Below are 55,953 nucleotides of genomic sequence, written 5' to 3' on the forward strand. Positions count from 1 at the left end.
CGGTGGCTAAACTTGTCAACACCCCTCCCTTGTCGCCCTCTTGGCTGTTGGGCCAGGGGGGAAAATTGCACTGCAGCACGGCGCTTCGCTGTGGCCTGCCGCCGGAGGGAACAGCACGACCTCTCCCCTCTCCTTCTGGGTAGCGCCGCGCTTCTATACTGGGCTCTTGCACAAGACCCGCCCCCCGGCCAACGGGACCAGGGCGGAAGGGAGGCACGCCCCATGCAGGAACTGCTTGAAAAGCTGGCGTCGCTCCGGGAGTACCTTTGACATTCCCGGCAAAACGCGGCGCCTGAACGAACTGGATAGAGAACTCAGCGATCCCGAACTCTGGAACGACTCCGCACGCGCCCGCAAGGTGACACAGGAAGCCGGCACGCTGCGCCGCGTCGTCGAGAGCTACAGCACCCTGAACTCCGACGCCCAGGGCCTCTCGGAGATGCTGGACATGGCCAGCCCCGAAGAGCGCGAGATGCTGCTGGAAGAACAGCAGTCCATTGAGGCGCGGGTAGACGAGCTGTACAAGGAAACGCTCTTCACCATGAAGCATTCCGACACCGCCGCCATCGTGCGCGTAAAAAGCGGTGCAGGCGGCACCGAGTCCATGGACTGGGCCGGCATGCTCTCGCGCATGTACATGCGCTGGGCCGAGCGCCGGGGCTTCAAGGTCGAGATGATTGACCAGGTGGACGGCGATCAGGCCGGGGTGGTCAGCAGCGAATTCATCATTCGGGGTGAAAAGGCGTTCGGGATGATGGCGCCGGAACACGGCGTGCACCGCCTCGTGCGCGTCTCGCCCTTTGACTCCAACAACCGCCGCCATACCTCGTTCGCTTCGGTGGATGTGGTGCCCGAGGTGCCGGAAGAAGAGATCAACATTCACATTCCCGACTCTGACCTGCGGCGCGACGTGTTCCGCTCGCAGGGGGCGGGCGGACAGGGCGTGAACACCACCGATTCCGCCGTGCGCCTGACCCACTTGCCCACCGGGATTGCCGTGGCCTCGCAGCAGACGCGTTCTCAGATCAAGAACCACGAGATCGCCCTGCAGATCCTCAAGCAGCGCCTCTACGACATCGAGATGCGCAAGCGCGAGGAAGAGGAAGCCAAGGCGCGCGGCGAGCAGAAGAAGATCGAGTGGGGCTCGCAGATCCGGTCTTACGTGCTGGATAAGCAGTACATCAAGGACCACCGCACCGGCGTCATGAAGCACAACCCCGATGACGTGCTGGACGGCGATCTGGCCGACCTGCAGTGGGCGGGCCTGGAATGGCTGGCCGGCAAACGCGTGGCCGAGGAAGCGGGCGACGACGAATAACGCCGCCCAAAGCAGCGGGCTGGTCGCACAGGGGCGCTCGTCAGACGGGCGCCCTTTGCGCTAAGGTGCAGCAGTCGAGCCTGCAGGCCAACGGAGTGCCCCCATCCCATGTCTGAAGACCGCACCATCCCTGGCTACACCCTGCACCGTGTGATCGGGCGCGGGAATACCTCGCTGGTCTGGCTGGCCACCGACGCGCGCAAGAAGGAGGTGGCCCTCAAGGTGCCGCTGCCCGAAACGCTGCGCGTGCAGGAGGCCGCCGAGCGCTTTGGCAACGAGGTGCGGCTGACCCTGAAGTTTCGCCACCCCCACCTCGTGCCGGGCTACGCGGGCACGCCGTTTGGCCCCAAGGCGTTCCTGGCCATTCCATATTATTCGCGCGGCGCCCTGAGCGAGCTGCTGCCCCAGCTGCCCAGCGGCACCCTGCCGCTGCCCGAGGCCCTAAGGGTGCTGGCCGATGTGGCCTCAGCCCTGACCTACCTGCACCACCAGGGCGCCGTGCACCAGGACGTGAAGCCGCAGAACGTCTACGTGGATGAGCAGGGCCGCGCGGCCCTAGGCGACCTGGGCAGCGCCTATTTCACGGCGCAGGGCGGGCAAGCCAGTGGCAGCCCCTTCTATATGTCGCCCGAGGTGTACCACGGCGAAACCAGCAGCGCCGCCAGCGACGTCTACAGCCTGGGCATCACCATGTACGAGTTGCTGGGCGGTGAGCGGCCCTACCACGGCAACACCTACGAAGAGCTGATGGTGGCGCACCTGACCCGCTTCCCCGCGCCGCTGCTGAGCCTGAATCCCAAGGTGTCGCGCCGGGTGGCCCGGCTGGCCGAACTCGCCCTGGCCAAGCGCCCCCATGACCGCCCCACCGCCGACGCCATTCGCCGCGCCCTGCTGAGCGCCCTGGGCGAAACCCCAGCCGACGAGGTCTACGAGGACCCTGATCAGGAGAAGGAAGCGGCCCCCGTGCCCGCCCGGCAGATGGGCCGCCACGGCCCGCAGTCAGAGACGCGGCCCCAGACCCCGGAACCGGCGACCGCCCCAGAGGCCTCAGGCAAGGAAAGCCGCTGGAGCCTGTTCAAGCGCCGCAAGTAGCCCCAACTCCCATGGACTGCGGTTCATGGCTAGAAAGTCCTTGCTCTCTTCCATAGGCTCGGCAAACTTCCATAACCCTTCTCGGAAGGGGCCTCACAGCGTGACGTGCACCTCGAAGCGTCCGGTGCGGGACTGATACCCCAGGCGCTGGTTCACCGCCAGCATGGGCGCATTGCCTGAATGGTTGTTGGTGCGCAGCAGGGGAAGGCCAGCGGCCTGGGCCTGGGCGATCACCTGCAGTTTCAGCGGCAGGGCCAGCCCGCGCCCCCGCGCTTCGGGGACCACGGCCGTCAGGGTGTTGTAACCGAAGTTCTGGCGCTGAAAGCTTTCCAGGATGGAGGTGCCCAGCCACTCGCCCTGCGGGCCCACCGCCAACACCCACCAGTCGGGGCGCGGGGAAGCATTCAGCCGAAGGAGCCGGCGCACCTCGGCCAGGGACCAGCGGGGATGACCGCGCAGGTCCGGGGTTTCGGTCAGGCGGTCGGCCACGAAGTTCACAAACCGCTCGATGTCGTCGTCGCCCGCCCCCTCAAGGTCTGTGAAGGTCACCTCCTGCGCGGCGGCCCACGCCAGGCTGGCTTCAAACGGCGCCGCGTCAAAGGCCGTGAGGTCCAGCTCGGAGGCAAAGCGATGCACCTTCACCACCGCGCCGCGCCGCGTGCCCCAGGCCAGCGAACCGGGGTCATCGTCGGCCACGTCCAGCGTCAGGCCGCTGGCCTGGGCTTCGCGCCCCGCCTGCACGGCGTCGGCCCACAGCTGCTCCCCAGCGCCCTGCCGCCGGAAACGCGGGTCCACGACCACCTGGGCTTGCAGGAAGCCGGGCGGTGCAAACGCGAAGGTCTGAAGCTGCGAGGCGCCCACCGCCTCACCAGCCGCGTTCGCCAGCAGGCGGCGGCGCAGCGTGTGCGCAGGGTCGCGCCGGGCGTCCGTCGCCTGAATGCCCTCGGCTGTGACCCCGGGGCGGCTGAGGGCCCACAGCGCGGCCAGGGCTGGAAAGTCATCGGGCGTGACTGGCCGCAAGGTCCAGTCCGGATTCACAGCAGGGCTTTGACCAGCTGGCGAATGGCCCCCAGGTGGTAGGCCACATGCGCCACGCCGCCGGCCAGGCCCCCGGTGGCGTCTCCGGTCACGGGCTGGGCCTGCTGGGTGTGGGTAAACGCCACCAGGGCGTCGTAAGCGGCGCGCACCCGCTGGCGCTGCTCGGCCCAGCCCGCCTCGTCCACGGCGCGCGGCTGAAAGCTGCCCTGCCAGTCAAAGGGGCCCCGGTCGCCGTCGCGCTCCCAGCGCACGATCACTTCCATATGAAAGGCCGTGTGGGCGGTGTGGGCCGCCACCGTGGTGCCCAGCACCTCGCGGCTGGCCTGTTCGGCGCTTAGAGCCTCCAGGGTGGCAAGGAGGCCGTGGTTGCCGCTGCCATCGGCGGCCGTGCTATCCAGAAAGGCGGTGGGCTTGCCCGGCTGCCCGCCTTCAACAGTTTCGCGCAGGATGTCGAGAATGCCGTCCAAGGGGTGTTGGGGCGAGGAGGGAGACGGCGCAGCAGCATCGGTCATGCCTCAGGGTAAGCGGTGCCCGGGGCACGGGCCTATCCGCCGCGCGGCTCTGGTCAGGGCGCGGCCCGTCTGGTATGCTTGCCAATTGCGCTGCCCGGCGAGGCCCGAGCCTGCCCAAAGCGGCGACAAAGGAGGTGAACTATGAACCAGTACGACCTGAACCTGATCCTGAACCCCAACCTCAGCGCCGAACAGGTGAGCATCGAGAAGGAATACATCGAGAGCACCCTGAAGGGCGCGGGCGCGGAAATCAGCACCCTGGACGAGCTCGGCAATCGCCGCCTCGCCTACGCCGTGAACAAGGACCGCGAGGGCTACTACCTGATGTACACCATCAAGGCCGCCGGCAACCCCGAAAAGGACATTGCCAGCACCCTGCGTCTGCGTGACCATGTGCGCCGCGTCCTGGTGGTCAAGGACCGCCCGGAATGGAAGACCAAGAAGGCCTGATCTTTTTACGCCGTTGACGTAAAAGGTCAGGTTTGTTATCGTATGGTCAACCCGCAAGGGCCAACACGCCAGCTTGTTTTTCGACCCCAGTACTTTCGCCAGCAACCAAGGAGACCCTGTTATGGCCCGAGGCATGAACCACGTTTACCTAATCGGCGCACTCGCCCGTGATCCCGAACTGCGCTACACCCCCAGCGGCACCGCCGTATTTGAAGCCACCGTGGCCGGTGAAGACCACATTGTGGGCAACGACGGCCGCGAGCGCAAACTCCCCTGGTACCACCGCGTGTCCATTCTGGGCAAGCCCGCCGAGTGGCAGGCAGAGCGCAACCTGAAAGGCGGCGACGCCGTGATGGTGGAAGGCAGCCTGGAATACAGCCAGTGGGAAGCGCCCGAGGGCGGCAAACGCAGCATGGTGCGCGTCAAGGCGCTGCGCATGGAGCAGCTGGGCACCCAGCCCGAACTGGTCCAGGACGCCGGAGGCGGCGTTCGCATGGGCAGCGGCATGAATGAAGTGGTGCTGATCGGGAATGTCACCCGTGACCCCGAACTGCGCTACACCCCCGCCGGCGACGCGGTGCTTGGGCTCGGCCTGGCCGTGAACGAGACCTGGAATGACCGTCAGGGGCAGAAGCAGGAAAAGACCCACTGGATTGACGTGACGCTGTGGCGTGAACTGGCCGAGAGCATGAAAGACCTGCGCAAGGGCGACCCTGTGCTGGTGCGCGGCCGACTGGTGAACGAAGCGTGGACCGACCGCGATGGCAACAAGCGCAACTCCACCAAAGTAGAGGCGACGCGAGTCGAAGCCCTGTCCCGAGGCGCGGCCAGCCCCAATTCCGGCTACGCCGCAGCCACCCCCGCCGGACCTCGCACGCAGACCGCGAGCAGTGCGGCGCGCCCGCAGAGCGCTGGGTACAACCAGCGCCCCGCAGCGAACACGGGGAACCGTTCGGGCGGCTTGGATATTGATCAAGGTCTCGACGACTTCCCGCCGGACGAGGAAGACCTGCCGTTTTGAGGCACGCCTGACGGCGTGAGGTTTAAGGGTCCAAGAGTCAAAGGGTCTAAGAAAAAACCATCTCTGTCTTTTCTAGACTCTTCGACCTCTCGACCCTTAGACCGCCGCACAGCGGCCCCTTTCCTCCCCGGCGGCTTTAGAGGAATCCCCACATGACCCAGGCAAACAACGCCGAGCGCAAGCCGCGCGGCAAGGGGCCCAAGCGCCCCCGCAAGCCCAAGGTGGACCCGTTCTCGATTGGAGAGCTGGAAATCACCGATTACAAAGACGTGAAGATGCTGCGCCGGTTCGTCTCTGACACCGGCAAGATCCTCCCCCGCCGCCGCACCGGCCTCTCGGCCAAGCACCAGCGCCGCATTGCGCAGACGATCAAGATCGCCCGCCAGCTGGCCCTGCTGCCCTACACCGAGAAACTGGTCCGGAAGTAAGGAGGCCTGCTATGCAAGTCATTCTTCTGGAACCCGGCAAGCTGGGTAAAACCGGCGACATCGTGAATGTCAAAGACGGCTACGCCCGCAACTGGCTGATTCCCCAGGGCATCGCCGCGCCCGCCACCAGCTCGAACATGAAGAGCCTGGAAGCCCGCGTGCGCGCCCGCCAGAAAGTGCAGGCCGCCGAGAAGGCCAGCGCCGAGGACCTCGCCAGCCGCCTGAACGGCGTCGCGGTGGAACTCAGCGTGCGCGCTGGCGAAGGCAAGATCTACGGCGCCGTGACCCACGCCGACGTGGCTGGCGCCCTGGACAAGCTGGGCTTTGACGTGGACAAGCGCCGCATCGACATGCCGAAGACCGTCAAGGAAATCGGCGAGTACGACATCGCCTACCGCGCCCACCCCGAAGTCACCATTCCTATGAAGCTCGTGGTGCACGCCACGAAGTAAAGACATCCCTGTCTTTGACCCCCGCTGAAGAGGCGGGGGTTTTTGCATGGACCACATTGGCCCTGCGGCGTAGCTGCAGTCCCGCACGAAGGCCGGCGCCCCTCTCCCGTGCTGCAGGCGTCCTTTTCGGCCTGTGGCTTCCGCTGCCCTTGTCCTCACTGCCTGCACGCCACCCAGACTGCCGACCGGGGATCCAGTGTGGGGGCCCAGCGTCGCGCTGCGCCCCGGAACGCCGCGCATGGGCCAGAGCCTGACCTTTGATCTTCAGGCCAGCGGGGCGCCGGGCTCTGTCGCCCTGTTCGTTGAAGCGCCCGATGGCACGGTGCAATTGGCACAGGGCAACCGCACAAGCTTTCTGGCGGCCGACAGTGCCTTCAAACTGGTGGCGTCTGCGCCCACGGGGAACCATCAGATGCGGCACCTCAGCGCCGCGCCCCTGAATCTGGCGGGCATCCGTGCCTACCCCCGCGCCAACTCGTCATTCGCCACAGTGCAGGATCAGGGAGCCGGGCCTCTGAAAAGTGCCCTGCTGGCCAAACTCAGGGCGCAGACTCCTGGCCAGACTGGCTTCAGTCCCTTGACCGTGCTGCCACAACCGCCCGGCACGTCAATCCACACCCAGCTCGTAGTGGGCCCGGTCAAAACGCCGGGCCCGCAGCGCATGGCAGGGCAGGATGAATTCCGGGGTATAGAGGTGATTGTCGCCCGTGTCCTCCAACACGTCGTCGCCCAGGTGCGAGATGTTGAACAGCCGCAGAAGATTCACTGCCGGGTCGGCGAGGGTCCAGCCGCGCTGACCCCGGGCGGCAGCAAGGTCCGCGCAGGCCAGAAACGAGGCCCGGTCCACGTGACCAAAGAGAGTGGCGGGGCTGAACTCGAAGAACCCTGACTGGCTTAGCCCGTGTCGTAGCCAGCAAAAGCGGTCGTCCTCTTCTCCCGTCAGGCCACTGGGAACAGACAGCTCCACCAGGCTCAGGGCGCGGTGGGCGAGCACCTGTCGGGACCGGTAGGCATAGCCGTCAGGGGGCAGGCTGGGTCGCCGCCCCAGCTCGTCCACCTGGGGCCAGTACTGGACAACCAACTGCTCGTCGGGGTGAAACAGCCAGAAGAACGACAGCAGGCCGTGCGGCGGCTCGTCATCGTCAGGTGCGCGGTCCGGCAACTGATCCAGCCGGAACTGGCACAGAAAGCGCAGGGGCACCCCGGCAGGGCTGCGGGGCCATGTCCAGTCCGGGGGCACATCAGGCTGACCGCCGAATTTGCTGCTGGCCACCGGAAGCTCTTCATCCGGGGTCTCCTCGAAGTCCAGGTGGTAGCAGGGCCGCACGGCCCGGTGGAGTACGGCCTCCACTGCGGTGCCGGGCGGCTGGCCCATTTGGGCCAAGTGCTGCCGAATCCAGGCATGGACCTCGGCGAGGGAAGCGGCTGCGGGGGAATCAGTCATGGGGCAGGCTACCTCTCAGCGCGCCTCTCTCCCCTGGCGGACCTTTGGAGCTACACTGCGTGGCGAACGTCCCTTCCAAAGTTCAGCCACGGCAGGCGGCGTTCGCTATTTCATCACCCTATGCGGGGCGCGGCCGGCCAGAGGCCTACGCGCCCCATGCAACACACCGAAAGGAGCGCACCATGACGACGACCGTTTGGGTCATCGTGGCGCTGCTGCTCGGGTTGGTCGGGGGCTTTCTGGGCGGACAGACACGCGGCGCGCGCAGGCGGGCCGAGGTGGACGACCGACTTCAGCAAGAAGCCCTGCAGGAAGCGCAGCGCATCCGCGCGCAGGCCGAAGAGGCCGCGCAGGCGCTGCGGGCAGAGGCCGACCAGGCCCGGCAGGAGGCCACGCGACGAACGCAGGAAGCCGCGCAGCGCGAGCAGCAGCTTTCGCACCAGAGTGCCCAGCTGGACGCCCAGCGCGAACAGGTGCTGGGGCTGCGCACCCAGCTGGACGCCGAACGCGCCCAGACCAAGCAGGAGGTGGCGCGCGAACGCGAGGCCCTGGCCACCGACCGCCAGGAAACCCGGCGCGAACGCGAGGAACTCAAGCGCGAGATTGAGCGCCTCAACCGCCGCGCCGAGCAACTGGACGCCCGGGGTGAGAAACTGGACGCCCTGGAAGAGCGCCTGGAGGACCGCAGCCGCGCGCTGGGCACCCAGGAAGCCGACTTGGCCGAGCGTGGCCGGCTGGCCGACCGGCGGCTGTACGAGGTGGCGAACCTGTCCCCCGAAGCGGCCCGCGCCGAGATTCTGGACCGGCTGGACGCCGAACTGGAAGAAGAAAAGGCCATCCGGATCAAGGCCATGCAGGAGCGCGCGGCGGCGGAGGCGCGGCGCACCGCGCGCCACGTTATTGCCCAGGCCATCCAGCGCAGCGCTTCGGAAACGAGTGCTGCGCTCAGCGTTTCGGTGGTGCCCATTCCCAACGACGCCATGAAGGGCCGCCTGATTGGCCGCGAAGGGCGCAACATCCGCGCCTTTGAAGCCCTGACTGGCGTGGACCTGATTATTGACGACACGCCGGAAGCCGTGATTCTCTCCAGCTTCAACCCGGTGCGCCGCGAGGTGGCCCGGCATGTGCTGGACGCCCTGGTGGCCGACGGGCGCATTCACCCCACGCGCATTGAGGAAATGGTCCACAAGGCGCAGGACGAGATGAAGACCTACATGCACACCCAGGGCGAGGAAGCCGCCATTGAGGCGGGCGTGGTGGGCATCAAGCCGGGGCTGGTGCAGCTGCTGGGCCGCATGTACTTCCGCACCAGCTACGGCCAGAACGTCCTGAAACACTCCATTCAGGTGGCGCACCTGACCGGCATCATGGCCGACGAACTGGGCCTGGACGCCGCCCTGGCCCGCCGCGCCGGCTTGATGCACGACGTGGGCAAGAGCATTGACCGCGAAATTGACGGCACCCATGTGGAAATCGGCATCAACCTCGCCAAGCGCTTTGGCGAGCCCCCCGAGGTGATTGACGCCATTGCCCACCACCACGACCCGGAAAACGGCGAAACGCTGTACTCGGTGCTGGTGGCTGCCGCCGACGCCATCAGCGCGGCCCGGCCCGGCGCGCGGCGCGAGGAACTCGAATCCTACGTGCGCCGCCTGGAACAGCTGGAGCAGATCGCGGTGTCCTTTCCTGGTGTGCAGCAGGCCTACGCCATTCAGGCCGGGCGCGAGGTGCGCGTGATCGTGCAGCCCGAGAAGGTCACCGACGCCCAGGCCACGCTGCTGGCCCGTGAAATCGCCGGCCGGGTGGAGCAGGACATGGAATACCCGGGGCAGGTGCAGGTGACTGTGGTGCGCGAAAGCCGCGCGGTGGAAGTGGCGAGGTAGGGGAAGTGGGAGGCGGGGAGCGGTGCGCGGGAAAAGGCGCCTGCTCCCCCTTCTTTTTTGGCGTGGAGCATGGCCTTGTGCCGCGCCATACGTAGAGGTTGACCTGGGCTGGGTTGCGGGTTCTCTTGGGCAGAGACCAGGAACCAGCAGGGGCGGGCCCGCGCCAATCACCTGCCGGGGTATACACGACGCCCTGCAGCCATCGTCCGAATCACACGTTCCAGACGTGATTTTCTCAACCCATCGGCTGGACTTGACCGGCCCTGTATACCGCGCTATGTTGTTCTTATCACCGCCGAAGAAGGCGGCTTTTTTATTGCCTCTCGTTTTGGGTAGCCTCTCTCAGGCAGAGGTGGGCGACCAGCGGGGGAGGTACGCTTCCTCTGGTGGCGTTCGGCCTACGGGGCTATGCACCACCTTATGGGCGGTGCGCGCGAAACACACGTTCTAGACGTGATTTTCTGGACCCATCGGCTGGGCTTGACCGGGCCTGCATACCGCGCTATCTTGTTCTTATCACCGCCGAAGAAGGCGGGTTTTTTGTTTTAGGGTCCGTTCAACCACGCCCAGGCGGCTTCGGCCACCTCCAGCTCGGTCTGGGCCACGCGGCCTGGGGCGGCCAGCGGGGTCAGGCGGCGGAGGTCGGCCTGCACCTGGGCGCGCAACAGGGGGTCACGGCCACGCAGCAGGGCCGGGCCGTAGCGCAGGGCCGCTTCGTCGGGCAGGTCCGCGTAAGCCGGATCGGGGCCAGGCGCCCGGTCCAGGCGCAGCACCGGGTAGGCCCAGTAGCCGGGAATAAGCAGATCGGCGCGCAGGTGATAGCCGGCGCCCCGGGCCCAGCGGCGCAGGGACTCGGCGTTGTCGTTGGGCTGCAGCACCAGGGTGAGCGGCAGGCGCGCTGGCTCGCGCTGCAGCATCCCCAGGATGGTGAAGGCGCCCATGCCGGTGACACTGGCGCTCGCCACCTCGCCTGGGGCCAGGGGGGCAAAACCGTCGCCCGCGCGCACCTCCAGCTTGCCCGTCAACCCGGCGCGCGCCACGTTTTGCCGGGCGTGGGCCAGGGGCCCAGGGTTCAGTTCCACGATCACGCCGCGCGCAATGCGGCCTGTGCGCAGCAGCCGGATCGGCAGCTTGGCATGGTCGCTGCCGATATCGGCATGGGTATCGGCGCGCACCAGCGTCAGCACGGCCTCCAGGCGGGCGTCCAGCGCGGGGCCCTCAAGCCGCGTCATCCGGCTCCTCGGGGGGCAGGGCGGGGCTGCGGCCCTGCCGGGTCAGGATGACGGAGTAGGCACCCACCGCCAGAATGACGGCCGAGATCGCCAGGCCGTAGCCCAGGATGTCGGACCCCGTCCATTTCAGGGCCACGCTGAAGAAATTCACGCCCAGCGCCAGAATCACGATGCCGATCAGCTTCTGCTTCAGGTCGTCAAAGGAATCGATGTGTAGCCAGGGCGGCACGTTCTGCAGCCGGCCCACGAACAGCGCCTGCAGGCCAAACGAGATGATCAGCAGCGCCATGCCGATCAAGAGGGTGTCGGCCTGCTCCACGGCGGCCACGATCAGGCGCTTGGTGGTGTCGGGCTGGCCCAGTTCGGCAAAGGCCGCGCGAATCGTCACGTAGGCCTGGGCAATAGCCGCCACGAACAGCGCCAGACTGAAGGCAAAGGAACTCAGCACCCCCAGTTCCACGATCAGCCGCGCAAAGCCAAAGGCGCCCGCCAGCGTCAGGCGCCGCGCAGAACCCAGCCGGGCCGGGGGCCGGGCTTTCATGCTGGCCCGCCGGGGGGCAGGGGCCGCACCTCGTCTCCTTCGCGGAGACGGCCGCCGCGAATCACCCGGGCGGTCAGGCCACCGTGCCCGCGCACGGCGTTGTACCCGCCCTCCCCCAGCGTTTCCTCCATCCGCGAGCACGGGTGGCACTCGCCGGTGCCTTCCAGCACCACCTCGCCAATCTGAAAACGGGCGTCTTTCAGGGCCAGCAGCGGCAGGCCACTGACCACCACGTTGCGCCGCAGCAGGTCCGGTGTGACCTCCGCGCGGCCACACAGCGCGGCGATCACCGGCAGGTGCTCGGCCTGGATCAGCGTGACCTGCCGCCGCCCCGGGCCGCCGGGCACCGGGGTCGCCGCACCCGGCTGGGCCACTTCTCCTACCTCGCCAGTCAGGGCGGTCAGGCGGGGCGGCGCCTGCTTGCCGTGGTCACCGATCAGGCCCACCAGCGGATGAACCTCGACCTCGGCGCAGCGCACCACCGGCGCCCGGCGGGCGGGGCGCAGGCCAATCCACTCCACCCGCCCGGGGCGCACAAACGTGGCGCGCAGTTCGTGGATGGTCTTCACGCTCCGCATGCTACCTGCACAGGCCTGGGCCCGGCCGGGGGCGGCTTTGCTATGCTGCGGGGCATGAGGCGCCCGACCCGACGTGCGTATCCGCCCCGCCGCGAGGTGGGGGTCAGGTAGCCTGAAATCCAAACCCGAAGCGGCGAACTTGTGACGAGTTCGCCGCTCTTTCCTTGGGAGTGCCTATGAACGAAATTCGGCGGAATGTACCGGTAGACGAGCAACTGCAGATCCTGAGGCGCGGCGTGGTGGACCTGGTGTCTGAAGACGACCTGCGCCGCAAGCTGGAAAAGGGCGCGCCCCTGCGCGTGAAGCTGGGCGCCGACCCCACCCGCCCAGACCTGCACCTGGGCCACGCGGTGATTCTGCGCAAGATGCGGCAGTTTCAGGACCTGGGCCACAAGGTGATCATGCTGATCGGCGACTTTACCGCCATGATCGGCGACCCCAGCGGCAAGAGCAAAACCCGCCCGCCCCTGACCCTGGAACAGACCCGCCAGAACGCGGGCAGCTACCTGGAACAGTGCCGCCTGATCCTGCGCGATGACCCCGAGGTGCTGGAAATCCGCTACAACGGCGAGTGGCTGGAACCCATGGGCTACGCCGACGTGATCCGGCTGGCCAGCCGCTACACGGTGGCGCGCATCATGGAGCGCGACGACTTCAAGAAGCGCTTTGAAGGTGGCGTGCCCATCGCCATGCACGAACTGCTCTACCCGCTGACCCAGGGCTACGATTCCGTGGCGCTGGAAGCGGATGTGGAGTTGGGCGGCACAGACCAGCTGTTCAACAACCTCGTGGGCCGGGCGCTGCAGCGCGACTACGCCCAGGAGCCCCAGGTGGTCATGACGCTGCCGCTGCTGGTGGGCCTGGACGGCGCAGAGAAGATGTCCAAGAGCCTGGACAACTACATTGGCCTCACCGACGAGCCGCACGCCATGTTCGCGGGGCTGATGAAGGTGCCCGATCCTCTGCTGGACAACTACTTCACCCTGCTGACCGACCTGAGCCGCGAGCGCATTGATGAGCTGCTGGCCGGTCACCCGGTGGCCGCCCACCGCGAACTGGCCCGCGAAGTGGTGCGCGCCCTTCACCCTGGAGCCGATCTGGACGCCGCCGAGGCCCGCTTCAAGGCCGTGGCCAAGGGCGGTATTCCCGAAAACCTTCCCGAAGTGGCCGTGCCAATGGGCGAGCTGAACGAGGAAGGCCGCATCAGCCTTGCCAAACTGGTGGTGTTGGCCGGGCTGGAACCCAGCAACGGCGCCGCGCGCAAACTCATGCAGAATCGGGGCCTGAAGCTCAACGGCGAGCCCTTCACCGACCCCCAGGGCACCCTGACCCGGGACCAGCTGTCTGCCGAGGGCGGCGCGGTGCTTCAGAAGGGCAAAGACAAGTTCGCGCGCCTGCGCCTGGGGTCCTAGGCCACCCAGGTTCTTCACAGGCCCTTCATGACCCTCCTGTGGGCTTGCAGAGACCAGGCCCCAAGAGCCAGTCCACACAAAGTTATGCACAGGGCACTGTGGACAACCCCGTCAGGCTGTGGACAACGCCCTGCACGCACAAAAGCCTGTGGACAACCCAGAACTTATCCACAGGTACAGTGTGGAAAAACCCCGTGCCTGTGGATAAAAAATTGACGCCCAGCTGACACACGGCAAGGTGAATGAGCGCCCGACCCAGGCCGTGGCACAAGCAGAACGGAGGGACATTCTTGGCCCCTCCGTTCGATTTGCGCTGGGCTCAGAAGCGCAGCTGGTCTTCGCGCAGGCGCTCCACACGGAGCATGTTGGTGGTGCCGCGCACGCCGAAGGGCACGCCCGCCGTGATCACGTAGCGGTCACCCACATCGGCCAGCCGACTGCGGCGCAGTTCGTCGTTGGCAATGCGCACCATGTCGTCGGTGTTGCGGGGGTCTTCGCTGAGTACCGGCACCACGCCCCACACCAGGGCCAGCTGGTTGCGGGTCTGTTCGTTGGGGGTCAGGGCCAGGATCGCCAGCGGGGGGCGGTTCTTGGCAATGCGCGAGGCCGCGCCGCCGGTGCTGGTAAAGGTCACGATGGCGGGCGAATCCAGCTTCTCGCCAATGTTGCAGGCCGCGTAGGCAATGGCGTCCTGGGCCAGTTCGGTGTCGATGACCAGCTGGCGCTGCAGCATCTTGTAGTGCTCGCTGTCTTCGGCCTCGTGGGCAATGCGGGCCATCATGGCCACCGATTCCACCGGGTACAGGCCCGCCGCCGACTCTGCCGAGAGCATCACGGCGTCGGTGCCGTCGTAGATGGCGTTCGCCACGTCCGAGGCCTCGGCGCGGGTGGGGCGGGGCAGGTTGATCATGCTCTCCAGCATCTGGGTGGCGGTGATCACCGGCTTGCCCACTTCACGGCACAGGCGGATCAGGCGCTTCTGGATGGTGGGCACCTGCTCGGGGCGCATCTCCACGCCCAGGTCGCCGCGCGCCACCATGATGCCGTCCACTTCCTTCAGGATGTCGTCAAAGCGGTCCACGGCCTGAGGCTTTTCAATCTTGGCCATCAGCTTGGCGCGGCTGCCAAAGCGCGACAGGTAGTGCCGGGCCAGCAGCAGGTCGTCGCGCGAACGCACGAAGCTCAGGGCCACCCAGTCCACGCCCAGCTCGGCGCCGAACTCCATGTCCTGCACGTCCTTTTCAGACAGGGCGGGCACGCTCAGGTCGGCTTCGGGCACGTTGATGCCCTTGTTGTTCTTCAGCACGCCGCCGATGACCACCTTGGTGATCACGTCCTGGCCGCGCACACTGTCCACCTGCAACGCCATGTTGCCGTCATCCAGCAGCAGCGCCATGCCCGGCTGCACGTCATGCACGAGGCCCTTGTAGGTGCTCGACACCCGCTCGGCGTCGCCCTCAATGTCGTCCATGGTGATGGTGAAGGTGTCGCCGGGGCTCAGGGTGACTGAGCCTTCCTTGAAGCGGCCCACGCGGATCTTGGGGCCCTGCAGGTCCTGCAGGATGCCAATCGCCACGCCCTTTTTCTCGGCCAGTTCGCGCACCATCTGCACTGTCTGGCGGTGGTCTTCGCGGTCACCGTGGCTGAAATTCATGCGCACCACGTTCATGCCCGCGTCAATCATGCGGCCCAGCACCTCGGGCGAGCGGCTGGCGGGACCCACGGTCGCCACGATCTTGGTGGCGCGGTCAATGTCTTTCATCTGCATGATGGAATCCTTTCCATGAGGCAAGGGGGACCGGGCGGCGGAGACTGTCCCCCACCGCCCGGCCACAGGACTTAGCGCAGCGCCTTGCGGCCTGGATACACGGCGCGCTCACCCAGGCTGTCTTCGATGCGCAGCAGCTGGTTGTACTTGGCAATGCGGTCTGAGCGGCTGGCCGACCCCGTCTTGATCTGGCCCGCATTGGTCGCCACCGCCAGATCGGCGATGAAGTTGTCCTCTGACTCGCCGCTGCGGTGCGAAATCACGGTGCCGTAGTGGTGGCGCTTGGCCAGCTCAATGGCGTCCATGCTCTCGGTCAGGCTGCCAATCTGGTTCACCTTCACCAGAATCGCGTTGCCCACCTTCGTATCAATGCCGCGCTGCAACCGCTCGGGGTTGGTCACGAACAGGTCGTCGCCTACCAGCTGCACCCGGTCACCGATCTTGGCGGTCAGGGCGGCCCAGCCGTCCCAGTCGTCTTCGGCCAGGCCGTCTTCAATGCTGACGATGGGGTAACGGCTGCCCCAGTCGGCCCAGAAGTCCACCATCTCGGCCGTCGAGAGCACGCGGCCCTCGCTTTCGAGGTGGTACTGGCCGTCCTTGTACAGCTCGGTCACCGCGGGGTCCAGGGCGATGGCGATGTCCTTGCCGGGCTCGTAGCCAGCCTTCTCGATGGCCTCCAGCAGCACGTCCAGGGCTTCCTCGTTGCTCTTGAGGTCGGGGGCAAAGCCGCCTTCGTCGCCCACGTTGGTGTTGTAGCCCTTGCTGGCCAGCACCTTTTTCAGGGTGTGGAAGGTTTCGGCGCCGTAGCGCAGCGCCTCGCGGAAGCTGGGGGCGCCCACGGGCATCACCATGAACTCCTGAAAGTCCACGGAGTTGTCGGCGTGCGCCCCGCCGTTGATCAGGTTCATCATCGGCACGGGCAGGGTCTTGGCGTTGCTGCCGCCCAGGTAGCGGTACAGGGGAATATTCAGCTCGGCCGCCGCCGCGCGGGCCGTGGCGAGGCTGACGGCCAGGATGGCGTTGCCGCCCAGCTTGCCCTTGTTGGGGGTGCCGTCCACGGCCATCAGGGCGGCGTCAATGGCAGCCTGCTCGCTGGCGTCCAGGCCCACGATGGCCGGACCCAGGGCCCCGTTCACGTTGCCCACGGCCTGCTGCACGCCCTTGCCCAGGTAGCGGGCGCCGCCGTCGCGCAGTTCCAGCGCCTCGTGGGTGCCGGTGCTGGCGCCGCTGGGCACAATGGCGCGGCCAGACAGACCGCTGTCGAGGTGAACTTCAGCTTCCACGGTGGGGTTGCCGCGCGAGTCCAGGACTTCACGGGCGAGCACTTTCTGAATCTTCATTCCTGTTTTCCTCCCCAATTCACGGCCCTTCCGCCCGGCGGAAGGTGTACTTCAGACACTATAAGCGGGGGCGGGACCCTCTCGGTAAACCCGGTCTAACGCTCCCCCGTCCTTACCCCGCGCCGCCCCGGAAAGGGCCCTTAAACGCGCAGCGTGACCATGACGGCCATGTAGCCCCCGCCCCCGGCCGCGCGGAAGATCGCGGGGCTGGTGGAGCCGGAGAACAGCAACTCGGCTTCACCTTCGATAGGGCCCAGAGCGTCCAGCACATGCCGGGCGTTGAAAGCGAGGCTCATGGCGGGTTCGGTGCCGCCCTGCACCACATCCAGGGTGTCCTGCGCGCGGCCGTAATCGCCCTCGGCGGCCAGGCGCAGTTTGCCCTCCGACACCAGGAATTCCACACGGTTATTCGCGTTCTTGTCGGCCAGCACGGCCACGCGGTTCACGGCTTCCTTCAGGGCGGTGGCGGGCAGGGTGACCTGCAGCTTGATCTCCTTGGGAATCACGCGCTCGTAGTCCGGGAAATCGCCGTCGAGCAGCTTCAGGTTCATGCGCACGCGGTCGGTGGTCACGCTCAGCAGGCCCTCGCCGTAGGTGAAACGGGCCTCGCCGTCCTTGAGCACCCGGATCAGTTCATCCACGCTGCGCGCCGGAATGATCAGGTTGCGGCCGTCGCCACTGGCCGGGAAGTCGCGGATGGCCACCCGGTAGCCGTCAGACGCCACCACCCGCGCGCCCTCGGGTCGGTGCTCCAGCTTGATCCCCCGGAAGACGGCCTGAAACGCCTCGTTGCTGGCGGCGTAGCGCACGCTGGCAAAGGCGCGGGCCAGTTCGCCCGAGTCCAGGCTGACATCGGCCTGGGCCGGGAAGCTCAGGGGCGGGTAGGCGTCAATGTCGCCGGTCTGCAGCTTAAAGTCCGAGCCACCCGAGCGCACCGACAGCTCCTGCCCGCTGAGTTCCAGCTCCACCAGTTCGCCGCCCAGATTGCGCACGATCTGCGCGAACAGGTGGGCGGGCACCACGAAGTTCTGCGGCGCTTTGACTTCCGCAGGCACAAAGCACGAGAGGTCAATTTCGAGGTTGGTGCCGCTGAGGGTCAGGCCGGCTTCACTGGCCTCCACCTTCAGGGATGTGAGCAGGGGGTTGCTGCTGCGGCTGGGGATCACCCGCTCCAGCAAGCCCAGGCCTTCGCTCAGGATTTTCTTGGTGACGTGTACGTTCATGCCTTGCCTCACTGTCTGGTCCCTATCTTTTTCCTGTTTTTAAACTTAAAAAAGATAGTAGTAGTAATAGGGCCTGTGGAAACTGTGGAAAAGTGCCTTAGGCGAGCGCCCAGCGCAGGTTCGCCCTGTGGACAAAAATGTGGATAACTGGCCCTTTCGTGTGGAAAACCTGTGGATAACTTTGGGGGTTATCCACACCCCTCTCGGGGGTCCGAGTTTTCCACAAAGTTATCCACAGAAAAATCGGGGTTATCCACAGCTTATCCACAGGTTTTTCCACAGCTTGTGAAACTGTGCACACCGTTTTGGAACGGATTTTGGAACATATTCTGAATCCACCAAAACGGCTACCCATCATTATGCTTCAACCTCATCGTCATCCAGCCCCTGCATCCGGCGGCGCAGGGTGTCCACCGAGGCAGTCAGTTCGGCGTCCTTGCCCAGGGCCTCGGTGACCTTGCTGATGGCGTGCATGACGGTGGAGTGGTCCCGGCCGAAGAACTGGCCGATTTCGGGGAGTGAATGGTCTGTCAGCTCGCGGATCAGGTACTGGGCCACCTGCCGGGCGGTGACCACCTCGCGCACGCGCCCAGCGCCGCGAATCACCTCGGCGGGCATGTTGTAGTGCGTGGCCACCTGCCGCAGCACGTCCATCATCTCCACCTTGACTTCCTGGGGTGCAAAGACGTTGCTCAGGGCCTTGGCCGCCACTGCCCGCGAGAAGGGCACATTGTTCAGGCTGGAAAAGGCCACCACCCGCATCAGCGCGCCTTCGAGTTCCCGGATGTTGCTGGTGACCTGCCGGGCGATGAGTTCCAGCACCTCCTGCGGGATGTTGATGCGGTTGTGCTCGGCGTTCATCTTCAGAATCGCCACCCGCGTCTCGAATTCCGGAGACTGGATATCGGTGATCAGGCCCCATTCGAAGCGGCTGCGCAGGCGCCCTTCCAGGGTCTGGATGTCCTTGGGCGGCCGGTCGGAACTCAGGATGATCTGCTTGTGGTTCTCGTAGAGCGCGTTGAAGGTATGGAAGAACTCCTCCTGCGTGCGCTCCTTGCCGGCCAGAAACTGGATATCGTCCACCAGCAGCAGGTCCACCGAGCGGTAGCGGTTGCGAAACTGCGTCATCTTGTCGTCGCGGATGGCGTTGATCAGGTCATTCGTGAACGACTCGGTGGAGACGTACTCAATGCGCTTGCCGGGAAAGCGCTCGGTCATGTAGTGGCCCACCGCGTGCATCAGGTGGGTTTTGCCCAGGCCCACGTCCCCGTAGATAAAGAGGGGGTTGTATGCCTTGCCCGGCGACTCGGCCACGGCCAGGGCGGCGGCGTGCGCGAGGTTGTTGTTGGGCCCCACCACGAAGTTCTCGAAGGTGTATTTGGGATTGAGCACCTTGCGGTTTTCCGGCAGAGGGGGGCTGGGCGCGCGGCCTGCGGGTGCCGGCGGTGGCGGGCCCGGCGGCGGATCGGTGGGCAGCAGCAGGGCGTCCTGTGCGGCCGGCAGCACCTGAAAGGTCACCTGCGGATTCTGCGCGCCCAGCGAGCGCAGGGCGTCTTCGAGCAGTTCCAGGTAGTGCTTGCGAAACCACTCCTGGGCGAACGAGTTGCGCACGCCCAGCACCAGCGAGCCTTCCTGCACGCCCAGGTTCTTCACCGGCGCGAACCAGGTGTGGTATTCGACCTCTGAAATGTTCTTGCGGACGTACCCCAGCACGTCCGCCCAGATTTCCTGCGAGATAAGGCGCACCTCCCTTGCGGCACTCTTGATGCGCCGGCCAGCATAGCACCCGCGCTTTCGCTTCTCTCTGGAGAAAGGCCGGGGGGCTCAGTTTTCTTTTTCTCGGTGTGCGCGCAGGACTTCAGCTTCTCGCTCGGGGCTCAGGGCGTAGTCCAGATGCGCCCCCGCACTCCAGGCCCGGGTGTTCTGGGCGGTGACTTCGGGCGGGGTCAGGGTCAGCCCGGCGGCCAGGGCCCGCTCGGCGCTGAGATCCATCAGACCGGCCTGGGGCGCCGCCTCGGGGAGATACAGGGGCAGTTCGCGGAAGCCCAGCCCGGCCCGCTCCAGCGCGTCCTGGCCCAGCCACACCGGCTGGGTGATGCCCAGGACGCGGGCGAACTCGGCCCAGGTCAGGCGGGGCCCGGCGAGGTTGAACACGCCGCCAATGCCCTGCTCAATCACCTGCACGGTAAAGCGGGCCAGATCCCGCGCGTCAATCACCTGCAGGTGGTCGGTGCCGTCGCCGGGCAGCAGGGTCTCCCCTCCCCTGCTCGCGCGGTCAGGCCAGTACGGGTAGCGGGCAGTGTGGTCGTAGGGCCCGGCCACGATCTGGGGGCGCAGGATGGTGGCCCGCTCGCCGTAGGTGGCCTGCACGATCTGCTCGCAGGTGACCTTGAGGGGGCCGTAGGTTTCACCCGTGATCTCGGTCACGTCTTCGGCGGCGGGGGGCAGCAGCGGGTCGTCCTCGCGCACCGGGTGGCGGTCCGGCTCGGCATAGACGCTGGCGGTGCTGATGAACACGTAGCGTCCTACCTGACCCTGCAGCCCCTCGGCGCTGGCGCGCACCTGCCCAGGTGTGTAGCCGCTGACATCCACGCAGGCGGCCCAGGTGCGCCCGGCCAGAGCGGCCAACCCCGCCTCGCCGACGTTCCGGTCACCGTGCAGGCGCTCCACCTCGGCGGGCAGCTCGTCGGGGCTTTGCCCCCGGGTGAGCACTGTCACCCGGTGCCCGGCCGCCAGCAACGCCAGCACGATATGCCGCCCCACGAACTTGGTGCCGCCCAGAACCAGAATGTCCATGCGGCCATCCTGGCATCTGAACGGCCCGGGGGTCGAGGTACAGCAGGTGGGTGGGGACTCTAGCGCCGCACCCAGCGCCCGCCCACCTCTTCGGTCAGGCCCAGCAGTTGGAGCAGCACCAGCGCGGTCTGCACCTCGGACAGGGGCAGGCCGGTGAGGGTCTGTAGGTCGTCCAGCGTGCGCGGTTCGTGCAGAGCGGCCAGTACCCGGGCCTGTTCGGGGGGCAGGTCTGGCAGGGGGGCTGGCGGGGCGGCGCCCCAGCCCAGTTCGGTCAGGACATCGGCGGCGCTCTCGGTCAGCACGGCGCCGTCGCGCAGCAGCTGGTGGGGGCCAGCGGCGCGGGGATCGCCCGCGCGGCCCGGCACCGCAAACACCGTGCGGCCACACTCCAGGGCGTGCGTGGCGGTGATCAGCGAACCGGATCTGCGCTCGCCTTCCACCACCACGGTCCCGGCCGACAGCGCGGCAATCAGGCGGTTGCGTTCGGGAAAGAGGTGCTGGGCTGGGCGGGTGCCCAGCGGCGACTCGCTGACCAGGATCAGGCGCTCGGCCAGGGCCCGGTTCTCGCTGGGGTAAATCACGTCCACCGCGCTCCCCAGCACCGCGATGCTGAGGCCCCCAGCCTCCACGGCCGCCCCGTGCGCCGCCGTGTCAATGCCCCGCGCCAGTCCACTGACCACCACCACGCCGGCCCGCGCCAGATCGGCGGCCAGCATGCGGGTAAAGGCGGCGCCGTGCGGGCTGGCCGCGCGGGTGCCCACCATGCCAATGGCGCGCGGGACCTCGGGCAACTCGGGCAGGTCGCCGCGCACCCACAGCACCGGGGGCGGATCACCCAGGGCATTGAGCGCCGCCGGGTAACCGGGCAGGCCCCGGAACAGCAGGGTGACCCCTTCGGCCTGGGTGCGGGCCAGTTCGGTCTGGGCGCGGGTGTGGGCCTGCCCCTGGGCTCTGGCGTCCCCCAGCGCCGCCACGCTGCGGCTGTCCAGGCCCGACACCTCGCGCAGGGCGCGGCCCGGGGCCTGCAGGACCGCTACGGCGCTGCCGAAGTGCCGGCGTAGCCCCTCAATCCGGCGCGGGCCCAGCTGGGTGGTAAAGCGCAGGACCAGCAGGGCCAGTCGCTCATCGGCCAGGGCGGGCGGCGCGGCATCGAACAGGGTGGGGCCATTCACAGAGGGGCCAGTCACCGGGTCAGCATACGGGGCCGGGGGCGGCCCGGCAGGCGAAGTTGCCCGGGGTGGGTCAGGAGGAGGCGGGCACGGGGTCTTCCTCGACTGGGTCCTCGTCCAGAGGCTCATCTTCCTCGTCGCCCAGCGCCGCGCCGGGGATGGTCAGGGTGAACAGCGCGCCGCCCTGGGGGTGGGTGGTGCCGCTCAGCTCGCCGCCGTGCAGCCGGGCAATCTGACGGGCCACGCTGAGGCCCAGGCCGCTGCTGCCTGCGCCGCTCACGAAGGGCTCGAAAATGCGTTCGCCCAGGTCATCGGGCAGGCCGGGGCCGCTGTCGTGGACGGTAAAGGTGACGCGCTCCGGGGTCTCCTGCAGGGTGAGGGTCACGGTGCCGGCGGGGCCCGCCGCGCGCCGGGCGTTGGCCAGGAGGTTGCGCAGGGCCTGGGTCAGCCGGTCCGGGTCGCACAGGATGCCGCCCTGCCAGTCGCCCAGAAACGTGGTGCCGGGCACCAGCCGGTCCAGGCGGCCCTGCAGCGTGCGCGCCGGAATGTAATGCCACGCCAGCTTCAGTTCCAGCTGGCCGCGCGCCAGCTGCATCAGGTCCTGGGTGGTGAAGGTCAGCTCGTCGGCCACCAGCGCCGCGCGGGCCACCTCCGGGTCGCGGGTGCGTTCCTCGGCCCGCTGCAGGCTGGCTTTCAGGACGGTCAGCGGCGCGCCCAGCTCATGCACAATCTGGCCCAGCAGCTGCTTTTCGCGGGCCTGCCCGGCCTCAATGCGCACCAGCAGGCGGTTGATGGCCGCCAGCAGGCGGTGAACCTCGTCCTCGCGTCCGGGCAGCGGCAGGGTCTCCAAGCTACGGGTGGGGTCAATGCGGTCGGCGAGGCTGGCGGCACTTTCCAGCCCGGCCAGCGCGCGCCGCCCCACGAACCAGCCCGTCAGCAGCAGCACAGCGGGCGAGACGATCAGGGCCAGCAGCAGCGCACTTAAGGCACTCTGGCGGGCCGAGAGCAGGTCGTCTTCGGGCAGACCCACCCACAGGGTGCCGAAGTTGCCGGCCTTGCGCTTGACCACGCGCACCGTGGTGTTCTGCACCGGCACGCGCGACAGGTCGCCAAAGGGATAGGGCGCCTCGATGTATTCGCGCAGCGCCGAACTGGCGCTGGTTACCTGCCCATCAAAGCCAATCAGCATGGTGTAGGCGCTGGCGCTGCCCGCCGCCCGGCCCAGGCTACCGGGGTCGGTAAAGGCCTGGGCCAGTGTGTCGGCGCGTTCGTTCAGGCGGTCCTGAAACTGCCGCTCCATGCGGCCTAAGAGCAGCGTGACCACCCCCAGGGTGATGAGGGTGATCAGGCCCAGGGCCAGCAGGCTGTAGGTGAGGGCCAGCCGGAAGCGCAGGGAATGGCGCCACGCCACCCGCGCGGAGTGCAGCCCCGCGCCGGGCGTCAGCCGGGCTGCCCGGCGCCGCGCCTGGGCGCCGGAGTCCGGCCCGGCCTGCTGGGTCACGGCGTCACAGGCTAGGCCTGCAGCACATAGCCGACGTTGCGAATGGTGCGGATGCGCAGGTCACTGCCGGCATGTTCCAGTTTTTTACGCAGCTGCGAGATGCGCACTTCCACCGAGTTGCTGTTGGGGGTTTCCCAGCCGTATAGATGCGACTCAATGTCCGCGCGGGAAAACACGCGTTCCGGGGTGCGCATCATCAGCTCCAGAATCCGCGCCTCGTGCTCGGTGAGGTTCACATGCTTGTCGCCCACGGTCAGCAGCAGCGAACTGGTGCTGAGGCTGGTGTTCCCCAGGTTCACGCCGGTCCCGGCCGCCGTGCGCCGCAGCAGGGCTGTAATGCGGGCGTCCAGCTCGGGCATGGCGAAGGGCTTGGTGAGGTAATCGTCGGCCCCCGCGTTCAGGCCCGCCACCCGCTCCTGCACGCCACTGCGTGCCGAAAGCACCAGCACAGGCGTGCTGGAATACTGCCGCAGGGCCGCCACCAGATCCAGGCCGTCGCCGTCGGGCAGGTTCAGGTCCAGCAGGATCAGCTGCGCGGTGTGGGTGCCCAGCCACGCCTGGGCGTCTTTGAGCGTGGCGGCGTGGTGCACCTGATAGTCGGCCGAGAGGTATTCCTTGAGCAGCGGCCCCAGGTGTGGGTCGTCTTCAACAATGAGGATCTGAGCCAGCATGCGTCTCCTTCGGGGCCCCCGCGCGCCAAGCCGCGGCGCCCCTGGTGCTGTGATCGTAATGCCGCGTCTACGCGCTGGGCTTGAGCAAACCTGCGCGCTTCGTTGGGCTTTACTTGTTGGAATTCCCGGGGCCGGTGTTGCGCAGGCCCGGCAGGCTGAGCGACTGCCCGGCGCGCTGCAGGCTGACCGACAGCTTGAAGGGCGTCAGCAGCCGCGCCAGTGTGGTGCCGCCTTCCAGTATCAGCTGGCCGTCGTTCAGGGTGCCGGTGTAGCGGCTTTTCAGGCCCGCAAAGGTGCCCCGGGCGCGCTCGTCGTCGCTGGGGGCGAACAGCACCACCACGGGGCCGTCGTAGTCGTCCACCAGCCGCACCGTCATGCGCCCGCCGCTGCTCTCGCCGCTGCCCAGTTTGATGTTCATCTCGCGGTCCCACACGATCAGCTGCAGCGCCCCGGCAGGCGCGGACAGGCTCAGGAGGGTCAGGAGGGCAAAGAGCAGTCTGGTCATGGTGTTCAGGGGACTCCGTATCTGGTCTGGGGGCGTGGGGAAAGGGCGGGAACAAGACCACGGCCGGGTGGGGGCCGGGCTTATGACTACCCAGCGTACCCTGAGAGGCTGACGCGCGGCTGAAGTTCCAGTCACAGTGCGGGGCTAAGGGTCAGGCCCCGCCGGGCGCGCGCTCAGAACGGTGACCTGCCCCAGTGTGTAGCCCGGTCACTCACAGCGCTCTGACGGGGGTCGGAGGGCTGAACCAGGACAAAACGGGGTTTTCCCGTACAGCGCTTTTCAGGGCGGCTTTTTCAAGACTCCTCTCTCCAACCGAAAAAAAGTCCGCCACACCGGGCGGACTTTTCAGAGAAGGGCTTTTACATCGCTTCCAGCATCAGCCGGTCGGGGTTTTCCAGCAGGCGAATCACTTCCTTGCAGAAGCGCGCGGCCTCGGCGCCGTCCACAAGGCGGTGGTCAAAGGACAGCGAGAGGTACATCATGTGCGCCACCACGATCTCGTCGTACTCGTTCACAATGGGGCGCTTCTGGATGGAGTGCACGCCCAGAATGGCGGCGTCGGGCACGTTGATGATGGGGAATGAGAACAGCGCGCCAATAGACCCGATGTTCGTGACGCTGAAGGTGCTGCCCGCCAGTTCATCGGCCTGCAGTTTGCCCGCCTGGGCGCGGCCCGCCAGATCGGTGACTTCGCGCGCCAGGTCAAAGATGCTCTTGTGGTTCACGTCTTTCAGCACCGGCACCGTGAGGCCCGCGTCGGTGGCGACCGCCATGCCAATGTTGTAGTAGCGCTTCTGCACGATTTCCTGCGTGGCCTCGTCGAACGAGGTGTTCAGGCTGGGGAACTTGCGCAGAGCAACCGCCACCGCCTTGAAGATGAACGGCAGGTACGAGAGCTTCACGCCAGCGGCGGCGGCCTCGTCCTTGACGCGGCTGCGGAATTCCACCAGCTTGCTGAGGTTCACCTCGTCCACCGTCAGGGTGCGCACGGTGTACAGGTGGCTGGCCACCATCTGGTTGCTGATGGCCCGGCGCATGCCGCGCAGGGGCACGCGCTCTTCCAGGTGTTCGTAGCCCTTGGGCGTGCGGTACTGCACCGGGGGCACGGTCATGCCGCCGCCTGCGGCGCCCTTCTGGGCCGGGGCCTGGGGGGCGGCCTGCGGCGCGGGGGCTGGCTGGGGTGCCGGGGCCGCCTGGGCACGCTGGCCATGCGCCAGCACGTCGGACACGCGGATGCGCCCGTTGGGACCGCTGCCCTGCACCTGGGTCAGGTCCAGGCCCAGTTCGCGGGCCAGCTGCCGCGCGGCGGGAACCGCCAGCACCCGGCCGTCGGCGCGGCCAGCCGGGGCGGGCTCGCGGTTAAGGATGCTGCCCACGCCGCCCGTGTAGGTGCCCGGGGCGCCGCTGCCGGCCAGATTCTCGCCGGCCCGGTTGGTCAGCCCCTGCACCTGAATCTTCTCGTCCGAGGCAAACGCCTTGAACAGGCTGCTGGAATCGTCGTCGGCCTTGTTCGCCAGATGCCCGGCCTCGACGATGCTGCCGCCCACCTGTTCGCGCTCTTCCTGGGCCTGCGGCGGCAGGGCGCTGCCGGGGGCGGCGGGGCTGCCCGCACTGTTCTGAATGCCCTGGGTGGGCGTGGGCGCGCTGGCGGCGCTGCCCCCCTCGTCAATCAGGGCAATGGCGGCGTGCACGGCCACCACGTCACCCTCGCCCGCCAGGCGCTTGTGCAGCACCCCGGCCACGGGGCTGGGCAGCTCCACCGTCACCTTGTCGGTCATCACTTCGCACAGGGGCTGTTCCAGGACAATGGTATCGCCTTCCTGCACCAGCCATTTCAGGATTTCGCCCTCTACCACGCTTTCGGCAAGTTCGGGCAGCAGCACTTCTTTCATAGAAAACCTCGTTTGTGCGGAAAACTAGCGCAGCACCAGCGCGCGCAGCAGGCCGTAGATGAGCAGCAGCAGGCCCAGGCCCTGAATCCAGCGTTCGCCCCGGGCGTACACCCAGGCGCTGACCCCCAGCAGCACAAACATGCCGCCTATGGCCGCGCTCTGCCAGGGTTCGGCCAGCCGCCCGGCCAGGGCGTACAGGCCAAACCCAATCAGCAGGCCCAGGGTGCCCAGCAGCGGGCGCAGAAGATCAGGCTTCACGGCCCCCAGCTTAATAGTTCAGCGCCTGCACACAGGCGGCCACAATGCGGTTGGGGCCGGGCAGGTACACCTTGTCCTGCACGTAGGGATAGGGCGTATCGAAGCCCGCCACCTGCCCCACGGGCGCGGTGAGCGAGTCAAAGGCCTGTTCCTGAATGACGTAGGCGACCTCGCCCATGAAGTTGGAAATGCGGGGCGCCTCGCTGACCAGCACGGCGCGGCCCGTCTTTTGCACGCTGGTGAGCACCCGGTCGCGGTCCCAGGGCACCAGCGAGCGCAGGTCAATGACCTCCACGCTGACCCCTTCGGCGGCCAGGGCGTCGGCAGCCTTTTCCAGGTCGGGCATCACGCCGCCGTAGCCGATCAGGGACAGGTCGTCGCCCTCACGGCGAATGGCGGCCTCGCCCAGTTTCACCACGTAATCGTGGTCGGGCACCTCACCCTTGGCGGCGCGGTACAGGCGTTTGGGCTCGAAGTAAATGACCGGGTCCTCGCCGCGCAGCGCGGCCTTGAGGAGCCCCTTGGCGTCGTAGGGGGTGCTGGGCATGACCACTTTCAGGCCCGGGGTGTGGGTGTAGTAGCTTTCGGGGCTCTGGCTGTGGTGGTGCCCGCCCTTCACGCCGCCGCCCGAAGGCGTGCGGATCACCATCGGCGCCGTGAACTGCCCCGCGCTGCGGTAGCGGATCTTGGCGGCCTGGGAAATGATCTGGTCAAAGCCGGGGCCCATGTAGTCGGCAAACTGAATCTCGGCGATGGGGCGCAGGCCGCGCACAGCCATGCCCACGGCAGCGCCCACGATGCTGGCCTCGCTCAGCGGCGTGTCGAACACGCGGTGCTTGCCGAAGCGCTCCTGCAGGCCGGCGGTCGCCATGAACACCCCGCCGCGCGCGCCCACGTCTTCCCCGAACAGCACCACGCGGTTGTCGCGCTCCATTTCCTCGGCAATCGCTTCGGTGACGGCCTGAATGAGGTTGATGGTCCGCGTCCCCCCCACGGCGCCCTGCTCCTGACGGTCCTGTGTGGCGGTCATGCCGGCCCCCCGCTCTGCTCGGCGCGCAGGAAAGCCTCCTGCTGGCGCAGGTGGTCCGGCACGTCGGCGTAGACGTCTTCAAAGATGATGCGCCAGTCGGGCTGCCCGGTGGCCTCGGCGCGCAGCACCTGCTCGTCCACCTCACGGTGGGTGCGGGCGATGATCTCGGCGCGTTCCTCGGCGCTGACGGGGTGGCCCAACTGCTCCAGCAGCTTTTCCACGCGGGTAATGGGATCGCGGCCCAGCCACTCCTCCACTTCCTCGCGGGTGCGGTAGTGCTTCTCGGCGTCCGCGTCAGCGTTCGAGTGCGAGCCCACGCGGTAGGTAAGGCACTCGACCAGGGCGGGGCCCTGCCCGGCGCGCACCCCCTCGGCCACCGCCGTCATGACTTCCATGACCGCCACGATGTCGTTGCCGTCCACGTAGTAGCCGGGCATACCGTAGGCCTTGGCCTTGATGTGAATGGTCTCGCTGGCCGTCTGCTCGCGGATGGACGTGCTGATGGCCCACTGGTTGTTCTCGCACACGAACAGGGCCGGGGCCTGCGCGGCGCCCGCCATGTTCAGGCCCGCGTACCAGTCGCCTTCGCTGGTGGCGCCGTCGCCAAACGTGCAGACCGTGATCTCGTCCACACCCAGGTATTTCTGCGCCATCGCGTTGCCGGCTGCGGGCGGCACCTGCGAGGCAATAGAGCTGGAGATAGACACGAAGTTCTGCGCCTGCGCGGCGAAGTGGTGCGGCATCTGGCGGCCCCGGCACGTGTCTGAATTCGTGCCCAGGCACTGGCTGATCAGCTCGAACATGGGCACGCCCATGGCCAGCCCCAGCGTGTGGTCGCGGTAGTACGGCCACACCCAGTCGTGCCCCACACGAATGGAACGCGCCAGCCCCACCTGGGTGGCTTCCATTCCGCTGGACTGGGCATAGAAGGTGGTGCGGCCCTGGCGCAGCAGGGTAATCAGCTTGCGGTCGAACTCGCGGGCCTGAAGCATTAGGCCGTGCAGTTCGCGCAGCAGCTCTGGCGTAAACCGCGCCGGCAGCGGCTGCACGGGGGTCCCGTCTTCCGCAACGTAGCGGATGGGTTCCGGCGTGAAGGGTTGAATCATGACCTGGGGCCTCCTGGCGTCGGGGCGGGCGCAGGGGTTGCCCTGGCCCCACCCAAACGGAAATCTGTCTAGCAAACGCTCGTTAGGTATTTTAGACCCTTTGACCGTGAGGGGAGGAAGAGCCCCGGGAGATTGGCAGGCGGCTGCCTAGAAACTGGGGTTGGCCGGCACGGTTTCTGTCCGTGTAGAGGGGACGAGGAGGGTAGGGGGTGGGACTGTGAGTGTGGAGCGGCTGCGGCGCCTTAGAGGAATTCTTTGTGGAAGCTGCAATCCTCAGCCTGACCGAAAGTGGGCTGCAACGTTGCAGCAGCACCTGGCGCCATGCGCCCTGCATGTCTCAATCCTCAGCCCGCCTAAAAGCAGGCTGCAACCCCCATGATGCTGGCGGGCACCTGGGCCGCAGCAGTGTTTCAATCCTCAGCCCGCTTAAAAGCAGGCTGCAACGCAGGTCCAGGGCGCCGGTTGCGCCGCGTGCGTTGTTTCAGTCCTCAGCCCACCTAAAGGCAGGCTGCAACCAGGCGGCGCGCGCGGCCATGTACAAGAGTCTGGGGTCTCAATCCTCAGCCCGCATAAAGGCAGGCTGCAACACCAGGGGCCGGGTGACCGTGAGGGCGTTGTGATGTTTCAATCCTCAGCCCGCTTAAAAGCAGGCTGCAACTGCCCGCCTTCCCCACGGATGAGGCCTTCGATGTTTCAATCCTCAGCCCGCTTAAAAGCAGGCTGCAACTCTTTGTGGGCCGCTTTGCGCTGCCTATCCCCCGTTTCAATCCTCAGCCCGCTTAAAAGCAGGCTGCAACTCCAGGCTCTGGGCCTGTTCCTGATGTTCCTCCAGTTTCAATCCTCAGCCCGCTTAAAAGCAGGCTGCAACCAGGGCCTGGGCATTGGGGCCGGTGGCCGCCACCTGTTTCAATCCTCAGCCCGCTTAAAAGCAGGCTGCAACGCGATGTGCGCCGCTTCCTCACGGTAATAGTTCAGTTTCAATCCTCAGCCCGCTTAAAAGCAGGCTGCAACGCCGGAGTTGTGGGACTGGCAGGCCCACCCACCCGTTTCAATCCTCAGCCCGCTTAAAAGCAGGCTGCAACGCGCGGCCAGGACGCCGGCTGCGACCTGTCAGAGGTTTCAATCCTCAGCCCGCTTAAAAGCAGGCTGCAACGCGTGTGAATCTTGTCGGAACTACCCAAGATCGTGTTTCAATCCTCAGCCCGCTTAAAAGCAGGCTGCAACTTCAGCTAACCCGAGGTCTACCCCTGTCGCCTGTTGTTTCAATCCTCAGCCCGCTTAAAAGCAGGCTGCAACACCTTCAACGCGGCCCAGCATCTGGTCAACGAACAGGTTTCAATCCTCAGCCCGCTTAAAAGCAGGCTGCAACAGGCACGCGTTCTCAATGCCTCCAGATCATAAGCTGCGGGCTAGAAAACGCGAACCCCTTTACAGCGTCAAGCTTCCAGGGTGCGGTAGATGGAGGTTCAGCAGCACCTGAGCGTGCCAGTGACCCACCCCAGCCTGCGCGAACCTCCCAACTTCCTGTCATCGCCCAGGGTTCGCGCTTCAGCTTCAATGCACGAAAAAGACCAGATCAGCGGGGACATGGGGCGGGATGGGTCTCCCCTCCCCTACCGGCGCCAACCCTTCGGCCAGGGCGTGCGCCTGCGCCAAATACTCGGCATAGAGCACGGGTCCACTGCCCTGTGCCGGGCGCTCTGCCCCAAACAGGTCCAGTGGCGCCGTGTCGGCCGGGTGGTGCCACGCCCCCGTGGTCCAGTCGAAGTCGTAGAGCGGCACAAAGCGTTCGCCGTATTCGGCCACGAATTCCAGAGCCGAGAGCAGAAAGTCCACCTCTTCATCGGTGGCCCAGGGCGCCAGATTCAGGCGGGTCCAGCCGGGCTTCACGCCGTCCACATGGTCCAGCACGCACTGCAGATACCGTTCGCTGGTCTGGTCGTCCACGCTCAGCAGGGCGTGGCCGTAGGGGCCAGCGCAGGCGCAGCCGCCCCGCGCCTGAATGCCGAAAAGGTCGTTGAGCAGCCGCACCACCAGCCGGGGATGCAACTGCCGCCCGTCCGAAGTGAGGGTCAGGAAGGACAGGAAAGCCAAGCGGGGGGCGTCCAGATTGCCCAGCAGCCGCAGGCGCGGGTTGGGGCGCAGCCGGGCCAGGGCACGGCCGAACAGCTCGTGCTCGCGGGCGGTCATCGCTGCCGGGCCCAGGGCCGCTTTCACCTGAAAAGCCAGCGCAGTCCGAATCTTGCCCAGGATGGCGGGGGTGCCGGCGTCTTCTCGCGCCTCAATATCGTCAATGTAGACCTGTCGGGTGCGGTTCACGAAGCTGACCGTGCCGCCGCCCGCCGTGCTGGGCACCGTCAGGCGGTACAGCTCCTGCCGGAAACACAGCAGGCCCGGGGTGCCAGGGCCGCCCACGAACTTGTGCGGGCTCAGGAACACCGCGTCATAGCCGTCAGGCTGGCCGGGCTTCATATCGATGGTGACGTAAGGCGCGCTGGCGGCAAAGTCAAAAAAGGCATAGGCGCCGTGCGCGTGCAGGATGCGGGCCACCGTGCGCGTGTCGGTGAGCAGACCCGTAACATTGCTGGCGGCGCTGAACGACCCGATCTTGGGGCGCCCGGCGTAGCGAGGGTCTTTGAGGGCCCGCACCAGGGCATCCAGGTCCAGGTTTCCGCGTTCGCACAGCGGCAGCTCTACCACCTCCGCCAGGGTTTCGCGCCAGCTGATCTCGTTGCTGTGGTGTTCGTAGGGGCCCACGAATACCACCGGGCGGTCGCGCTCTGGCAGCGCTGCCAGCAGGGTCTGTCGGTGGTGGGCGCCTGCGGCGATGCCCAGGATGTCCTGCATGCGCCGCACCGCCGCCGTGCTGCCAGACCCGCAGAACACCACCTTGCAGCTGGCATCGCCGCCCAGCTGCGCGCGGATGTACTCGGTGGCCTGGTGGGTCAGGTGGGTGCAGTGGGCGCCTGTGGCGCTGTCCTCGGTGTGGGTGTTGGCGTACAGCGGCAGCGCCAAAGAAGCCACCCGGTCCTCCACGCTGCGCAGCGCCCGGCCCGAGGCCACATAGTCGGCGTAGGTCACGCGCCGCGCTCCAAACGGCGTGCGGATCACGGTGTCTCCCCCGATCAGGTCGGCGCGCAGCGTGGCAAAGTCCATGCCTCATGGTAGGAGGCCAGCGGGCCCCCCCACAATGCCCCTGATCAGCGAAGCGGATCACCCTGCGCCGCGCCGGGGCCCGGTACACTGCGGCCCTGATGAGCGGCTGGAATGTACTGGTGATCGGCGGGGGCCACGCGGGCCTGGAAGCGGCGTGGGCAGCCGCCAAGTTTGCCCGTGTGGCGCTGCTGATTGGCAATCCGGCCACGGTGGGCCGTATGCCCTGTAACCCGGCGGTGGGCGGCCCCGGCAAGAGCCAGCTGGTCTTTGAGGTGCAGGCGATGGGCGGCCTGATGGGCCGGCTGGCCGACGACACGGCCATTCACACCCGGGTGCTGAATGCCAGCAAGGGCCCGGCCGTACAGTCGCTGCGGGTGCAGAACGAGCGCGACGCGTATGCCGAGCGGGCCCAGGACGTGATTTTCGGTCACCCCAATATCGAGATTCTGCGCGGTGAGGCTGCCGACCTCGAAAGCGACGGGCGCGGCGGCTGGCTGGTCGTGACCACCGATGGCCGCCGACTGGGCGCGCGCTCGGTGGTGGTCGCGGCCGGCACCTTCATGCGTGGCGTGACGTGGTACGGCCGCCAGTCCCGCGCCGAAGGCCGGCAGGGCGAGCCGCCCTCGCGCTTCCTGTCGGCGCCGCTGGCCCGCGCGGGGCATGTGCTCAAGCGCTACAAGACCGGCACCCCGCCCCGGGTGCGGGCCGACGCGGTGGACTTCGCCGCCCTGCTGGAAATTCCGGCCGACCCCCAGCCGCGCGGCTTTACCGGAACCCCGGGCTCCCGCGCCGCCGAGTCGCCCACCTGGCAGACGCACACCACGCCCGAAACGCACCGCCTGATTCAGGAGAACCTGCACGAATCGCCGATGTTCGCCGGGGACATCGAGGGCTTGGGCCCGCGTTACTGCCCCAGCATTGAGGACAAGGTGGTGCGCTTTGCCCACCATGACCGTCACCTGCTGTTCGTGGAACCCGACGGCGTGCAGACCAGCGAGGTGTACCTGCAGGGGTTCAGCTCCTCGCTGCCGCCGCACCTGCAAGACGCCCTGGTGCGCACCCTGCCTGGTTTTGAGCGCGCCGTGATCCAGCGCTACGCCTACGCCGTGGAATACGACGTGGTGGACTCGCAGGAACTCACCCTGAACCTGGAGTCGAAGTTGCTGCCGGGGGTGTTTACGGCCGGGCAGATCAACGGCACCAGCGGCTATGAGGAAGCGGCGGCGCAGGGGCTGGTGGCCGGGACCGCAGCGGCCCGGCGTGCCCTAGGCGAAACAGAGCAGTTCATCGGCCGCGAGACGGGGTATATCGGCGTGCTGCTGGACGAGTTGGTGTTCAAGGGCAGCAACGAGCCCTACCGCATGATGACCAGTCGGGTCGAGCACCGTCTGCTGGTGCGCCAGGACAATGCCGACGAACGCATGACCCCACTGGGTCACACCCTGGGGCTGGTGGATGACGCGGCCCTGGCCCAGGTGCAGGCCAAATACGCCCGGGTGCAGGGGGGTGTGGCGGCCCTAGAAGGGCAACGCGTTCAGGGCCAGAGTGGCGACGCGTGGCTGCGCCGCCCGGAGTTCTCGCTGGCGGATGTAGAGGTCCTGGGCGTCACCCTGCCCGAGCTGTCGGCTGCCGAGCGGGAAGCGGTGGAAATCCGGGTGAAGTACGCCGGCTACATCCGCCGGGCCCAGCAGCAACTGCGTGCCGAGGACCGTTCCCGTGATCTGAGCCTGGAGGGCGTGGATTTTGCAACAGTGGCCGCCCTGTCGAACGAGGCCCGCGAGAAACTGGGCCGCGCCCAGCCGCGCACCGTGGAGCAGGCCAGCCGCATCTCTGGGGTGCGCCACGCGGACATCAGCGCCTTGCTGGTCCACCTGAAGGGACAGACTGTTTCACGGGAAACCTGACGGTGAAACAAGAAGGGGAAAGCCGGGGCTGAGGCTCCGGCGCTTTCTTGACGGGTTCACTGTTTCACGGGAAACTTGACGGTGAAACAAGGAGGCGGCTCGATTGAACACATTTGAACAGGGCCTGCTGGTGGGCGTGCTGATCGGCGAGGGGCACTTTGGTGGCGACGGCAAGCAGCCGCACATCACCCTGCGCATGCACACCCGGCACCAGCGGCTCTTTGAAACGCTGCTGCGGCTGTGCCCCGGCTCCAAGCTGTACGGGCCGTATGCCCACGGGGGCCGGCAGTATTTTCAATGGATGGCGCGCGGGCAGGTGCTGCGCGAAACGCTGCTGCCACTGCTGGACAGCCTGCCGCTGGAGACGCTGGATGAACACGTATACGAGAGGTATCAGGACATGAAAACGAGGTACGGCTTATGACCCCGGAAGGCGAGGCGTTGCTGCGCCAGGGGGCCGCCGAACTGGAGCTGGACGTTGAGGCCCAGGTTCCTGCCTTCGCGCAGCTGATGGCGCTGCTGCAGGACGCCAACAGCAAGGTCAACCTGACCGCCCTGAAGACGGAACCCGACATCGTGCTCAAGCATTTCGTGGATTCGCTGAGCTGCCTGCGTGGTGGGTACCTGGACGGCGCCGGACAAGTGCTGGACCTGGGCACCGGGGCGGGCTTTCCCGCGCTGCCGCTGGCGATTCTGCGGCCAGACACCACGTTTGTCCCGCTGGACTCCATTCGCAAGAAGATCGAGTTCGTGCGCGCCGCCGCCCAGACCCTGGGCCTGAACAACGTGCACCCGCAGGTGGGCCGCGCCGAGACCCTGGGCCGCGACCCCGCTCACCGCGAGACCTATGACCGCGTGGTGTGCCGCGCGGTGGCCGCCCTGCCGGTGCTGGCGGAACTGGCGCTGCCGCTTCTGAAACCTGGGGGCCTGTTGGTGGCCCAGAAAGGCCCCATCACCGAGGAAGAGCTGCAGGCCGGGCGCCGCGCAGCGGGCGAACTGGGTGGGCGGGTCACTGGGGTGGACGCCTTTACCCTGCCGGTGCTGGGCGACGCCCGGACCCTGATCGTGGTGGAGAAGGTGAGCCGCACACCGAAGAAGTACCCACGCCGTGAGGGCGTGCCGGCCGCGCAGCCGCTATTCTGGGCGGCACGGTGAACAGGATGCAGACGGTCAAAAGCGTGCGGGGCCCGGCATGAAAGTCCTGGGCATCGTGAATCAGAAGGGGGGGGTGGGCAAGACCACCACCGCCGTGAACCTTGGGGCTTACCTGGCGGCGGGCGGCAAGCGCGTGCTGCTGCTGGACATGGACCCCCAGGGCAACGCCACCAGCGGCCTGGGCGAGCGCGGGGCCACCCAGGGCCTGTACGAAGCCTTGGGCGAACCCGCCCGCGCCGGGGACTTTACCCGTGAAACGGCGCAGAAGGGCCTCTACCTGCTGCCTGCCACCCCGGATCTGGCCGGCGCTGGCGTGGAACTGGCCGAGGACCCCGACGCCCTGGCGCGGCTGCTGGCCTCGATCCAGGGGTACGACGTGGTGCTGATTGACGCCCCGCCCAGCCTGGGGCCGCTGACGGTGAACGTGCTGGCCGCCGCCGACGCCCTGCTGATTCCCTTGCAGGCCGAGTACTACGCGCTGGAAGGGCTGGCTGGCCTGATGGAGACAGTGGAGCGGGTGCAGGGAGGCCTGAACCCCCGCCTGAAGGTACTGGGCGTGGTGCTCACCATGTTTGACGGCCGCACCAACCTCTCGCAAGAGGTGGAAAGCATGGTGCGGGCCCACTTTGGCGAACTGGTGTTCTGGTCGGTGGTGCCGCGCAACGTGCGCCTGTCAGAAGCGCCCAGCTTTGCCAAGCCCATCAACGCCTTTGCGCCGCTGTCGTCCGGGGCAGCGGCCTACAAGCGCCTGAGCGAGGAGGTGATGCAGCGTGTCGAAAAAATCTAGCCTGGGCCGTGGCCTGGACGCGCTGCTGGGCAAGCCCGCCGAAACCGGGAAAGCCGAGGGTCCGCAGGTGCAGACGCTGGCCCTGGACCGGATCGTGCAGGCGGCCTACCAGCCCCGGCAGGTGTTCGCCCCCGAGGCCCTGGCCGAACTGGCCCAGAGCATCCGCGAAAAGGGCGTGCTGCAGCCGCTGCTGGTGCGCCCCCGCGCCGAGCACTTCGAGATTGTGGCCGGGGAGCGCCGCTGGCGCGCCAGTCAGCTGGCTGGCCTGAGCGAAGTGCCGGTGATCATCCGCGACCTGGGGGACCGCGAGGCGCTGGAAATCGCCATCGTGGAAAACCTGCAGCGCGAGGACCTGGGCCCGCTGGAAGAGGCGCGCGCCTACCAGGCCCTGCAGGAACAGGGGTTGAACCAGGAGGGCGTGGCCCAGGCAGTGGGCAAAAGCCGCTCGGCGGTGGCGAATGCCCTGCGCCTGCTGACCCTGCCGGACGCCGCCCTGCGCGCGCTGGACGCCGGGCAGATCAGTGCCGGGCACGCCCGCGCCATCCTGGCCCAGCCCGAAGGCGACCGCGCCTGGGCACTGGCGCAGATCACCGAGCGCAGCCTCAGCGTGCGCGAGGCCGAGGCCCTGACCCGCGAGAAGCGCGCCGGCAGCGAGCCCATCAAGGTGAATCCGCCGCGCGCCTTCCGGCAGCTGGAACTGGACCTCAGCCGCCGCACCGGCACCCGCGTGCGCATCACGGGCGAAGACAAGGGCCGCGTAGAGCTGAACTATGGCTCACGTGAGGAACTCGACCGGATTCTGAACCTGCTGGGCTACGCCGAGGAATAAGGGAAAAAGGTCGAGGGGGCGAGGCCGGTACTGGCTCGCCCCCTCCCCCTGCTGCTTTACCGCGTGCCGACCAGGAAAATGTTCGGCCAGGGGCGGTAGGTGCTTTTCAGGGTGTCCTGCTTGAACACCTTGCCATCCCGTACGAACTTGCGCGTGACCTCAATCACGGCGCCCGGCGCGGCCCAGTCCACCTGCTTGCGCTGCCCGGCACCCAGGCTGGCGTCGCGGATGACGCGGTCCGGGGGCGGCGGCGTGGTGCTGAGGGTGCGCGGCGCGTCAATCTGCACCGTGAAGTCGCGCGCCTTGCCGAACACTTGAATGCTTAAGCGGGCTTCCTCGTCGTTCCACTCGCTCTGGAACCACAGGGCGCCGCCGGTGTCGTTGGCAAATTTCAGGTCCTGGCTGGGCTGGTAGATGGTGGCGTCCAGCCCCTGGGGGTCGTAGTAGCGCACCTGATAGGAGTGGTTGCGGCGCTCCAGAATGGGCAGGCCCGCGCTGTACAGCGTGCGGAAGACCGTGGTGCTGACCTGACAGATGCCGCCGCCCACGCCGTTGGCCGTGCGTTCGCCGGAAATGACCAGCCCGGTCACGAATCCGGTGCGCAGGTTGATGGGGCCCACCATCTGGTTAAAGGACACCGTTTTGCCTTCAAACAGCACGTCCTGAAAGCGCCGGGCGCCCACATGGATGTTCGTGACCCGGGCGTCGCTGGAGCCGTAATAGTTCGTCTCGCCGGTGCCCAGGTGGGCGGTGATGCCGCGCGACAGGAAATAGCTCAGGGTGCGTTTGGGCGCGGTCTGGGCGCCCAGCGCCACGTTCACCTTCACGCCTTTGGGGTCTTTCAGGGCAGCAAGCAGGTTGGCGCGCGTCTTGTCGAGGTTCACGCTCAGGCCGTTGCGCTGCACCACTGCCCAGCCATTCCACAGCTCCTCGAAGCGGGCGTCCCTGGGCGTGGTGGGCAGGGCCTTCAGAAAGGTCTGCAGGTCCGCTTCCAGGCTCTCGGTGATCACGCCGCGCTGGCGCAGCGCCGCCACGCGCTTACCGGGAATGGTCAGGGTGCGGGTGAACGGCACCGTGGTCTTCTTGCCGTCCACCAGCGCGGGCCACGCGGCATTCACGGTGATCAGCAGCGGCGCGGTGATTTTGGCAGCGGGCGGTGTGACAGGTGGTGTGGCCGGGGCAGGTGCTGGCGTTTCTGGCGGGGCGGGCGTGGGCTCTGGTGGCGCTGGCACTGGCTCGGTGGGCGGGGCCGGGGGCACAGGGGCGGGTTCGCTGGGCGGCACCGCCGGAATCACTGGGACCGTCTGCGCGGGGGGTGGGGGAGAGGCCGTCTGGGCTGGGGCGCTGGGCCCGGCCACCAGCAGCAGGGCGCTCAGCACGTAGGTGTGCCGGAAGGGGCTGAACATGGCGCGAGTATTCCACGCCCCCCGCCGGCACCGATGAAGGCGAACCTTCACGCACAGGGGAGAGGTGGGGGAAGCAGGGCACATATGCAACCGCCCCGGACCCAGGGGCCCAGAGCGGCAGATAAGGTTTGGGCCGGCTGCGCGGCTTAGCCCAGCGCCAGCGGTTGCGCGGCTGCCAGTTGCCGCTCAATCTCGGCCACGGCGGCCACGGCATGATGCCGGCCGTTCTCGATAAACACCTGGTTGGTCTTGCCCGCAAAGCCCGCGCTGCCCACCACGAACAGCCCCGGCACGCTGCTCTGGTAATGCTCGTCCAGCACCAGGCATTCGTCGGGGTGCTGCGCCAGCCCCAGGCCCGACAGGAACGACAGGTCGGGGCGGTAGCCGGTCAGGGCGAAGGTGAAGTGGGTGGGCAGGTTCCAGGTGGTGCCGTCAGGGCGCTGCACGAGCACATGCTCCGGGTGAATCTCCACGACCTGCGAGTTGAAGTGCGCGGCGATGCTGCCTTCCTTGATGCGGTTTTCCAGGTCCGGGCGCACCCAGTATTTGATGGTGGATTTCAGTTCCGGGGCGCGCACAATCATGGTGACATTCACGCCGCTGCGCCACAGGTCCAGGGCGGCGTCGGCGGCGCTGTTGCCCGCGCCAATCACCGTCACGTTCAGGCCCATGAACGGGTGGGCCTCGGTGTAGTAGTGGCTGACATTCTCGGAATCTTCGCCGGGAATGCCCATGACATGCGGGTTGTCGTAGTACCCGGTGGCCACCACCACCCGCCGCGCTTCCACCACGCCGGGCGTGCCGTCGCGTCTTTCTATTTCCAGGGTGAACCCGGCCGGCGCGGCGTGCACCCGCTTAACCTCGGTGTACTGCTCCACGTTCAGGGCCTCGCGCTGGGCCACCAGCCGGTAATACATCAGGGCGTCGCGGCGGTCGGGCTTGTCGTGGCCGGTCACCATGGGGTGATTGCCAATTTCCAGCTCGGGGGCGGTGGTGAAAAAGGTCATGTAGGTGGGGTACTCGAAAATGGCGTTCACCACGCAGCCCTTTTCCAGCACCACATAACTCAGGCCCGCGCGCTTGCAGGCGATAGCGGCGGCCAGTCCCACCGGCCCCGCCCCAACAATGGCAACATCCACCAGACTCATGCCCGGCATTGTGCCAGCCCGGGCCACTTCAGGATTGCGGGCGAGGCACGGTGGGGGCCAGCGGGCGCCGCAGGGTCTGGAACGTGAGGTCGTAGGGGTTGCGCTCGTCGGCGGGCCGCACGGTTTCCTGCTGCACCTGCCAGCCGCCCGGCAGCTCCGGGAAAAAGGTGTCGCCGTCCAGATCGGCATGCACCAGGGTCAGTTCGATCCGGGTGAGCTGCGGCAGGTACAGGCGGTAAATCTCCTCTCCGCCAATGATGGCTATGCGGGGCGCGTCCCCAGCCGCCGCCAGGGCGGCTTCGGGGCTATGCACCACCGTGGCCCCGGGCGCCACCAACGCGCGGTTGCGCGTGAGGACGATGTTGGCCCGCCCCGGCAGCGCGCGGCCCCCCAGCGAATCCCAGACCTTGCGGCCCATGACGTTCGGCACCCCCAGGCTGTGCCGCCGGAAGTGCGCCAGATCGGCGGGCAGGCGCCAGGGCAGGGTGCCGCCCCTACCAATCACGCGCCCCGGCGTCATGGCCACGATGGCAAAGAGTTCAGGCGCCATCGGTGCTCCCCCGGCACTCCACCTGGATGCCCGCTGCGCGCAAAATGGCCTCGCCGCTGGGCAGTCCGGCGTCCACCCGCAGCGTCTCGCGGTAATTCGTTTCGTACAGCACCCGGCTGATCCGGCGCGCATTCACGATCAGCCGGGCACAGGCGGCGCAGGGTTCGTGGGTCACGTACAGGGTGTGGCCCTCGGCGTTCCAGTTGGCGGCCAGCAGGGCCTTACGAGAGATGAACAACCTCCACCCCGCCTTCCACCAGCTCATTGATTCCTGTGTTGTCGCGGTAAGCCGTGCCGTACACCACCCGTTTGATCGGGACATTCAAAATCAAGGCGGCGCACACCGCGCAGGGTGAGTGGGTGACATAAAGGGTGTACGACTTTTCACCTTGCCAGGATGCGCGCGCCAGCGCATTCATTTCAGCGTGGGCGCATCCGGATTTTCCCGGCTCGTCTGAAAGCCGCACATTGGGCCGGCCACGCCCACGCCCGTTGATGCCGATGGAAATGATGGAGCCGTTTGCCTGGTCAACCACCACAGCGCCAACTTTGAGCGCAGGGTCATGAGAATGACTGGCGAACAACTGCGCGGTCTGCAGGTAGGTTCTGTCCCATTCCTGCTGTTTCTTGGTCGTCATAGATACACCTCCAGCGGTGATGATGATTTCTCCTGCCTCTGGCCACTTCGACAAGGGTGGGCGCATTCAGGCCGTGTTGCGCGGCGAATCCTGAAAGGTTGTCTGTTCGGTGCACCTCGCCCGTTGGACTCGTCAGGAGGTAGCGCCTGACCATGCCCCGGCCACGCGTGGGGATCAGCAGGTCGGATTCGCCCTGATAATCATTCTTCCAGCGGATCACCCAACCCCCGCAGTGGGCATTTCGGCGGGCGGCGACGTTGCGCAGCCCTTCCTCGCTCAACCCCGTCTGCCGGGCGAAGGCGGCGAGGCCCACACCCTCAAGGGTCCTTCCATCCGGCGCGCGGGCGACAAACGCTTTCTGGTTGCGCCACCCTCTGGGATTGTTGGGCAGGGCGGGCAGGCTTCCGGTGCGGCGGCCCAGACCAGAACGCGACGGTCGAAGCTCTTCCACCTTCCATCCTTTGAAGTCTTTCTTGCTGCTGTGGCCACGGGCGAGAGCCAGCATTCGAGTCGAAGACAGACCCCGCTCTTTGCAAAAGCGCGTCATGCCCTCCACTTCCATCACCTCGCCGGCTGGCGAAGTCACGCGGTACAGGCCGCTGTTGCGCTTTCGAATGACGTCTTTCTGGGCGGGATCGGCAAAGCGCCGCTTCTGGGCCTCGCGGTGTTTGGCCCTGAAGACGGGGTCAGCATAGGCCGCGATAACCCGCTGCCGCATCGCCTCGACCACTTCCGGCCGGTGCTTGGTGCCCAGCGGACTGCGCGCTGTGGGAGAGGAGTTGTACTTCTCGGCCTCAGGCATGGAGTCGAGGTATGTCTGCTCCAGTGCGAGCAGCTCGGGGGCAGGACACTGCTCCAGCACGCGCCACTCGAAAGTCAGGGGGCCATATTTCCTCCAGGCCCTTTGCAGCTGGACGGCGTGGTGGGTGCCATCCTGAAGCTGCTTCCTGTGCAGCCTCCAGCGGCTGGCAATATCCACAGCACTTCCGATATAAACCTTCCCACTTTCCCGGTGGACAATGGCGTAAATCCCGCTGACCTTCGCCATAGGCTTATTGCCCACTGCAGGCCAAATGAATAAGGCCGCTGTCCACCTGCACCTTGGTGTCCGCGCTGCGCCCTGACCACAGCCGGGCGGTGGCGAGGCCCAGATCGTCGAAACTGGGGCGTTTCACACCGCCACCGGGGCCTTGATGGCGGGGTGGGGATCATAGCCTTCCAGGCGAAAGTCCTCATAGCGGAAGGCGAACAGATCCGTCACGTCCGGGTTCAGGTGCATGGTGGGGAGGGGCCGGGGCTCGCGCGACAGTTGCAGCCTGGCCTGTTCCAGATGATTGCTATAGAGGTGCACATCGCCCCCGGTCCAGATGAACTCGCCGGGTTCCAGCCCGCAGACCTGAGCGACCATTAGGGTGAGCAGGGCGTAGGAAGCGATGTTAAAAGGCACGCCCAAAAAAACGTCCGCGCTGCGCTGATAAAGCTGGCAGCTCAGGCGCCCATCCGCCACATAGAACTGAAACAGGGCGTGGCACGGAGGCAGCGCCATCTGGTCAATCTGGGCCACGTTCCACGCCGAGACGATCAGGCGGCGCGAGTCGGGGTTGCTTTTGATCTGCTCCACGACCCTGGCAATCTGGTCAATGTGACCGCCGTCCAGCGTGGGCCAGCTTTTCCATTGCACCCCGTACACCGGTCCCAGTTCGCCCTCTTCGTCCGCCCACTCATCCCAGATGCTCACGCCGCGTTCCTGAAGCCAGTGAACGTTGCTCTCGCCGCGCAGGAACCACAGCAGTTCGTAGATCACGCTTTTCAGGTGCACCTTTTTTGTGGTGACCAGTGGAAAGCCTTCTCGCAGGTCAAAGCGCATCTGGTGCCCAAAGACCGACCGCGTGCCGGTGCCGGTGCGGTCGGTTTTCACGGTGCCGTGGTCAAGGACGTGCTGAAGGAGGTCCAGATACTGCCGCATTGGGAGTCAGTGTATGGAGTTTGGCGCCCCCAAGCATGAAACAGGGCCAGACGGGAAGGTCTGGCCCTGGGCTGGTTCGCGTCTTCAGTCTGCCGCTTCCGCCGCGTGAAGGTCGGGCGTGGGCGTGTGGCTGCCGGTCAGGACGGCCAGCGCCACCAGGACCATGGCGGCGCCTGCCCCATACGTGGCGCCGGGGCCAAAGCGGGCGTACAGCGCCCCGCCGGTCAGTGGCCCGGCAATCTGCGCCAGCGCGTTGAAGGCCTGCGAGCCGCCCTGCACCCGGCCCTGGGCGTCTTCGGGGGCGGAAATGGACAGCAGCGTGCCCAGGGCCGCGTTGAAAATGCCCTCGCCTGTGGCGAAGAACAGCACGCCGATGTACGCCAGCGGCGCGGAATGCACCGCAGGCAGCAGCGCCAGGCCGATCAGGCCCACCGAGCCCAGCCCCAGGCCCAGCTGCGCCACACCGCGCTCGCCCAGCCAGCGGATGAGGTGGGGGAGCAAAAAGCCCTGCGCGATGATGTCGGCCACGCCCACCACAATAAACAGCGTGCTGACCTGGCCGGGTCCCCAGCCGAACACATCGCGCGTGAGCAGGGCGTTGCTGACCCCCATGATGCTGAAGGGCACCACGAACAGCACGCTGACGGTGACCAGGCGGCGAATCACGGGGTAGGCCAGGGCGCCCTTGAGTTGCAAGAAGGGATTCAGGTGCGCGGCATCGAACGGCGCGCGCTCGGTGCGGGCAGGGCGGTGTTCGCGCATGGCCAGCGCCCCCCACAGGCTGTTGAGCAGGCACACGGCGGCGGCGGCGTACATGGGCGCCGACAGGCTGACGTGCGACAGCAGCCCCCCAATGGCCGGCCCGATGATGAAGCCTGCCCCGACGGTGGCGCCAATCTGTCCAAACACCTTGCCGCGCTCGGCCTTGCTGGTGTGGTCGGCAATGTAGCCGAACATGGCGCTCATGCCGCCCGCGGTCAGGCCGTCAATCGCGCGGCCCAGAAACAGCATGGCCAGGCTGCCGCCAATCCCAAACAGCACGTATCCCACCGCCGAGCCCAGCAGGCTGGCAATCAGCACCGGTTTGCGGCCATAGGTGTCGCTCAGGGCGCCCATCACGGGCGCAGAGAAAAACGACAGCAGCGCGAACACAGCGGTCAGCAGACCAATCACTCCGGCCTGCTGGTGCTCGTTGGGGACGTACTGCATCACGATGAACGGCAGCACCGGAAACACCAGCGTCATGCCGATGGAAAAGAGAAAGGCCGTGCTGAGCAGAAACAGCAGGGGCGTACGGGGTGAGGAAGAACCAGTCATGCTCCGCAGGGTAGGGGAGAGGCGGGCGGCAGCTCTTGTAGAAATGCGACAGCGCCCCAGTCGCCTTTACGGGCCCTCAGTGGGCCGGGGCGCGGCCACCACCGGCGTCACGGAACCCAGCGTGTTCGCCGGGTTCAGCGCGTCGTGGACATGGGTCATCTGCCGGGCATAGGCAGCAAACGACCCCGGCGTCATGTGCGCCAGCGCGCGGAATTCGCGGGTCAGGTGGGCCTGGTCGGCAAAGCCCAGATCAACCGCCAGACCGGCCAGAGGCTCGTCTGGGTTCACATACAGGCGGTTGTGGGCTTCTTCAAAGCGGATCAGGCGGGCCAGCGTCTTGGCATTCACGCCCACCTCGTGCGCGAAGCCGCGTTCCAGGTGACGTGGGCTCACGTTCAGTTCCTGGGCAAGAGCGCCAATGCGCGCCGTGCCTAGCGAGGCGTACAGAGCAGCCGCCGCCTGCACGGCAGGGCCCAGTTCGCGCTCGTGGAGGCTCAGGCGTTCCAGCAGCCAATCATCCAGCACGTCGCGGGCCTCGGCCCAGGCGCCCGCCCGCAGCAGGGCCGGCACCGCGCGGCTGACCGGCGCCGACACTGGGGTCAGGTCCAGCCCTTGTACCTCCATGGACCAGCCGAACAGTTGGCGCGCGCCCCAGGGATACAGTTCCACGCCCAGCGCCCGCGTCAGGCCCACCGACACCAAGCGCCGGGGCGACAGCAGCATGCCGGTCAGCGTGGCGCCAGGCAGGCGTTCCAGCGGCGAGTCCGGCCCCGCGCCCGCCTGCCAGGAGTCGCCGCTAAAAAAGGTGAGGCGCACGGTGTGCTCGGGCATGAAACGGTGTTCCTCCTGGCCGGGCCCGTGGAATTCCTCGACCTGCCAGTACATCCGCACCAGGTGGCGCAGCCGGGGGTGGGGAGGCACTTCCAGGTACACCCCCCACTGTGGCAGACGGGGCGCGCGCCCGCCTCCGCCAAGTGGTCAGGGGGGCCCGCCTGCCGCTTTTCTTCAAGACAGGCCGCCGCTTCCCGGGCCACAGGGCTGTGCCCCCGGGCGTGACAGCCGCGCCGCCTTACACTTGGGGGCGCAATGACGACCTACCGCAAAGAGTCGGACACCATGGGCACGCTGGATGTGGACGCCAGCCGCTACTGGGGCGCGCAGACCGAACGCTCCATTCACAACTTCCCCATTGGCCGCGACACCTTCGTGTGGGGCCGCCCGGTGATCCGGGCCCTGGGCATTCTGAAAAAGGGCGCCGCGCAGGCCAACGCTGACCTGGGTGAACTGCCGCGCGAGGTGGCCGACCTGATCGTGCAGGCGGCCGACGAGGTGATTGCAGGCAAGCTGGACGACCACTTTCCCCTGGTGGTTTTTCAGACGGGCAGCGGCACCCAGAGCAACATGAATGCCAACGAGGTGATCTCCAACCGCGCCATCGAGATGGCGGGCGGCGAGATGGGCACCAAGAGCCCCGTGCACCCCAACGACCATGTGAACCGGGGTCAGAGCAGCAACGACACCTTTCCCACCGCCATGCACATCGCCGTGGTGCTGGAACTGAACGAGCGGCTGTACGGCGCGGTGGGCCAGCTGCGGGACACCTTGGCCCAGAAAGCCGAACAGCACGCCGGACTGGTGAAGGTGGGCCGCACCCACCTGCAAGACGCCACGCCGATCACCCTAGGCCAGGAAATCGGCGGCTGGGTGGCGCAGCTGGACTACGCGCTGGCCGAAGTGAAGCACGCCGAGCAGGGCCTGTACGACCTCGCCATCGGCGGCACGGCGGTGGGCACCGGCCTGAACGCGCACCCGCAGTTCGGGGACCTCGCCGCGCAGAAGTTCAGCGAGGAAACCGGCTACCCCTTCCGCAGCGCCGAGAACAAGTTCGCGGCCCTCTCGGCCCACGACGCCCTGGTGCAGACCAGCGCCGCCCTGCGCACCCTGGCCGGCGCCCTGATGAAGATGGCCAACGACGTGCGCTGGCTGGCCAGCGGGCCCCGCAACGGCATCGGTGAGATCACCATTCCGGAAAACGAGCCCGGGTCCAGCATCATGCCCGGCAAGGTGAACCCCACGCAAAGCGAGGCCCTAACGATGGTGGCCACCCGTGTGTTCGGCAACGACGCCACCGTGGCCTTTGCGGGCTCGCAGGGGAACTTCCAGCTGAACGTGTTCAAGCCCGTGATGGTCCACGCGGTGCTGGAAAGCATTCGCCTGATTGCCGACGCCAGCCTGGCCTTCAACGACAACTGCGCCGTGGGCATTGAACCCAACCTGGACCGAATCGAGCACAACCTGAGCATCAACCTGATGCAGGTGACCGCCCTGAACAAGCACATTGGCTATGACAAGGCCGCCGCCATTGCCAAAAAGGCGCACAAGGAAGGCAGCAGCCTGAAAGACGCCGCGCTGGCCCTGGGCTACGTGACCGAAGACGAATTTGCCCAGTGGGTCGTGCCGCTGGACATGACGCACAGCTGAACATCAGCGCTTTTCTGGGGGCCGCGCCTGCTGTGGGGGGCGCGGCCCCCGGTCATGTGGGGCAACGGGCGCCCGCTGCGCCACGTAAGGTCGCCGTATGAACACGAACACCAATCTCAATACGGGCGCGAGCTTCGAGGTGACATTGCTGGCGGCCGGGGCCATCTTCGCCTACGGCGTGTGGATGGGGCGGCGTGACCTCGGCCTCCGGGCCGCGCTGGGCGTGCTGGGGGCCAGCCTCTGGAGCCTGCTGCCGGTGGGGCTGTGGTTTCTGGGGCTCGGGGGGCGGTTTACATCCGGGGGGCCTTGCCCCTGCTGATTGGCGTGGGCTGGGTGCTCGCGTTCGCCCTGAGCTTCCTGCCGGTGTACGTGGCCGTGAACTGGCTGGAAGTGATTCGCTGGGAAACGCGGCCGCGCGAGTAAGGCGCCCATACGGCTTTCGGAACATGCCGCCACGCCTGGCGCGATGTTCTGGTTAAGCACCTCGCACCGCTCGGTTGATCTCAAGATCAACAGCGAGTGATTGAGGAGACACGAATCGGGCGGCTCTGCAACGGAGGTCCAGAACTGAACGTCTGCCCGTCCTACTCTGCCAGCGCCTCATAGGTGGCTTCCACCACCCGCCGGAAATGGCCCTGCACGCCTTCCAGACCGGCGCGGCAGGTCACGGTGGCCGGCAGGTTCAGGCCCGCCGTCAGGGCCTCCAGGGCCGCCAGATCATCCAGGGCCACATGTTCCCGGGCCCACGCGCGCCGCAGCCGGTCCACCAGCTGCAGGGCCTGGGCCCGCTGACCGGCGTTCCAGGTGCTGGTGAGGTCGTGGGTGGCAAAGGTGCCGTGCAGTTCGTCCAGCAGGCTGCCCACGCTGGGGGCCAGCGCCTGCCACTGGGCGCGGGCGCGGTTCATGGCTGGGTCTGCAGCGCCCACAGGGTCAGGGCCTGGGTGCCCAGGGGCAGCGCGTCGGCCGCGTGGTCGCTGCGCAGCATGCGCCACCCCGGGCCAAACTCGGCGGCGCACTGTTCCTGACCTTGGGCCTCGGTCTGCACGGCCTCGGCCGCCACCGGCTTGGAAAACGCCAGGCGCGCGCCCGTCCAGACGTTGCGGGCCGTGCCCGGTGAAAAGGGGCTCAGGGCCAGCGTGAGGGCCGGCACGAGCACCGGGCGCTCTTCGTGGCTGTCGTCCACACAAATCACCGGGGCTTCTTTGGGCAGCGGCGCCCCCTGCAGGTCCACTTCCCACAGGGTGCGGCCACGGCTGCGCGCCTCGGCGGCCACGGCCCGTGACGCAGCCCATTCGGGCGCGGCCTCGGGGCTCAGGCCCTCGCCGCTGGACGCCACCAGCCCGGCGGCCGGGGCCTGCCACACCCAGCCGGGCCGCACGCTGATGCTGGGCCGGCCGCACGACGGGCAGATGTCTTCGTTCAGGGCGCTGAGTGGGGCCTGTGCTGCCGGGGGGGTCGGGGTCATTCCGCCGCAGGAGGCGAGCAGGCCAGCGAGGGTCAGGGGCAGCAGGGCGCGCAGGGTCTGGGTCATGGGGGGTCCTCTCGGTGTCAGGGTGCCGGATCACCAGGGAACGATCAGGGAACGCTGGCGGAGGGAACCCGGAAACAGGCTCAGCGCGCGGCCTGGGGCAGCAGGGCCTGAAAGGCGGGGGGAAGGCCCTCGCCGTATTCCTCGCGCAGCACCCGGGCGTAGGCGTGCAGGGCCTGCCGGGCCGCCGCCTCGTCGCCCTGGGCGCGCAGGGCCAGAATCAGGCCCTCGTGGGCCGGGCACAGCAGGGGATCGGCGCTCAGCAGGGCGCGGCAGGTCTCGGCCGCCTGGGGTGGGGCAGAGGCCGCCGCCTGGGCCAGCAGCGCCGCCGCGGCGCGCTGGGCGTGCGCCTGCCGGTAGGTGTCGGCCCACTCGCTGTCCACCCCCGGTAGGAAGGGTTTCAGGGCCCCCGGCCCGGCTGGCGCGTGCAGGTCCAGCACCACCGTCAGGGCCGCGTCCAGGCGGTACCGGCCATCGGCGTAGGGCAGGGGGTCCAGCCCGTCGGGCAGGTGCTCGCGCAGCGCGGCGCGCAGGCGGCGCACCGTCACCCGGAAGTATTCGATGTGCCGCTCCTCGGCCGAGCCGTCCCACAGGGCCGTGACGAGTTCGTCGCGCGAGCCCGAACCGTGCAGGGCCAGCCACACCAGCAGTTCGCGCGCCTTGGCCAGCCCCAGTTTGATGGCCTGCCCGTTGATGGCCGCCCGGCAGTCCCCCAGGGTGGTGACGGTCAGGCGGTAGGGCGCCGGGGCCGGGGGCGCGTCTGGGGCTGCGGGGCCCGGCCCGGCGGCTGGCCCAGGTTCTGGCAGGCCGCGTTCCCGCTCCTGCACCACCTCGGCCAGGGCCTGGGTCAGGCCACTCTGCGGGTCAATGCCGGCCTCCTGCGCGGCCTGCAGCGCTCGGCGCAGCGTGCCTTCGGCGGCCTCCAGTTGGCCCAGGCGGCGCTGCACCGTGCCCAGCAGGCGCAGGCGGCGCACCTGCGCCACCGCCGCGCCGCTGGGCAGGCGGCTTTCCAGGGCGTCCAGCGTCAGGGCCAGCACCTCGCTGGCCTGCCCCGCCTGCACCGCAAGGTCCAGTTCGTCCAGGTGCACGGCGGCCGCCCGGCCCTGCCAGCCCAGCGCCTCATAGGCGGCGCGCGCCTGGGCCAGGGCCTGCGCGGCGTCCTGGGCAGGGCGGGTGCGGCGCCACACGAGCGCGCGCAGCTGCCACGCCTCGGCCTGCCGCACCGGGTCGGCGCCGCCCTGGGCCCAGCGCCAGAAGGTGTCGGCGGCGTCCTCGGCCTCGTGCAGGTGGCCCAGGCGCAGCGCGGCCTGCACAAAGGGCCAGAACAGCGCCGGCACGGGCGCGCCGCCCTGCGCCAGCCCCTGGCGGGCCAGGGCGTACTGCGCCCCGGTGTCGCCCTGGCGCCCGCGCACCATGGCCAGCGAGGCCAGGCCCGACGGACTGAGTTGGCCGGCGGCGCGCAGGGCTTCGAGGCGGGCCTCACCGCTGGCGGCGGCGCCCGTTTCGATCTGGGCCCAGGCCAGGCGCTCCTGCAGCGCGGGGTCCAGCGTGTCGGGCCCGCAGCGCTCCAGCAGCGCGCGGGTCAGGCGGTGCTCGCCCCGGTCGCGGTAGAGCGGCACCAGGTCCTGGGCCAGCCGCCGGGCCTGCGGCAGCGCCCCGGCGTCCAGGTAGAGCCGGGCGGCGCGCTCGGGGTCGCCGCGGCGTTCGGCGATCTCGGCGGCGGCGGCCCGGGCGCTGCGGGCCCGCGCCGGTTCGCGCGCCAGTTCGCTGTCCAGCACCCGGCTCAGCAGGCGGTGGGGGCTGTAGGCGCCGCCCCCCAGCGGCGTGACGGGTAGGCCCACGCGCTGCACGGCGGCCACCCAGCCGGGGCCCAGCCCGGGGGCCAGGGCCGCCGCGTCGGCCTCGGTCCACACGTCCAGCGGGGCCAGGGCACACAGGTGGGCCTGCACGGCGGGCGGCAGGGTGCCCAGGGCGTCGCGCACCAGATCGTCGGCGCTGGCGTGGCGCGAGGCGCCGTGGGCCGACAGCGCCAGCCCGGCCGGCCAGCCGCCCAGGTGCGCGAGGTCGCGCTCCTGCACGTGGCCGCCGCGTTCGCTCAGGTACGCGGCGCTCTCGGCGGGCGTAAAGGCGAGGTCGGTGGCGTCCAGCACCAGCGCGCGCCCTTCGGCCAAGCGGCGCGCCAGCCGCAGCCCGCCGGTGCTGTAGGTGCTCAGCAGCAGGCGGTGGCCTTCTTGCAGGGTGTCGGCCAGGTCCGAGAGCCACGCCCGCTGCGCGTCGTCTTCCACGTTGTCCACGATCAGGTCGGCGCCCTCGTTCAGGGTGTCCAGGGCCGCCGCCAGCTGCTCAATCAGCGCGCCCGGCGGCGTGCGCGGATCCGGGCTGGCCAGCGCCGCGAGTTCGGGCAGGCCCGCGGCGAGCCGGGCGCTGAGGGTGGCGGGGCCGTCGTGCGCCCCGGCGCGGCACCACGCCACGCGCCGGGGCGTCACCCGGGCGTACTGCGCCAGCAGGGTGGTTTTGCCGTAGCCCGCCGGGGCCGCCAGCACGATCAGCGGCAGGTCCACGGTGTCCGACAGCTGAAGCAGCAGCCCGGTGCGGGGCCGCTCGAAGCGCGCGGGGCGGGGCACCGCCGAACGTCTGGGCGCAGAGGTCATGGGTGAGGGCAGTCTACCGCGCGCCCTGTTCCGGCACGGTCAGGGCCCCGGCCCAGCGCTCGGGGTGCCGCACGCACCCAGGGCGGCGTTCCCTGACGGGCACGGCCCCGGGTTCCCTGGGCGTTCCACCCTCCCCGGCCACGCTGAAGGCATGAAACCGGCGCCCTGGTGGCGGCTGGATTTCCCCCTGCACCGTTCGCCCGCCGCTCTCCGTCTCCTTTCATTCCCCGAGGTTCTCCCATGAAACACCTGTCCCTGCCCGTGCTGTCCCTGACCCTGCTGCTCGCCGCCTGCGGTACCCAGACGGCGCCCGCGCCGACCAAAGCCCCCCAGGCGGCAGGCCCTGCCCTGCAGAAGCCCGCCGATCTGGCCCCGGCCGCTGGCCGCGCCCGCAACCTCAGCACCCTGAATGTCAGTGAGGCGTGGCGCGGCATGACGTGGCGGGTGCTGGGCCAGGAGGGCGACGTGGTGCGGGTGGGCGCCGACGAGGCCACCGACCCTTACCAGGGCGACACGGCCGCCACCGCCGAACTGCCCCTGCTGTGCCTGAACCCCGATGGCCGCCCCGCCCCCGAGGGCCTGAAGCTGGACTTCTACAACGGCTGGGCAGGCGGCGAGGTGCGCCTGACGCCGCCCGTGGCCGGCAGCGCCCTGACCTCCCGTGCCATGGCGGACCTGCTGTGTGCCACCGAATTCGGGAAGGACTGGCGCATGGCCGAATTCCACGATGGGCAGGCCGACGGGCAGAAAGGCGGCTGGCGCTTCTCCGCCAACGGCACCCTGAACACGGAAAACCGCTTCTGGGTAGCGATTGACGACCAGAACGCCAACCCCTGGAACTCTGACGGCGTGCGCCCCGACGCCGTGGTGCCCGACACCACCCGGGTGCTGGGGGCCCAGGACCGCGCAGGACTGCTGAAAGCCTCTGAGGACGGCCGCGAACTGGTGTTCCGCAGCGACAGCCCGCTGCTGGCCAGCCTGAAAGAAGGCATGGTGCTGGCCAGCCGCCCCACCGAAGCCGCCCCGGCCGGCCTGCTGGGCCGCGTGAAGGCCATTGAGGTGCAGGGCGAGACCACCACGGTGTACACGGGCGAGGTGACGCTGGAAGAGGTGATTCAGGACGGCGACCTGGACGCGGCGGTGGCGCTGGATGAGGGCAGCATTGACTACGAGAAGTCCGGCGAGATGATCCGGGCGCAGCGGGCCCAGAGCCAGGGCAACCTGGGCGCCCAGCGCGACTTCCGCCTCTTCAGCTTCAACAAGTCGCCCTTCTGCCTGTACGACCACGCCCAGCGTGACCTGAGCTGCGACGACGGCGCGGCGGGGGGCCTGCGCAGCCGCGTGCCGAGCACCAACTACGCCACCTTTGACGGCCAGCTGAGCGCCCAGGCCGACGCCTTTATCAATGTCAGCATCCGCTGGTTCAGCCTGCGGCACTTTGACGCCGGGGTAAAGCTCTCGCAGTCGGCCCGCGCCATAGTCGACGCCAAGGGTTCGTACAGCTGGAACAAGGCCAAGGACCTCACCCAGTGGCAGGTGACGTTCACGCCCATCACCTTCATGATCGGGCCGGTGCCGGTGGTGATCACGCCCATTCTGGTGCCCACGGTGGGCACCGACGGCCAGATCAGCGCCACGCTGCACTACGAGGTGTCGCAGACCTTCAATGGCCGTTACGGCGTGGAGTACAACAAGGGCAGCGGCTGGAGCGGTATCAGCGAGCACAGCGCGAACGTGAACAGCCAGCCGGCCACGGTCAACGGCACCGGGCATGCCCACGCCTACGTGGGGGCCAAGGGGATTCTGGCCCTGTACAGTGCGTCCACCAGCGGCCCGCAGGTCTTTGTGCACGCCAAGCCCTTCGCTGAGGCCGATGCCCGCGCTGCTGTCGTGGTGGGCCAGAGTGCCAGCTTCGAGATCTGCCCCGCGGTGGGCGTGCGCGCCGATGCCGGCGTGGCCTTCCCCCTGATCACCTCCAGCACGTGGCAGGCCCAGGTGCTGGACTGGAAACGTCCGCTGCCCTGCTGGACCGGCGGCCAGCCCGGCCCCAGCAACCCCGGCACGGCCTACACCGACCTGAACCTGAACTTCACCAGCGTGACCGGCGACGTGGAGGTGGACAAGATTGACCCCCAGACCGGTGTGGTCACCCGCATTGGCAACCTGAGCGGCAACGGCACGCTGAACATCGTGAATGACCTGAACCTGTCTGGTGAGACGATCATCCGCGTCAGCAGCATCTCGCGCCGGTCGTCGGGCGTGTTCGGCAGCTACCGCCGCAACATTGACCTGGCCGTGACCGCTGGTGGGCGCACGGTGTACGATCCCGCCCCCACCGGCTGCACCAGTTGCCACTCCGCCGAGGTGTACCGCTTCACCGTGGACAAGTCTACGGGCAGCATTCGCTGGTAAGCCACACGGCTTCGGAAACATTTCGTCAGGTGTGACGAAATGTTTCCGGCCGGAGAAACTTGCAGAACCGCGCAGCAGACAAGGAACAAGGACGGATGTCCAGAACTGGACGGCAGTTCGTATAAACCCGCTTCCCCGTGCCCCCAGGTCCGTATGGCCTGGGGGCCCCGCTGTGCCAGAAGGCTGCGGGCGGTGCTGGCAGGGAACGCGGCGCGGCCCGCGCCGCGTTCCCTGGGCGTTCCCCAGGCCTGCGGCAAGCTCCTGGCATGCCAAAAGAACGTGCACATCCCCCTCTGAAGCTTCGTCTGGCCGGCCTCACGCTGGCCCTGGGACTGGCCAGCTGCGGCCTGCCCGCCACGCCGGCTGGCCCGGTGGTTATTCAGACGCAAGGTCTGTCCCCGGCGCAGGACCTGCAGGCCGAAGCGCTTGACGCCCTGCACACCCCGGCCAGCGCGACCGAAGCGTTTATGGCCCAGGGCGGCGTGGCGTCCATCCCGTTGACCGGCGAAGTGCCCGGCTGGGCACGTGAGCTGCTGGACGGCGACCGCCTGCGGGCCGACCGAGTGACGCTGGGTGAGCCAGTGGCGGTGCGCTCCCTGGTAGACCTCCCCCTGCCTGATGGCGACGCTGCGCAGGACGCCGAGAGCGCCGCTGAGCTTCAGCGGACCCTGGCCCAGGTGGGCGACGCGGCCCTGGTGCCTCTGCTGCTCCCGGGCGGCGAACTGGCCGGCTGGGTGCGCCTGCCGCTGCTGCCGGTCACGCCCGACGAGGCGGCCCCCCGGCATGAGGCCGTGGACCTGAAAGAGGTGGGCCGCCCCCGGCTGGCTCTGCTCACCACCCCGGCCAAGGCGCTGAGCGCTGAGGACGCCCGCGAAGTGGCTGGCGCCGAGCGGGACGCCCCCGTGTTGGCCCTGGCCAGCGGGGGCGGTGACCACCGCGCCTTTGACTTCACCTGGCTGGTGCAGACCGAGGGCAAGCCCACGCTGGTGGCCCAGGGTCAGCCGGATCTGGTCACCGATGACGGCCTGCTGCTGCCTGCGCTCGTCGCAGGGGTCCGCTCTGTGGAGGCCCTGACCCCAGTGAACACGGCCACAGCCCTCAAGACCGAAGCCAGCTTCGCCCCCTATCACCCCGCCATGGAGGCCAAATAATGCACCGTTTCCCTGCTCCGTCTGCGCCCCGAATCGCCTCCAGGCGCCACACCCTGCTGCGCAGCGCCGCCCTGCTGGCCCTGTGCTCGGGGCTGGCGGGCGCCTGGAAGCCCAGCACCCACATCGCCGTGGCGGAAGAAGCCCTGCGCGACGCCCTGGATGACGGGTACGTCTCTATTGACCAGCTCAGTGGGACGCAGGTGGTCGCCACCCGTCAGTATCCGGTGGATCCGGCGCTGCTGCAGGACCTGCGAACCTACACAGCCCAGTACCGTGCGGGGGTGGTGGGTCCAGATGCGTACCCAGACCTGCTCACAGGTCAGCAGATGATTCATCCGGGTGATCTGCCCAGCACCGACCCTTCCATTACCCCAGGGAACAGCGACGCGTGGCTGCAGCACCTGTTTCAGGCCAGCCGCACGCAGGGCGGCGCAGCGCGGGCGTTCACCGCTGGCTTTATCACCCACGCGGCCGGGGACATGTTTGCCCACAGTCTGGTCAACCACTACACCGGCGGCGCCTTTGAACTGGGCGCGAACGCGGTCCAGCATCTGGTCTTGGAAGGCTACATTGGCAAACGAACGCCCAACATCGTGCGGGTGGGTGGGGGCGGCGCGCTGGTCACGCGCAACGACCTGAGTATCAGCGGCGCCGAGAACTTCATCTACCAGAACCTCATCGACGCGCGGCCCGGTACACCGCTGCATGGGCTCTACCAGCACAACGACAGCCGGCTGTCCATTCCCGCCATTTTCTCCAAACGCCGCGCCGGGTTGCAGCGCGATATTGACGCCTACTACGCCCGCAAGGCCGATCTGCTGCGGCGCATCCGCGATTGCCGGCCACTGGATTTCAGCTGCAGCCGCGTGGCCCTGAGCGCCCAGCTGGCCGCGCACATGGCGGCCAATGCCTGGAAGGTCGAGTACAAGGAACACTGGCGCGCCGATATTGACGCGGGCTTGCGGGCGTGGCCGCAGGTGAGCGCCGCGCTCTCCGGGCAGCTGATCTTCACCACGACCACCGGCGACCTGACGCAGGGCGGCATGGACACGAACGGCGCTCAGCAGGTGCTGAGCACCTACACCACCCGGCATCTGCTCTCCATGATGGGCGCCCCGGATCTGGTGGGACAGGTGGCAGGGTTTGATCTGCTGCCGCCCCTGGAGCTGGCCTTTGTGCGCGAATTTATTCGGGACCGACTGGACAGTATGGTGCAGCGCTCCACGGGCCTGAGCCTGGACGACTGGCAGGCGCGCATGACCAACCCTGAACTCTATTTCGACGCCACCATGGCCCTGCCGGGTGGAGCGTCGCTGACCTTGGACGAGCTGAACCGGGCGCTGGGCCTGACCGATACCGGCTACAACAATCCGCAGGAACGCTTCAATCTGGCGACCTACGCCCCCACGGCCAACACCCTAACCCTGAGCAAGCTGGTCATGCTCAGCCAGAGCACTTTCGAGCAGGTGATCCGGGACTTGGGCGGCACCGTGCCCTCGGGATTGCCAGGCAACGCCGCGCTGGGCTTTATCCGCACCTTCGATGGCGACCACCAGTGGAACAATTCCCCGCTGCTCACCGCCAACAGCTGCGCGCTGTACAGCAAGCTGTTCCGCTCGCAGGCCGGCGACGGCTGCGCGGCCGTTCAGCCCGTCGTCTGCCCAGATGAGCTGAGCAGCGGCGCTACCTTGAACATCAACGAGCAGCGCGCCTCGTGCAATGGCCGCAATGTCCTGATCATGCAGGGGGACGGCAATCTGGTGCTCTACAAGAATGGGCGCGCGGCCTGGGCCTCGCAGACCTGGGGCAACACCGCTGCGGCCCGCTTGACCCTGGGCGGTGACGGCCACCTCGCGCTGTACAAGAGTAGTGGTCAACGGGTCTGGACGGCCGGCACCTGGGGTCACCCCGGCGCCTATCTGAAAGTGCAGGACGACGGCAACGTGGTGCTGTACGAGCAGGTGGGGGGTGCGCCAAGGGCTATCTGGGCCACGAACACCTGGGGTCCTTAAGGTTAGGGGGACAGGGGCGGCGAAGGGTCAGGCTTCGCCGCCCCTGCCTTTTCCCCTGTTGGGCCGGGCACGGGGCGCCTCCTCAGTCCTCCCTAGATAAATCTCCCTTCACTCCCCTCTTGCAAGTGGCCTCTGGCAAGGCGCGCAAGCTAAGCCCCATGACCGACCCCAAGACCAGCTACGACCCCGCCAACCAGACGCC

At 67.7% G+C, this 55,953-nt stretch carries 52 protein-coding genes and 1 CRISPR repeat array (1 of these 53 only partly in view); of the genes, 19 read left to right on the forward strand and 33 right to left on the reverse strand.

Going from position 1 to position 55,953, the window contains the following annotated elements; all coding sequences use genetic code 11:
• Positions 1–222 precede the first annotated feature (222 nt).
• Both prfB and K7W41_RS15900 read left to right on the forward strand, forming a co-directional pair.
• A protein-coding gene (gene prfB / locus K7W41_RS15895; protein ID WP_224610456.1) for a peptide chain release factor 2 occupies positions 223–1,318 on the forward strand; the annotation gives its coding sequence in 2 pieces (ribosomal slippage) (positions 223–267 and positions 269–1,318; 1,095 coding nt in all).
• 108 nt (positions 1,319–1,426) lie between these two features.
• Positions 1,427–2,410 (forward strand): serine/threonine-protein kinase, encoded by a 984-nt coding sequence (locus K7W41_RS15900; protein WP_224610458.1) that lies wholly within the window; start codon positions 1,427–1,429, stop codon positions 2,408–2,410.
• 93 nt (positions 2,411–2,503) lie between these two features.
• Here the strand turns inward: K7W41_RS15900 and K7W41_RS15905 are convergent, their stop codons facing one another.
• Entirely contained in the window at positions 2,504–3,448 is a 945-nt protein-coding gene (locus K7W41_RS15905; protein WP_224610460.1) for a GNAT family N-acetyltransferase, read from the reverse strand.
• Positions 3,445–3,960: a DinB family protein gene (locus K7W41_RS15910; RefSeq protein ID WP_224610462.1), complete on the reverse strand. Its 516-nt coding sequence runs from the start codon at positions 3,958–3,960 to the stop codon at positions 3,445–3,447. The genes K7W41_RS15905 and K7W41_RS15910 overlap by 4 nt, the downstream gene beginning before the upstream one ends.
• 141 nt (positions 3,961–4,101) lie before the next feature.
• Here K7W41_RS15910 and rpsF point away from each other — a divergent pair, with 141 nt between their 5' ends.
• The 4 genes from rpsF to rplI all read left to right on the forward strand — a co-directional run bounded on the left by rpsF (position 4,102) and on the right by rplI (position 6,311).
• Entirely contained in the window at positions 4,102–4,410 is a 309-nt protein-coding gene (gene rpsF, locus K7W41_RS15915) for a 30S ribosomal protein S6 (protein ID WP_224610463.1), read from the forward strand.
• Positions 4,411–4,531: 121 nt separating this feature from the next.
• Positions 4,532–5,431, forward strand: a complete 900-nt coding sequence (locus K7W41_RS15920; RefSeq protein ID WP_224610465.1) for a single-stranded DNA-binding protein — start codon at positions 4,532–4,534, stop codon at positions 5,429–5,431.
• 152 nt (positions 5,432–5,583) lie between these two features.
• Entirely contained in the window at positions 5,584–5,859 is a 276-nt protein-coding gene (rpsR, locus tag K7W41_RS15925) for a 30S ribosomal protein S18 (RefSeq protein ID WP_107138328.1), read from the forward strand.
• A gap of 11 nt (positions 5,860–5,870) precedes the next feature.
• On the forward strand, positions 5,871–6,311 hold the full coding sequence (gene rplI, locus K7W41_RS15930; RefSeq protein WP_221090069.1) for a 50S ribosomal protein L9: 441 nt from the start codon (positions 5,871–5,873) through the stop codon (positions 6,309–6,311).
• Positions 6,312–6,918: 607 nt separating this feature from the next.
• Here the strand turns inward: rplI and K7W41_RS15935 are convergent.
• Positions 6,919–7,755: a DUF1963 domain-containing protein gene (locus tag K7W41_RS15935; RefSeq protein ID WP_224610467.1), complete on the reverse strand. Its 837-nt coding sequence runs from the start codon at positions 7,753–7,755 to the stop codon at positions 6,919–6,921.
• A gap of 182 nt (positions 7,756–7,937) precedes the next feature.
• Between K7W41_RS15935 and rny the strand changes: the two genes are divergently transcribed.
• Positions 7,938–9,638 carry a ribonuclease Y gene (gene rny, locus K7W41_RS15940; RefSeq protein ID WP_224610469.1) on the forward strand — a complete coding sequence of 567 codons (1,701 nt, stop codon included), beginning with the start codon at positions 7,938–7,940 and terminating at the stop codon, positions 9,636–9,638.
• Positions 9,639–10,183: 545 nt separating this feature from the next.
• On the opposite strand, the gene K7W41_RS15945 is transcribed toward rny, so the two are convergent.
• From K7W41_RS15945 to K7W41_RS15955, 3 genes are read right to left on the reverse strand one after another with little or no spacing between them, the layout of a single operon-like run.
• The gene (locus tag K7W41_RS15945; RefSeq protein WP_224610471.1) at positions 10,184–10,870 is read right to left on the reverse strand and encodes a tRNA (adenine(22)-N(1))-methyltransferase TrmK; all 687 of its coding nucleotides are present in this window, start codon (positions 10,868–10,870) and stop codon (positions 10,184–10,186) included.
• Entirely contained in the window at positions 10,857–11,411 is a 555-nt protein-coding gene (locus tag K7W41_RS15950; protein ID WP_224610472.1) for a YqhA family protein, read from the reverse strand. Before K7W41_RS15950 ends, K7W41_RS15945 begins: the two co-directional genes overlap by 14 nt.
• Positions 11,408–11,980, reverse strand: coding sequence for an MOSC domain-containing protein (locus K7W41_RS15955; RefSeq protein WP_396115848.1), 573 nt, complete (start codon positions 11,978–11,980; stop codon positions 11,408–11,410). Before K7W41_RS15955 ends, K7W41_RS15950 begins: the two co-directional genes overlap by 4 nt.
• A 185-nt stretch (positions 11,981–12,165) precedes the next feature.
• Between K7W41_RS15955 and tyrS the strand changes: the two genes are divergently transcribed.
• Positions 12,166–13,401: a tyrosine--tRNA ligase gene (tyrS, locus tag K7W41_RS15960; RefSeq protein ID WP_224610474.1), complete on the forward strand. Its 1,236-nt coding sequence runs from the start codon at positions 12,166–12,168 to the stop codon at positions 13,399–13,401.
• 319 nt (positions 13,402–13,720) lie between these two features.
• Here the strand turns inward: tyrS and pyk are convergent, their stop codons facing one another.
• The 14 genes from pyk to K7W41_RS16030 all read right to left on the reverse strand — a co-directional run bounded on the left by pyk (position 13,721) and on the right by K7W41_RS16030 (position 31,816).
• Positions 13,721–15,163: a pyruvate kinase gene (pyk, locus tag K7W41_RS15965; RefSeq protein WP_224610761.1), complete on the reverse strand. Its 1,443-nt coding sequence runs from the start codon at positions 15,161–15,163 to the stop codon at positions 13,721–13,723.
• Between the two features lie 77 nt (positions 15,164–15,240).
• On the reverse strand, positions 15,241–16,509 hold the full coding sequence (eno, locus tag K7W41_RS15970) for a phosphopyruvate hydratase (RefSeq protein WP_224610475.1): 1,269 nt from the start codon (positions 16,507–16,509) through the stop codon (positions 15,241–15,243).
• A gap of 140 nt (positions 16,510–16,649) precedes the next feature.
• Positions 16,650–17,732, reverse strand: coding sequence for a DNA polymerase III subunit beta (gene dnaN, locus K7W41_RS15975; RefSeq protein WP_221090078.1), 1,083 nt, complete (start codon positions 17,730–17,732; stop codon positions 16,650–16,652).
• A gap of 357 nt (positions 17,733–18,089) precedes the next feature.
• A complete protein-coding gene (dnaA, locus tag K7W41_RS15980; protein ID WP_224610763.1) occupies positions 18,090–19,469 on the reverse strand; it encodes a chromosomal replication initiator protein DnaA in 1,380 nt (459 codons plus the stop codon).
• An 87-nt stretch (positions 19,470–19,556) separates the two neighbouring features.
• Positions 19,557–20,528, reverse strand: a complete 972-nt coding sequence (locus K7W41_RS15985; RefSeq protein ID WP_224610476.1) for an NAD-dependent epimerase/dehydratase family protein — start codon at positions 20,526–20,528, stop codon at positions 19,557–19,559.
• Positions 20,529–20,587: 59 nt separating this feature from the next.
• Positions 20,588–21,715, reverse strand: coding sequence for a DNA-processing protein DprA (gene dprA / locus K7W41_RS15990; RefSeq protein ID WP_396115851.1), 1,128 nt, complete (start codon positions 21,713–21,715; stop codon positions 20,588–20,590).
• A gap of 55 nt (positions 21,716–21,770) precedes the next feature.
• Positions 21,771–23,141: a sensor histidine kinase gene (locus K7W41_RS15995; protein ID WP_224610766.1), complete on the reverse strand. Its 1,371-nt coding sequence runs from the start codon at positions 23,139–23,141 to the stop codon at positions 21,771–21,773.
• Positions 23,142–23,209: 68 nt separating this feature from the next.
• Positions 23,210–23,869 (reverse strand): response regulator transcription factor, encoded by a 660-nt coding sequence (locus tag K7W41_RS16000; protein WP_224610477.1) that lies wholly within the window; start codon positions 23,867–23,869, stop codon positions 23,210–23,212.
• Between the two features lie 109 nt (positions 23,870–23,978).
• Positions 23,979–24,374: a hypothetical protein gene (locus tag K7W41_RS16005; RefSeq protein WP_224610478.1), complete on the reverse strand. Its 396-nt coding sequence runs from the start codon at positions 24,372–24,374 to the stop codon at positions 23,979–23,981.
• A gap of 359 nt (positions 24,375–24,733) precedes the next feature.
• Positions 24,734–26,266: a dihydrolipoamide acetyltransferase family protein gene (locus tag K7W41_RS16010; protein WP_224610479.1), complete on the reverse strand. Its 1,533-nt coding sequence runs from the start codon at positions 26,264–26,266 to the stop codon at positions 24,734–24,736.
• 24 nt (positions 26,267–26,290) lie between these two features.
• The gene (locus K7W41_RS16015) at positions 26,291–26,524 is read right to left on the reverse strand and encodes a hypothetical protein (RefSeq protein ID WP_221090084.1); all 234 of its coding nucleotides are present in this window, start codon (positions 26,522–26,524) and stop codon (positions 26,291–26,293) included.
• 10 nt (positions 26,525–26,534) lie between these two features.
• The gene (locus K7W41_RS16020) at positions 26,535–27,554 is read right to left on the reverse strand and encodes an alpha-ketoacid dehydrogenase subunit beta (protein WP_224610481.1); all 1,020 of its coding nucleotides are present in this window, start codon (positions 27,552–27,554) and stop codon (positions 26,535–26,537) included.
• The gene (locus tag K7W41_RS16025) at positions 27,551–28,660 is read right to left on the reverse strand and encodes a thiamine pyrophosphate-dependent dehydrogenase E1 component subunit alpha (protein ID WP_224610483.1); all 1,110 of its coding nucleotides are present in this window, start codon (positions 28,658–28,660) and stop codon (positions 27,551–27,553) included. The genes K7W41_RS16020 and K7W41_RS16025 overlap by 4 nt, the downstream gene beginning before the upstream one ends.
• 334 nt (positions 28,661–28,994) lie before the next feature.
• Positions 28,995–30,029: a CRISPR direct-repeat array (repeat unit 37 nt; unit sequence GTTTCAATCCTCAGCCCGCTTAAAAGCAGGCTGCAAC).
• Between the two features lie 185 nt (positions 30,030–30,214).
• The gene (locus tag K7W41_RS16030; protein ID WP_224610485.1) at positions 30,215–31,816 is read right to left on the reverse strand and encodes an aminotransferase class V-fold PLP-dependent enzyme; all 1,602 of its coding nucleotides are present in this window, start codon (positions 31,814–31,816) and stop codon (positions 30,215–30,217) included.
• A gap of 98 nt (positions 31,817–31,914) precedes the next feature.
• Here K7W41_RS16030 and mnmG point away from each other — a divergent pair, with 98 nt between their 5' ends.
• From mnmG to K7W41_RS16055, 5 genes are all read left to right on the forward strand, one after another.
• A complete protein-coding gene (gene mnmG / locus K7W41_RS16035) occupies positions 31,915–33,720 on the forward strand; it encodes a tRNA uridine-5-carboxymethylaminomethyl(34) synthesis enzyme MnmG (protein ID WP_224610487.1) in 1,806 nt (601 codons plus the stop codon).
• A gap of 103 nt (positions 33,721–33,823) precedes the next feature.
• Complete coding sequence (locus K7W41_RS16040) at positions 33,824–34,144, forward strand: hypothetical protein (RefSeq protein WP_224610489.1); 321 nt, start codon at positions 33,824–33,826, stop codon at positions 34,142–34,144.
• On the forward strand, positions 34,141–34,875 hold the full coding sequence (rsmG, locus tag K7W41_RS16045) for a 16S rRNA (guanine(527)-N(7))-methyltransferase RsmG (protein ID WP_224610491.1): 735 nt from the start codon (positions 34,141–34,143) through the stop codon (positions 34,873–34,875). The genes K7W41_RS16040 and rsmG overlap by 4 nt, the downstream gene beginning before the upstream one ends.
• A 37-nt stretch (positions 34,876–34,912) precedes the next feature.
• Positions 34,913–35,662: a ParA family protein gene (locus K7W41_RS16050; RefSeq protein WP_221090091.1), complete on the forward strand. Its 750-nt coding sequence runs from the start codon at positions 34,913–34,915 to the stop codon at positions 35,660–35,662.
• Complete coding sequence (locus tag K7W41_RS16055; RefSeq protein WP_224610493.1) at positions 35,646–36,491, forward strand: ParB/RepB/Spo0J family partition protein; 846 nt, start codon at positions 35,646–35,648, stop codon at positions 36,489–36,491. Before K7W41_RS16050 ends, K7W41_RS16055 begins: the two co-directional genes overlap by 17 nt.
• A gap of 56 nt (positions 36,492–36,547) precedes the next feature.
• Here K7W41_RS16055 and K7W41_RS16060 read toward each other — a convergent pair whose 3' ends face one another.
• The 10 genes from K7W41_RS16060 to K7W41_RS16100 form a co-directional block, all read right to left on the reverse strand.
• On the reverse strand, positions 36,548–37,897 hold the full coding sequence (locus tag K7W41_RS16060; protein WP_224610502.1) for a VanW family protein: 1,350 nt from the start codon (positions 37,895–37,897) through the stop codon (positions 36,548–36,550).
• A gap of 146 nt (positions 37,898–38,043) precedes the next feature.
• Positions 38,044–39,045: a YpdA family putative bacillithiol disulfide reductase gene (locus K7W41_RS16065; RefSeq protein WP_224610504.1), complete on the reverse strand. Its 1,002-nt coding sequence runs from the start codon at positions 39,043–39,045 to the stop codon at positions 38,044–38,046.
• 28 nt (positions 39,046–39,073) lie between these two features.
• Positions 39,074–39,595, reverse strand: a complete 522-nt coding sequence (locus tag K7W41_RS16070; protein WP_224610505.1) for a dihydrofolate reductase — start codon at positions 39,593–39,595, stop codon at positions 39,074–39,076.
• Positions 39,585–39,833: a deaminase gene (locus K7W41_RS16075; protein ID WP_224610507.1), complete on the reverse strand. Its 249-nt coding sequence runs from the start codon at positions 39,831–39,833 to the stop codon at positions 39,585–39,587. Before K7W41_RS16075 ends, K7W41_RS16070 begins: the two co-directional genes overlap by 11 nt.
• Positions 39,817–40,233 (reverse strand): deaminase, encoded by a 417-nt coding sequence (locus tag K7W41_RS16080; RefSeq protein ID WP_107138357.1) that lies wholly within the window; start codon positions 40,231–40,233, stop codon positions 39,817–39,819. The genes K7W41_RS16075 and K7W41_RS16080 overlap by 17 nt, the downstream gene beginning before the upstream one ends.
• Positions 40,157–41,281, reverse strand: a complete 1,125-nt coding sequence (locus tag K7W41_RS16085; RefSeq protein ID WP_224610509.1) for a GIY-YIG nuclease family protein — start codon at positions 41,279–41,281, stop codon at positions 40,157–40,159. Before K7W41_RS16085 ends, K7W41_RS16080 begins: the two co-directional genes overlap by 77 nt.
• A 4-nt stretch (positions 41,282–41,285) precedes the next feature.
• Positions 41,286–41,408, reverse strand: a complete 123-nt coding sequence (locus K7W41_RS23560) for a hypothetical protein (protein WP_263489907.1) — start codon at positions 41,406–41,408, stop codon at positions 41,286–41,288.
• Complete coding sequence (locus K7W41_RS16090; RefSeq protein ID WP_224610511.1) at positions 41,405–42,199, reverse strand: thymidylate synthase; 795 nt, start codon at positions 42,197–42,199, stop codon at positions 41,405–41,407. The genes K7W41_RS23560 and K7W41_RS16090 overlap by 4 nt, the downstream gene beginning before the upstream one ends.
• Before the next feature lie 84 nt (positions 42,200–42,283).
• Entirely contained in the window at positions 42,284–43,516 is a 1,233-nt protein-coding gene (locus tag K7W41_RS16095) for an MFS transporter (RefSeq protein WP_224610513.1), read from the reverse strand.
• A gap of 66 nt (positions 43,517–43,582) precedes the next feature.
• Entirely contained in the window at positions 43,583–44,437 is an 855-nt protein-coding gene (locus tag K7W41_RS16100) for an AraC family transcriptional regulator (protein WP_224610515.1), read from the reverse strand.
• Between the two features lie 165 nt (positions 44,438–44,602).
• Between K7W41_RS16100 and fumC the strand changes: the two genes are divergently transcribed.
• A complete protein-coding gene (fumC, locus tag K7W41_RS16105; protein ID WP_224610517.1) occupies positions 44,603–45,997 on the forward strand; it encodes a class II fumarate hydratase in 1,395 nt (464 codons plus the stop codon).
• 97 nt (positions 45,998–46,094) lie between these two features.
• Entirely contained in the window at positions 46,095–46,316 is a 222-nt protein-coding gene (locus K7W41_RS16110) for a hypothetical protein (protein ID WP_224610519.1), read from the forward strand.
• Between the two features lie 265 nt (positions 46,317–46,581).
• Here K7W41_RS16110 and K7W41_RS16115 read toward each other — a convergent pair whose 3' ends face one another.
• From K7W41_RS16115 to K7W41_RS16125, 3 genes are all read right to left on the reverse strand, one after another.
• Positions 46,582–46,902 (reverse strand): hypothetical protein, encoded by a 321-nt coding sequence (locus K7W41_RS16115; protein WP_224610529.1) that lies wholly within the window; start codon positions 46,900–46,902, stop codon positions 46,582–46,584.
• Entirely contained in the window at positions 46,899–47,528 is a 630-nt protein-coding gene (locus K7W41_RS16120; RefSeq protein WP_224610531.1) for a hypothetical protein, read from the reverse strand. The genes K7W41_RS16115 and K7W41_RS16120 overlap by 4 nt, the downstream gene beginning before the upstream one ends.
• 80 nt (positions 47,529–47,608) lie before the next feature.
• Entirely contained in the window at positions 47,609–50,176 is a 2,568-nt protein-coding gene (locus tag K7W41_RS16125) for a hypothetical protein (RefSeq protein WP_224610533.1), read from the reverse strand.
• Positions 50,177–50,416: 240 nt separating this feature from the next.
• On the opposite strand from K7W41_RS16125, the gene K7W41_RS16130 reads away from it, so the two are divergent.
• From K7W41_RS16130 to K7W41_RS16145, 4 genes are all read left to right on the forward strand, one after another.
• Positions 50,417–52,588, forward strand: coding sequence for a hypothetical protein (locus K7W41_RS16130; protein WP_224610535.1), 2,172 nt, complete (start codon positions 50,417–50,419; stop codon positions 52,586–52,588).
• 266 nt (positions 52,589–52,854) lie between these two features.
• Positions 52,855–53,739 (forward strand): hypothetical protein, encoded by an 885-nt coding sequence (locus tag K7W41_RS16135; protein ID WP_224610537.1) that lies wholly within the window; start codon positions 52,855–52,857, stop codon positions 53,737–53,739.
• The gene (locus K7W41_RS16140) at positions 53,739–55,751 is read left to right on the forward strand and encodes a hypothetical protein (protein ID WP_224610539.1); all 2,013 of its coding nucleotides are present in this window, start codon (positions 53,739–53,741) and stop codon (positions 55,749–55,751) included. The genes K7W41_RS16135 and K7W41_RS16140 overlap by 1 nt, the downstream gene beginning before the upstream one ends.
• Positions 55,752–55,909: 158 nt before the next feature.
• Positions 55,910–55,953, forward strand: the start of a protein-coding gene (locus K7W41_RS16145) for a hypothetical protein (RefSeq protein WP_221090107.1). The gene runs 145 nt beyond the window's last position; the window shows 44 of its 189 coding nt (coding positions 1–44); its start codon is at positions 55,910–55,912; its stop codon lies off the right edge, out of view.

Origin of the sequence: Deinococcus multiflagellatus (assembly GCF_020166415.1) — a bacterium.
GTDB lineage: Bacteria > Deinococcota > Deinococci > Deinococcales > Deinococcaceae > Deinococcus > Deinococcus multiflagellatus.

Bases quoted from the DNA above. Each gene is read 5' to 3' on its own strand.
- mnmG (WP_224610487.1), top strand. From the start codon at position 31,915: ATGAGCGGCTGGAATGTACTGGTGATCGGCGGGGGCCACGCGGGCCTG.
- K7W41_RS15900 (WP_224610458.1), top strand. From the start codon at position 1,427: ATGTCTGAAGACCGCACCATCCCTGGCTACACCCTGCACCGTGTGATC.
- K7W41_RS16110 (WP_224610519.1), top strand. From the start codon at position 46,095: ATGAACACGAACACCAATCTCAATACGGGCGCGAGCTTCGAGGTGACA.
- K7W41_RS16065 (WP_224610504.1), bottom strand. From the start codon at position 39,045: ATGAGTCTGGTGGATGTTGCCATTGTTGGGGCGGGGCCGGTGGGACTG.
- rsmG (WP_224610491.1), top strand. From the start codon at position 34,141: ATGACCCCGGAAGGCGAGGCGTTGCTGCGCCAGGGGGCCGCCGAACTG.
- K7W41_RS16080 (WP_107138357.1), bottom strand. From the start codon at position 40,233: ATGACGACCAAGAAACAGCAGGAATGGGACAGAACCTACCTGCAGACC.
- K7W41_RS16000 (WP_224610477.1), bottom strand. From the start codon at position 23,869: ATGCTGGCTCAGATCCTCATTGTTGAAGACGACCCACACCTGGGGCCG.
- K7W41_RS15985 (WP_224610476.1), bottom strand. From the start codon at position 20,528: ATGGACATTCTGGTTCTGGGCGGCACCAAGTTCGTGGGGCGGCATATC.
- K7W41_RS16020 (WP_224610481.1), bottom strand. From the start codon at position 27,554: ATGACCGCCACACAGGACCGTCAGGAGCAGGGCGCCGTGGGGGGGACG.
- K7W41_RS16095 (WP_224610513.1), bottom strand. From the start codon at position 43,516: ATGACTGGTTCTTCCTCACCCCGTACGCCCCTGCTGTTTCTGCTCAGC.
- K7W41_RS16090 (WP_224610511.1), bottom strand. From the start codon at position 42,199: ATGCGGCAGTATCTGGACCTCCTTCAGCACGTCCTTGACCACGGCACC.
- fumC (WP_224610517.1), top strand. From the start codon at position 44,603: ATGACGACCTACCGCAAAGAGTCGGACACCATGGGCACGCTGGATGTG.
- rplI (WP_221090069.1), top strand. From the start codon at position 5,871: ATGCAAGTCATTCTTCTGGAACCCGGCAAGCTGGGTAAAACCGGCGAC.
- K7W41_RS15950 (WP_224610472.1), bottom strand. From the start codon at position 11,411: ATGAAAGCCCGGCCCCCGGCCCGGCTGGGTTCTGCGCGGCGCCTGACG.
- K7W41_RS16060 (WP_224610502.1), bottom strand. From the start codon at position 37,897: ATGTTCAGCCCCTTCCGGCACACCTACGTGCTGAGCGCCCTGCTGCTG.
- rpsR (WP_107138328.1), top strand. From the start codon at position 5,584: ATGACCCAGGCAAACAACGCCGAGCGCAAGCCGCGCGGCAAGGGGCCC.
- K7W41_RS15935 (WP_224610467.1), bottom strand. From the start codon at position 7,755: ATGACTGATTCCCCCGCAGCCGCTTCCCTCGCCGAGGTCCATGCCTGG.
- dnaN (WP_221090078.1), bottom strand. From the start codon at position 17,732: ATGAACGTACACGTCACCAAGAAAATCCTGAGCGAAGGCCTGGGCTTG.
- K7W41_RS16005 (WP_224610478.1), bottom strand. From the start codon at position 24,374: ATGACCAGACTGCTCTTTGCCCTCCTGACCCTCCTGAGCCTGTCCGCG.
- K7W41_RS16115 (WP_224610529.1), bottom strand. From the start codon at position 46,902: ATGAACCGCGCCCGCGCCCAGTGGCAGGCGCTGGCCCCCAGCGTGGGC.
- eno (WP_224610475.1), bottom strand. From the start codon at position 16,509: ATGAAGATTCAGAAAGTGCTCGCCCGTGAAGTCCTGGACTCGCGCGGC.
- K7W41_RS16135 (WP_224610537.1), top strand. From the start codon at position 52,855: ATGCCAAAAGAACGTGCACATCCCCCTCTGAAGCTTCGTCTGGCCGGC.
- tyrS (WP_224610474.1), top strand. From the start codon at position 12,166: ATGAACGAAATTCGGCGGAATGTACCGGTAGACGAGCAACTGCAGATC.
- K7W41_RS16050 (WP_221090091.1), top strand. From the start codon at position 34,913: ATGAAAGTCCTGGGCATCGTGAATCAGAAGGGGGGGGTGGGCAAGACC.
- K7W41_RS16070 (WP_224610505.1), bottom strand. From the start codon at position 39,595: ATGGCGCCTGAACTCTTTGCCATCGTGGCCATGACGCCGGGGCGCGTG.
- K7W41_RS16085 (WP_224610509.1), bottom strand. From the start codon at position 41,281: ATGGCGAAGGTCAGCGGGATTTACGCCATTGTCCACCGGGAAAGTGGG.
- rny (WP_224610469.1), top strand. From the start codon at position 7,938: ATGACGACGACCGTTTGGGTCATCGTGGCGCTGCTGCTCGGGTTGGTC.
- K7W41_RS16030 (WP_224610485.1), bottom strand. From the start codon at position 31,816: ATGGACTTTGCCACGCTGCGCGCCGACCTGATCGGGGGAGACACCGTG.
- K7W41_RS16140 (WP_224610539.1), top strand. From the start codon at position 53,739: ATGCACCGTTTCCCTGCTCCGTCTGCGCCCCGAATCGCCTCCAGGCGC.
- K7W41_RS15920 (WP_224610465.1), top strand. From the start codon at position 4,532: ATGGCCCGAGGCATGAACCACGTTTACCTAATCGGCGCACTCGCCCGT.
- rpsF (WP_224610463.1), top strand. From the start codon at position 4,102: ATGAACCAGTACGACCTGAACCTGATCCTGAACCCCAACCTCAGCGCC.
- K7W41_RS16125 (WP_224610533.1), bottom strand. From the start codon at position 50,176: ATGACCTCTGCGCCCAGACGTTCGGCGGTGCCCCGCCCCGCGCGCTTC.
- K7W41_RS16120 (WP_224610531.1), bottom strand. From the start codon at position 47,528: ATGACCCAGACCCTGCGCGCCCTGCTGCCCCTGACCCTCGCTGGCCTG.
- K7W41_RS16010 (WP_224610479.1), bottom strand. From the start codon at position 26,266: ATGAAAGAAGTGCTGCTGCCCGAACTTGCCGAAAGCGTGGTAGAGGGC.
- pyk (WP_224610761.1), bottom strand. From the start codon at position 15,163: ATGAAAGACATTGACCGCGCCACCAAGATCGTGGCGACCGTGGGTCCC.
- K7W41_RS16130 (WP_224610535.1), top strand. From the start codon at position 50,417: ATGAAACACCTGTCCCTGCCCGTGCTGTCCCTGACCCTGCTGCTCGCC.
- K7W41_RS15945 (WP_224610471.1), bottom strand. From the start codon at position 10,870: ATGACGCGGCTTGAGGGCCCCGCGCTGGACGCCCGCCTGGAGGCCGTG.
- K7W41_RS16025 (WP_224610483.1), bottom strand. From the start codon at position 28,660: ATGATTCAACCCTTCACGCCGGAACCCATCCGCTACGTTGCGGAAGAC.
- K7W41_RS15910 (WP_224610462.1), bottom strand. From the start codon at position 3,960: ATGACCGATGCTGCTGCGCCGTCTCCCTCCTCGCCCCAACACCCCTTG.